At 60.9% G+C, this 55,807-nt stretch carries 49 protein-coding genes and 2 pseudogenes; 25 read left to right on the top strand and 26 right to left on the bottom strand.

Features of this window, described 5'->3' with window-relative positions; all coding sequences use genetic code 11:
- The first annotated feature begins 475 nt into the window (after positions 1-475).
- Entirely contained in the window at positions 476-1,096 is a 621-nt protein-coding gene (locus tag BV911_RS13850; RefSeq protein ID WP_139840093.1) for a hypothetical protein, read from the top strand.
- A gap of 85 nt (positions 1,097-1,181) precedes the next feature.
- Here BV911_RS13850 and BV911_RS13845 read toward each other — a convergent pair whose 3' ends face one another.
- Positions 1,182-1,718 carry a VPLPA-CTERM sorting domain-containing protein gene (locus BV911_RS13845; protein WP_086054217.1) on the bottom strand — a complete coding sequence of 179 codons (537 nt, stop codon included), beginning with the start codon at positions 1,716-1,718 and terminating at the stop codon, positions 1,182-1,184.
- Positions 1,719-1,788: 70 nt separating this feature from the next.
- Positions 1,789-7,194 carry a LamG-like jellyroll fold domain-containing protein gene (locus BV911_RS13840; RefSeq protein WP_168184083.1) on the bottom strand — a complete coding sequence of 1,802 codons (5,406 nt, stop codon included), beginning with the start codon at positions 7,192-7,194 and terminating at the stop codon, positions 1,789-1,791.
- A gap of 119 nt (positions 7,195-7,313) precedes the next feature.
- Between BV911_RS13840 and BV911_RS13835 the strand changes: the two genes are divergently transcribed.
- Positions 7,314-8,195 carry a LysR family transcriptional regulator gene (locus BV911_RS13835; protein ID WP_086054215.1) on the top strand — a complete coding sequence of 294 codons (882 nt, stop codon included), beginning with the start codon at positions 7,314-7,316 and terminating at the stop codon, positions 8,193-8,195.
- Positions 8,196-8,272: 77 nt separating this feature from the next.
- On the opposite strand, the gene BV911_RS13830 is transcribed toward BV911_RS13835, so the two are convergent.
- Entirely contained in the window at positions 8,273-9,205 is a 933-nt protein-coding gene (locus BV911_RS13830; RefSeq protein ID WP_139840092.1) for an AraC family transcriptional regulator, read from the bottom strand.
- Between the two features lie 602 nt (positions 9,206-9,807).
- Between BV911_RS13830 and BV911_RS13825 the strand changes: the two genes are divergently transcribed.
- The 4 genes from BV911_RS13825 (at position 9,808) to BV911_RS13810 (ending at position 13,565) form a co-directional block, all read left to right on the top strand.
- Positions 9,808-11,310, top strand: a complete 1,503-nt coding sequence (locus BV911_RS13825) for an arylsulfatase (RefSeq protein ID WP_086054213.1) — start codon at positions 9,808-9,810, stop codon at positions 11,308-11,310.
- Positions 11,311-11,509: 199 nt separating this feature from the next.
- Entirely contained in the window at positions 11,510-12,031 is a 522-nt protein-coding gene (locus BV911_RS13820; RefSeq protein WP_168184082.1) for a MarR family winged helix-turn-helix transcriptional regulator, read from the top strand.
- Entirely contained in the window at positions 12,028-13,047 is a 1,020-nt protein-coding gene (locus BV911_RS13815) for a YHYH protein (RefSeq protein WP_086054211.1), read from the top strand. Before BV911_RS13820 ends, BV911_RS13815 begins: the two co-directional genes overlap by 4 nt.
- 11 nt (positions 13,048-13,058) lie before the next feature.
- A complete protein-coding gene (locus BV911_RS13810; protein ID WP_086054210.1) occupies positions 13,059-13,565 on the top strand; it encodes a hypothetical protein in 507 nt (168 codons plus the stop codon).
- A 120-nt stretch (positions 13,566-13,685) separates the two neighbouring features.
- Here the strand turns inward: BV911_RS13810 and BV911_RS13805 are convergent, their stop codons facing one another.
- Both BV911_RS13805 and BV911_RS13800 read right to left on the bottom strand, forming a co-directional pair.
- Positions 13,686-15,395: a thiamine pyrophosphate-binding protein gene (locus tag BV911_RS13805; protein ID WP_086054209.1), complete on the bottom strand. Its 1,710-nt coding sequence runs from the start codon at positions 15,393-15,395 to the stop codon at positions 13,686-13,688.
- A 7-nt stretch (positions 15,396-15,402) separates the two neighbouring features.
- On the bottom strand, positions 15,403-16,146 hold the full coding sequence (locus BV911_RS13800; RefSeq protein WP_086054208.1) for a FadR/GntR family transcriptional regulator: 744 nt from the start codon (positions 16,144-16,146) through the stop codon (positions 15,403-15,405).
- 129 nt (positions 16,147-16,275) lie between these two features.
- On the opposite strand from BV911_RS13800, the gene BV911_RS13795 reads away from it, so the two are divergent.
- From BV911_RS13795 to BV911_RS13775, 5 genes are read left to right on the top strand one after another with little or no spacing between them, the layout of a single operon-like run.
- Positions 16,276-17,187, top strand: a complete 912-nt coding sequence (locus tag BV911_RS13795) for an NAD(P)-dependent oxidoreductase (RefSeq protein WP_205963860.1) — start codon at positions 16,276-16,278, stop codon at positions 17,185-17,187.
- Between the two features lie 48 nt (positions 17,188-17,235).
- On the top strand, positions 17,236-18,207 hold the full coding sequence (locus tag BV911_RS13790) for a TRAP transporter substrate-binding protein (RefSeq protein ID WP_086054206.1): 972 nt from the start codon (positions 17,236-17,238) through the stop codon (positions 18,205-18,207).
- Positions 18,208-18,264: 57 nt separating this feature from the next.
- Entirely contained in the window at positions 18,265-19,551 is a 1,287-nt protein-coding gene (locus tag BV911_RS13785; protein WP_086054205.1) for a TRAP transporter large permease, read from the top strand.
- Complete coding sequence (locus tag BV911_RS13780) at positions 19,548-20,048, top strand: TRAP transporter small permease (protein WP_168184080.1); 501 nt, start codon at positions 19,548-19,550, stop codon at positions 20,046-20,048. The genes BV911_RS13785 and BV911_RS13780 overlap by 4 nt, the downstream gene beginning before the upstream one ends.
- Entirely contained in the window at positions 20,038-20,355 is a 318-nt protein-coding gene (locus BV911_RS13775; protein WP_086054203.1) for an NIPSNAP family protein, read from the top strand. Before BV911_RS13780 ends, BV911_RS13775 begins: the two co-directional genes overlap by 11 nt.
- A 72-nt stretch (positions 20,356-20,427) precedes the next feature.
- Here the strand turns inward: BV911_RS13775 and BV911_RS13770 are convergent, their stop codons facing one another.
- Entirely contained in the window at positions 20,428-21,624 is a 1,197-nt protein-coding gene (locus BV911_RS13770; RefSeq protein WP_086054202.1) for an LL-diaminopimelate aminotransferase, read from the bottom strand.
- 314 nt (positions 21,625-21,938) lie between these two features.
- On the opposite strand from BV911_RS13770, the gene BV911_RS13765 reads away from it, so the two are divergent.
- The gene (locus BV911_RS13765) at positions 21,939-23,270 is read left to right on the top strand and encodes an MmgE/PrpD family protein (protein ID WP_168184079.1); all 1,332 of its coding nucleotides are present in this window, start codon (positions 21,939-21,941) and stop codon (positions 23,268-23,270) included.
- 10 nt (positions 23,271-23,280) lie between these two features.
- Here the strand turns inward: BV911_RS13765 and BV911_RS13760 are convergent, their stop codons facing one another.
- Both BV911_RS13760 and BV911_RS13755 read right to left on the bottom strand, forming a co-directional pair.
- Entirely contained in the window at positions 23,281-24,210 is a 930-nt protein-coding gene (locus tag BV911_RS13760) for a LysR family transcriptional regulator (protein ID WP_086054200.1), read from the bottom strand.
- Positions 24,211-24,237: 27 nt separating this feature from the next.
- Positions 24,238-25,362: a zinc-dependent alcohol dehydrogenase family protein gene (locus BV911_RS13755; RefSeq protein ID WP_086054199.1), complete on the bottom strand. Its 1,125-nt coding sequence runs from the start codon at positions 25,360-25,362 to the stop codon at positions 24,238-24,240.
- A 189-nt stretch (positions 25,363-25,551) separates the two neighbouring features.
- Here BV911_RS13755 and BV911_RS13750 point away from each other — a divergent pair, with 189 nt between their 5' ends.
- The 9 genes from BV911_RS13750 (at position 25,552) to BV911_RS13710 (ending at position 34,449) form a co-directional block, all read left to right on the top strand.
- Positions 25,552-26,556 (top strand): cyclase family protein, encoded by a 1,005-nt coding sequence (locus tag BV911_RS13750; protein ID WP_240512252.1) that lies wholly within the window; start codon positions 25,552-25,554, stop codon positions 26,554-26,556.
- Between the two features lie 27 nt (positions 26,557-26,583).
- Positions 26,584-27,873, top strand: a complete 1,290-nt coding sequence (locus tag BV911_RS13745) for an ABC transporter substrate-binding protein (RefSeq protein ID WP_086054198.1) — start codon at positions 26,584-26,586, stop codon at positions 27,871-27,873.
- Between the two features lie 113 nt (positions 27,874-27,986).
- Positions 27,987-28,892, top strand: a complete 906-nt coding sequence (locus tag BV911_RS13740; protein WP_086054197.1) for a branched-chain amino acid ABC transporter permease — start codon at positions 27,987-27,989, stop codon at positions 28,890-28,892.
- 9 nt (positions 28,893-28,901) lie between these two features.
- Complete coding sequence (locus BV911_RS13735) at positions 28,902-29,930, top strand: branched-chain amino acid ABC transporter permease (RefSeq protein WP_086054196.1); 1,029 nt, start codon at positions 28,902-28,904, stop codon at positions 29,928-29,930.
- Positions 29,927-30,709 carry an ABC transporter ATP-binding protein gene (locus BV911_RS13730; RefSeq protein ID WP_086054195.1) on the top strand — a complete coding sequence of 261 codons (783 nt, stop codon included), beginning with the start codon at positions 29,927-29,929 and terminating at the stop codon, positions 30,707-30,709. The genes BV911_RS13735 and BV911_RS13730 overlap by 4 nt, the downstream gene beginning before the upstream one ends.
- On the top strand, positions 30,709-31,389 hold the full coding sequence (locus BV911_RS13725) for an ABC transporter ATP-binding protein (RefSeq protein ID WP_086054194.1): 681 nt from the start codon (positions 30,709-30,711) through the stop codon (positions 31,387-31,389). The genes BV911_RS13730 and BV911_RS13725 overlap by 1 nt, the downstream gene beginning before the upstream one ends.
- Positions 31,386-32,855 (top strand): aldehyde dehydrogenase family protein, encoded by a 1,470-nt coding sequence (locus BV911_RS13720; RefSeq protein ID WP_086054193.1) that lies wholly within the window; start codon positions 31,386-31,388, stop codon positions 32,853-32,855. Before BV911_RS13725 ends, BV911_RS13720 begins: the two co-directional genes overlap by 4 nt.
- 68 nt (positions 32,856-32,923) lie before the next feature.
- Positions 32,924-33,673 (top strand): SDR family oxidoreductase, encoded by a 750-nt coding sequence (locus tag BV911_RS13715; protein ID WP_205963859.1) that lies wholly within the window; start codon positions 32,924-32,926, stop codon positions 33,671-33,673.
- A gap of 23 nt (positions 33,674-33,696) precedes the next feature.
- Positions 33,697-34,449 carry a bifunctional 2-polyprenyl-6-hydroxyphenol methylase/3-demethylubiquinol 3-O-methyltransferase UbiG gene (locus BV911_RS13710; RefSeq protein WP_086054191.1) on the top strand — a complete coding sequence of 251 codons (753 nt, stop codon included), beginning with the start codon at positions 33,697-33,699 and terminating at the stop codon, positions 34,447-34,449.
- Here BV911_RS13710 and BV911_RS13705 read toward each other — a convergent pair.
- From BV911_RS13705 to BV911_RS13630, 16 genes are all read right to left on the bottom strand, one after another.
- Positions 34,403-35,239, bottom strand: a complete 837-nt coding sequence (locus BV911_RS13705; RefSeq protein WP_086054220.1) for a CoA ester lyase — start codon at positions 35,237-35,239, stop codon at positions 34,403-34,405. The two genes, BV911_RS13710 and BV911_RS13705, sit on opposite strands and share 47 nt — an antisense overlap.
- Entirely contained in the window at positions 35,233-36,081 is an 849-nt protein-coding gene (locus tag BV911_RS13700) for a MaoC family dehydratase N-terminal domain-containing protein (protein WP_086054190.1), read from the bottom strand. The genes BV911_RS13705 and BV911_RS13700 overlap by 7 nt, the downstream gene beginning before the upstream one ends.
- A gap of 2 nt (positions 36,082-36,083) precedes the next feature.
- Positions 36,084-37,193: a CaiB/BaiF CoA-transferase family protein gene (locus BV911_RS13695; protein WP_086054189.1), complete on the bottom strand. Its 1,110-nt coding sequence runs from the start codon at positions 37,191-37,193 to the stop codon at positions 36,084-36,086.
- Positions 37,193-38,356, bottom strand: a complete 1,164-nt coding sequence (locus BV911_RS13690) for an acyl-CoA dehydrogenase family protein (protein ID WP_086054188.1) — start codon at positions 38,354-38,356, stop codon at positions 37,193-37,195. The genes BV911_RS13695 and BV911_RS13690 overlap by 1 nt, the downstream gene beginning before the upstream one ends.
- Positions 38,357-38,506: 150 nt before the next feature.
- Entirely contained in the window at positions 38,507-40,015 is a 1,509-nt protein-coding gene (locus BV911_RS13685) for a fumarate hydratase (RefSeq protein WP_086054187.1), read from the bottom strand.
- Positions 40,016-40,167: 152 nt separating this feature from the next.
- On the bottom strand, positions 40,168-40,458 hold the full coding sequence (locus BV911_RS13680) for a putative quinol monooxygenase (RefSeq protein ID WP_086054186.1): 291 nt from the start codon (positions 40,456-40,458) through the stop codon (positions 40,168-40,170).
- A 276-nt stretch (positions 40,459-40,734) separates the two neighbouring features.
- Positions 40,735-41,826 (bottom strand): ABC transporter ATP-binding protein, encoded by a 1,092-nt coding sequence (locus BV911_RS13675; protein WP_086054185.1) that lies wholly within the window; start codon positions 41,824-41,826, stop codon positions 40,735-40,737.
- A 3-nt stretch (positions 41,827-41,829) separates the two neighbouring features.
- Entirely contained in the window at positions 41,830-42,615 is a 786-nt protein-coding gene (locus BV911_RS13670; RefSeq protein WP_086054184.1) for an ABC transporter permease, read from the bottom strand.
- Positions 42,612-43,598, bottom strand: a complete 987-nt coding sequence (locus BV911_RS13665) for an ABC transporter permease (protein ID WP_139840091.1) — start codon at positions 43,596-43,598, stop codon at positions 42,612-42,614. The genes BV911_RS13670 and BV911_RS13665 overlap by 4 nt, the downstream gene beginning before the upstream one ends.
- Positions 43,599-43,668: 70 nt before the next feature.
- Entirely contained in the window at positions 43,669-44,775 is a 1,107-nt protein-coding gene (locus tag BV911_RS13660) for a PotD/PotF family extracellular solute-binding protein (protein ID WP_086054183.1), read from the bottom strand.
- Between the two features lie 56 nt (positions 44,776-44,831).
- A complete protein-coding gene (locus tag BV911_RS13655; protein WP_205963858.1) occupies positions 44,832-45,914 on the bottom strand; it encodes an NAD/NADP-dependent octopine/nopaline dehydrogenase family protein in 1,083 nt (360 codons plus the stop codon).
- Positions 45,911-46,498 (bottom strand): peroxidase-related enzyme, encoded by a 588-nt coding sequence (locus BV911_RS13650; protein ID WP_086054181.1) that lies wholly within the window; start codon positions 46,496-46,498, stop codon positions 45,911-45,913. The genes BV911_RS13655 and BV911_RS13650 overlap by 4 nt, the downstream gene beginning before the upstream one ends.
- Positions 46,495-46,992, bottom strand: coding sequence for a hypothetical protein (locus BV911_RS13645; RefSeq protein ID WP_086054180.1), 498 nt, complete (start codon positions 46,990-46,992; stop codon positions 46,495-46,497). Before BV911_RS13645 ends, BV911_RS13650 begins: the two co-directional genes overlap by 4 nt.
- A complete protein-coding gene (locus tag BV911_RS13640; RefSeq protein ID WP_086054179.1) occupies positions 46,989-48,479 on the bottom strand; it encodes an NAD(P)-binding domain-containing protein in 1,491 nt (496 codons plus the stop codon). Before BV911_RS13640 ends, BV911_RS13645 begins: the two co-directional genes overlap by 4 nt.
- A 29-nt stretch (positions 48,480-48,508) precedes the next feature.
- Positions 48,509-49,834, bottom strand: coding sequence for an MFS transporter (locus BV911_RS13635; RefSeq protein ID WP_371588196.1), 1,326 nt, complete (start codon positions 49,832-49,834; stop codon positions 48,509-48,511).
- A gap of 29 nt (positions 49,835-49,863) precedes the next feature.
- On the bottom strand, positions 49,864-51,318 hold the full coding sequence (locus BV911_RS13630; protein WP_086054177.1) for an aminotransferase class V-fold PLP-dependent enzyme: 1,455 nt from the start codon (positions 51,316-51,318) through the stop codon (positions 49,864-49,866).
- Positions 51,319-51,557: 239 nt separating this feature from the next.
- On the opposite strand from BV911_RS13630, the gene BV911_RS13625 reads away from it, so the two are divergent.
- The 3 genes from BV911_RS13625 (at position 51,558) to BV911_RS13615 (ending at position 54,332) form a co-directional block, all read left to right on the top strand.
- On the top strand, positions 51,558-52,769 hold the full coding sequence (locus BV911_RS13625; protein ID WP_086054176.1) for a glycine C-acetyltransferase: 1,212 nt from the start codon (positions 51,558-51,560) through the stop codon (positions 52,767-52,769).
- Positions 52,766-53,806 carry an L-threonine 3-dehydrogenase gene (tdh, locus tag BV911_RS13620; RefSeq protein ID WP_086054175.1) on the top strand — a complete coding sequence of 347 codons (1,041 nt, stop codon included), beginning with the start codon at positions 52,766-52,768 and terminating at the stop codon, positions 53,804-53,806. Before BV911_RS13625 ends, tdh begins: the two co-directional genes overlap by 4 nt.
- An 85-nt stretch (positions 53,807-53,891) precedes the next feature.
- On the top strand, positions 53,892-54,332 hold the full coding sequence (locus BV911_RS13615) for a cytochrome c family protein (RefSeq protein ID WP_086054174.1): 441 nt from the start codon (positions 53,892-53,894) through the stop codon (positions 54,330-54,332).
- A gap of 55 nt (positions 54,333-54,387) precedes the next feature.
- Here the strand turns inward: BV911_RS13615 and BV911_RS13610 are convergent, their stop codons facing one another.
- Complete coding sequence (locus BV911_RS13610; RefSeq protein WP_086054173.1) at positions 54,388-54,870, bottom strand: DUF2938 domain-containing protein; 483 nt, start codon at positions 54,868-54,870, stop codon at positions 54,388-54,390.
- Positions 54,871-55,091: 221 nt separating this feature from the next.
- Between BV911_RS13610 and BV911_RS19200 the strand changes: the two are divergent.
- Positions 55,092-55,235, top strand: a pseudogene (locus tag BV911_RS19200) (IS110 family transposase); the annotation flags it as partial.
- A gap of 70 nt (positions 55,236-55,305) precedes the next feature.
- Here the strand turns inward: BV911_RS19200 and BV911_RS13600 are convergent.
- A pseudogene (locus BV911_RS13600) lies at positions 55,306-55,681 on the bottom strand (IS256 family transposase); the annotation flags it as partial.
- Positions 55,682-55,807 lie beyond the last annotated feature (126 nt).

Raw genomic sequence — 55,807 nt, 5'->3', positions numbered from 1 at the left:
GAAATGGCGCAAACTCGACGGTCAAAATCGAATGCCTGAAATCATCCAGGGGATTGAGTTCCGCGACGGACTCCGCCAACTTCAAACAGCCGCCTGATCAGGCGTCACCAACTTTCGCCCATATCTCTGACGAGTTTTGACGTGTTGAAAGGCCGAATTAGAAGGGTTTTCGACCCGCTTTTGCATGATATTGCCCCGATGAGAACGACGCGGAAAATCAACCTTCGCGCGTCTTGACGTTCCGATCATTGCGCCATTGCCGCATTGTTCCTAAAATTTACCCAAATAACGTAACGTTATTTTGATTGTTTCCCGAGGTCATCTTACAAATTCACAAGGCTTTCCTAAATCAGGATTGGAAAGTCATTGAACATTTAAAATGCCTTTCCAAATTGAAGCGAGGTGCCAATGGGGGCCTCAGTTATCGTCACGTATTGAGCGTCCCGCAGGGGCGCTAACAAAAGGTTCTTCCACTATGTCTATTCGTAATTTTAGTGCCATGGCGCCGATCGCCGTCGCCGCCGCGCTGCTTGCAGCGTCCGTTGGCGGTGCCAGCGCCGCGACCTTGGCAGAATCCGATTACCCCGGCGGATCGTTTTCCCATAGTTTTGGATCGCCCAGCATAATTGGTGCGGGTTTCGATCAAATCAGCGGAACGGGCAGTCAGAACGTGCCTGACTTTCTGACCTTCTCATCCCTGAAGCCGGGCGCGCAGACCCTTACCCTAAGTTTTACAAACGTGGGCGACATCGTTGACTCCACTTCATCTGGTGTCTCTGTCTACCACAGTGAGACAGCTTTCCCGCATGGTTGGGCCGGCAATCTTCTTGGGACCGCGCAAATTGATGTGAGCACCCCGTCGGTCGCCAACCTTGTCTTGAATTTGGACGAGTCGTTCGCGGGCGTTCTGAACCTGGGGCTGTACTTCACGCATGGCGCATTGAACTACAACATCAGTGCCCAAGGCAACGCGGGCCTGCCGTTCCCGGAAGACACACCGGCCCCTGTGCCGCTGCCAGCCACCGCGCTTCTGCTCGGGTCCGTGCTTGGGCTTGGTGCGACAGTCGCACGCAAGCGCGTGGCCAAAAAGGCCTGAGGGCGCGATCCGGCGTCTGGATTGTCCTTAAAACAATTCAGATGCCGGACCTGTTTGCAGGCCTTTTCCAAATGAGGAAGCCGTATTAACGGCTTCTTCTGCGGCGCAGAAACGCCGCGCCCGCCAATGCCGAGGCCAGCAACGGCAACCCGGCAGGCAGCGGCACAGCCGCAACCGCAACCGGCGAAATGCGCATTGCGGCGGTTGTGAAGATATCCGTTGCCGCACCAAACGGGTCCGAGATCGCACCCGCGAACAAAAATTCAACCAAGATCACATCTCCGAACAGCGCCGCGGCCGATCCGGTGACATCGAAGGTGAACTGCAACGTATCCGTGCCGTCAAAGACATAGGTGTTGCTTTCCCCGTACAATGCTTCGCCAGTGTCGTCGTCGAGGCTGAAAACGAAGGCTGGATCGAATCCCGACACGCCGCCGCTCAGCAGCGCATAGACCGGGTTAAAGTCCGGGATGTCCGAGGTCGGGGCATAAGATTCTGCGAGAATGTCACCCGCATACAAAACGACCTCTGCGGCGTCGTCGGTGATCGTGGCGGCCTGTGCCGGTGCGAAGCTTGCTAGGACAAGTGCGGTGCAGATGGCAGGGACGGATGTCTGGAACATGTCAGAATGTCTTTTTGTTGAAGCGTGAAAGAACGGGCCGGGCGATGCATCCGCCCGGCCTGACGCGCGATTAGACGAAGATCAGGTCGTCAAAATTGTCGATGCCGGTCACGATGATCTGGTCATTGTCGTCGCCAACCCAGAGCATCACGCTGTGCGAGGTTTCCTGAACGCGGTTGATCGCTGCGTCGCCAAGATCGATCTGGTCCAAGCCTGCCTCGAAATCGGTGATCCGCGCCATGTCGCGGGCACCATTGCCAATCGCCGCGCTGAAATCGAACGTATCGGCGCCGCTGCCGCCCTCGGCACGATCCATTCGGCCACCGCCGAGCACAATCAGATCGTCGCCAGCAGTGCCGACCAGTTGGTCATTGCCGGCGCTGCCGTGAATCTCTGTTTGGAAATCGGTCGAGAGATCAACAATTGAGATGTTGTCGAAGCTGGCACCGGCGGCCCCCCACGACCAGACACCGGCGGCGCCACTGTCGATTTTCTGGGCGTCGATGTCATAGACCATCAGGTCATGGCCATCGATGGTCGCCGAAAACTTTCCGTCCACAAGGGTTGATTGCAGGGTAAAGGTGTCTCCGGGCGTATAGGTCATCGCCCCGCGCGACAGCATGGATTCATAGTTGTCGACGACTTCGACAAAGGTGAACAGGCCGACCCGCGCATCAATTTCCAACTTATAGTAATTGTTCTCATCGACGTAGTTCAGCATCATACCGACCGCGCCTGTCGGGGCGGTGATGTCGGCGGTGACGACATAGTCGGTCAGGTTGGTGTTGCCTTCCCACAGGGCGTAGCTGCCTTTGTGCAAGGCATAGGTGCCGTCGCCCAGCGGCGACCAGCCCCGGTCCCAGACATCGGCGGCACTGGCACCGTTCCATGTCAACTCGCGGCTATAGGCGCCAGAGGTTTCGGTCAGGGCACCGTCGATCACCTGCCAATTCGCCGGGCCACCGATTTCGGTGGTGTCGATGATGGTCCAGCCGTCATGGGTGCCATCTTCGAATTGATCCGCTGCAATCAGGCGATCGCCGGTGGCTAGGTTGACCGCCAGCGTGTCTTGCGCAGAGCCATCAAGGTTCAGCGTGAACATGTTGCGCCCAGAGGTGACAGTGGCCGCAGCCAGAAGCCCCGTGGCCGTGGTACCGGTGCCAGTCCACGTGGCCTCCGCGCTGCCAATGGGCAAGATCGAGGCCGCGCCGTTCAGCGTCACCTGTTCCTGCCCGTCGCCGTCCCAGTCAATGACCAGCATATCGCGCCCGGCATCGGCGGTCAGTTCGGGGGCCCGCACCACCACATCATCGAAGATCGAGCTGTGCTGCTGGGACGAATACAGCCCGATGGTTCCGCCGGTCAGCGGGGCCGCGTCGATCACTGCGCCGCCAAACAATGCGACGCCATCCAGCGTTGCCGTGATCCGCCCGCCGACATTGGTGACCTTCAGATCCTGCGTATCGTTGAACGTGTAGCCACCAGCCTCGTAGGCCAGAACCGTTGTGTCACCGCCTTCGACCCGCAGCAACTGCCTCGTGTTGGTCTGGTTGTCAAAGGTCAGCAGATAATGGGTCGTACTGTCGGTGTAGTTGAACACGACCCCCATAGTATCGTCATCCATCGACCGCATGGTGACTTCGAGGGTCAGATCGTCCCAGTCTTCGCCCGCCTTCAGGACCAGATTGTCGGCGTTGTTCGACATGTCAAAGAACGCGCCCTGCGGGTTTTCAACCGTGCCGTCTTCCACCCGCGCGCTGCCTTTGACGAAGAAGTCGCCGGTGCTGCTGTCTTCGGACAAGTCCAGTTCGCTGACCGCGCCAGACCCCAGACTTATTGTGTCTACCGCCCCGTCAAAGGACAACTGGATTGCGCCCGCAGCCTGTGTTCCGGACAGGGGTCCGCTCGTCGTGACGCCGCCCATTGCGGCCACTGTTCCAGCATCCAAAGCCTCGGGCGTGAAGGCAAAGGCCGACACGAACAGGTCGTTGGTTTCGTTGTTTTCATCGGTGAACAGCAGGAACCCGGTGTCGGCGTCAAGGGTCCAGCGGGTGCCTTCGGAGGCGTTGGCCTGAAGGGTCTGGGTGCCGATCAGGCTGCCGTTGAGATATTTGTTCACCACCTGTTTGTCGTCGGCGTCGATATCGACGGTCAGAACAATCCGGTTCCAAGTGTCATAGGGAATGTTGCCCTGATAGTTGCCGGAAATGCCAATCCCGGCACTGCCACCCTTATCCCTCAGGAAAAATTCACCATCGTCGGAATTGGTGACGCTTGTCTGCAACAGCCCGGTCCAAGCCCCCTGACCCGAGGGCAGATAAAGATCGAAGGCCAGCGTGTAACTGCCGACGGCGCCGGTCATATCGGGCTGGACCAAAATACCTTCGTCGCCATTCAGCGCACCCAGTTTCATCACCGGGGTGTCGCCGCTGCCAATGGCGGGCAAGCCATAGCTGGCATCGGTGCCAAAGGCGACTTTCTGAACTTGCGCATCGGTGGAGGCTTCGACCCAGCCATCGGCGATGCCATCGTTAAAGGTTTCAACCAGATAGACTTTGTCTGTCTCGACGATCACCCGAACGTCGTCTGAATGAACAACCCCGGCCGAGGTCGTGACCGTCAAGGTCAGATCATGGACCCCTGCGCCCAAATCGACATCGGCGGTCTCGCCAGTGGCGATAACCTCGTCGTCCTCATTGGTCCAAGTATAAGAGACGATATCATCCTGCGGGTTGGTGGTCTTTTCTGCCGACAGGTGAACCGTGGCCACATCTTGCCCCGGCGCGGCGCGGACGACCGTGTCTGCACCCGCATCTGCTTCGGCCAGCGCTTGGCGGTCGCCGAGATTGGCGTCATGGAATTCTTCCTGATGCCCGACATAATCGCCCGTCAGGCCATCACGGCTTTGCTCACTGCTGCCGCGCGATCCGACCAGATATTCGTCCAGTTCGGTGAAGTAGGTCTCGGTATAAATCGCGTCGTTTTCAGGATCGATGGTGACCAAGCGCACCGCGCCATTGCCGCCATTGCCGCCCTCATTCGTCTCAAGGGCGACGCCGTTCTGATAGTTCAGCAAGAACTGGTACACCGGCAGGCCGTAGTCGTTATAGGACACCACGGTTTCTGCGCCGTCGCCGAAGATGTGACCGCCAAAGGCGAACAGAACATTGGCGTGCGACGAGATCACCTCGCGCCAGATTTCCTCGCCATCCCACGTGCCTTCGGGGTCGTCACGGAGCCAGTAGTCATACCCGGCGCCTTCGCCTTCCAGCGGTCCGCCAAGCGGGTCGTGGCGGCCGTTGAAGTTGTTGTAGCTATGGGTCATCACCATGGCTTTGCGGTCGCCGAATTCGGTCAAAACCTCGTCGGCCCATCGCAGAACATCATCCCGGGGGCCGAATTCCAGATTGAGCGCGATCCATTCGGTGCCGTCCGCTGCCGTCCACAAATGATAGTTGTTGTCGTAGCGGTCGGGTTCCTGATCATAGACGCCGCCGAAGGACGGATCTTGGGACATATAAGAAATTGAGAACGCATCGTTGAAGTTGGATGTGTTGCGGATGTCACCGGCGCTGTTGACGATGTCGTGATTGCCTTGCACCACCGAAAAGCTGACACCGGCTTGGCGCAGAATGTCATAGGCCGCGCTGGCCGTATCGAACTGGCTGGTCGAGGACCACTGGCTGACATCGCCGACATTGGCGACAAAGTTGATGCCCTTGCTGGCGGCATTGTCGGCCAACCATTGGGTCATCCCGCCAAATGTATGCTCGATCCCGGGGTTCGAGGTGTAATCTTGGGTGTCGGGCAAGATGGCAATCGTATACGCACCTTCGCCGGCAACCCGGACCCGGACATTGTCTTCAACCGCGTCTCCAGCGGCGTTGGTGGCGGTGATGACCAAATCCGACAAGCCAAGTGCACTGAATGCCAAGGTCAGAACGCCGTCTTCGATGGACGCATCGACCGCATCGCCATTGGAATTGGTGACCGTGAAATCATGCGCGCCATCACCGAACACACTGGCCAGATCGACGATGAAGGGCGCATCGTTGCTGGTGACCAGCATGTCGCGAATGCCCGTCAGTGTGCCCGCGTCGGGCGCTGCCGTCGATGCGTCGATCACCTCGACCCCGCCGAAGCCAAATTCAACTGTCGGGGTGTAGCCGGAGAACCCGATCTGCGCGGTGCCTGCGATTTGCGCGAACGGCCCGTCAGCATCGACCGTGCCCAGATCTGCGATTTCTGACGCGGACAACGCGCGGGTTTGCAGGCCGAAATGCGCCAAATAGCCCGGCGCGGTTTCGCCATCATTGTCAGTCAGGATTTTAAAGCCGGTGGCGGCATCCAAGGTGAACCGGCTGGTGGGCACTGACTGCGTGCCCACTAGGTCACCATCGATAAACTTGGCCAGCGTCGAGGTGCCGTTGCCTTGATCACTGACCGTGATCGCGATGCGGGCCCACTCGTTTGATGGAACGGTGCCGGAATAGGTGCTGCTGATGCCAATACCGCTGCTGCCCTTGATGAACAGGTCCGCATCCGAGCTGTTGTCGGCCCCGATCTGCAACAAAGCCTGATACCCACCATCTGCGGCGGTATTGATGTCCCAGACCATGGTGAAATTTGTCAGATCTTCCGATCCGATCGGCAGGTCAAGATGGATGCCTTCTTCGTCGTCAAAGGCCGCGAACTTCAGAACCGGGACATCTCCATCCGGGAGGGGCGCGCCAAATTCAGCGGCATTGCCGATCGCGCTGTCGCCAATGGCGACCGAGGTCCGGTAATCTGATCCTTCAAGGGCCGCGCTGCCGGCCCCATAGCGGATATTGATGGTCTCGCTCTCGAACCCGATTTCCAGTGACGTTCCGGTCGGGTCTGCGGGAAAAATCCCCCCTGCCGTCGGCATGGGGGCGGCGGCCAATGCGTCGGCCACGTCCTCTGCCTTTAGCCCGCCTGCGGTGAAGAACGCCGAAGACAAATAGCCGGATGCCGTTTCGCCATTGTTATCGGTGAACAGACGCAAGCCCAAATCCGGGTCCACCGACCAGCGGTCTGTGACCCCCAATAGATGCTCTCCGACCAAGCTGCCGTTCGCATAGGTCCGCAACACAGTCTCGCCGCCCTCAATATTGACGCTGATCGCAAGACGCACCCAGTCATTATAAGGCAGTTCGCCAAAATACGCGCCGTTGGTGCCAATGCTGGCGCTGCCGCCCGAGGTTTTCAAGAACAGGTCCGCGTCGCCTGTGCCGGTTTGGATCAGCCCGGCATAGCCGCTGGCAGGCGCTGTCATGTAAACATCCATGACCAAGGCCCATTCGCGGATCGCGCCGTCGCTGTCGGGCAAAAGCTGGACCGATTGATCAGACGCCAACGCGTCAAATTCCAGCACCGAAATGTCGATCCCGTCAATGCCCTCGATCCCGAAGTCGCTGGCTTTGCCCAATGCGTGAGCGGAAAGTTCTAAAGGCATGTGCATCCCCAAAAATGACAGGCCAGCGCAAGGCGCGGCGCAAACACTGAAAACCGACGTGCCAGTCACAATTAGTTTGAACAAATCGTTTATCTGGGGGTGAAACATAGGAAAAATCTATGAATTACGCACAAATTCGGGCTTTCACCGTTGTCGGACAAGAGGGCAGTGTCAGCCGCGCTGCCGACTTGTTGGGGGTCTCACAGCCGACGGTCTCGCAACATATCAAGGCACTTGAACAGCGTCACGGCACCCGTTTGGTGGAAAAATCCGGCCGCGGCCTTGTCCTGACCGAGGCCGGGACAGAACTGTTGCATGTAACAAAAAAGCTAATGGCCGTCGCCGATGAGGTCGACACGGTGTTAAAAAAACGACCGCGTGTCGGGGACGGACGCCTGCGCATTGTCAGCGACTCGCCCTTGCTGGCAGTGCAGATCGTCTCTGAAATGTTGACATCACACCCGGATCTGGACGTCACGATTCGTAAAGACAGCGTTGCGGGCGTCGTTCCGGCGCTGCTGGATATGCGCGCCGATGTGGGCATAGCGGTTGATCCGCTGATCGGAAGTGCGCTGACCGTTCAGCCCATTCAGCGCGAGGAGTTGCATGCGGCATTGCCCGCCAGGAGCCCATTGGCCAAGCGGCCCGTGTTTGCGATGGACGCCGCCGAGGGCCAAACACTGATCATGCGCGAAAAAGGCTCGCGCACCCGGGCCTTGATCGAAAGGGCCTTGTCCTTAGGAAATGTGACCCCGGCCCGTATCATCGAAGTGGAAGGCGCCGAGGTGGTCCGCGAAGCGGTGGCGGCCAACATGGGGGTGTCGTTTTTCGCCTGCTCCGAATGCCCGCCCGATCCCCGGATCGTCTATCGCGACGTGTCGTTCGGTCATGGCCGCGTCGGGTTCGTGGAGAATGTCATCTTTCGTCAGGACCGTCGCCATGTCCCGGAAATTGCGGCGTTCATTGCGATTTCGCAAGCCATGCGCCAAAGGGTGGACTGAGTGGAACGACGTCATGGCATCGGCCGCTTTTCATTCAGTGCGCACTTCGTCCGGGGCACTTGGGCCTTGCCGCCAAGTCAGTCGCCCCTGTCCAAGCGCGCCGCCTGTCGCAATTGTCCGGGGGTTTTTCCCGTCCACCGGCGAACGGCACGGGACAGGCAGGCCGTATCGGCATAGCCAAGCTCAACCGAAAGCTCCTCAAACGAACCGTGACCTGTCGCGACCCTCTCCAAGGCCAGATCGCGGCGGGCAGCATCAAGGATCGCGCTGAAACTGGTGCCGGCCATGGACAAGGATCGTTGCAAGGATCGCAGCGACAATCCCGAGGCCAGCGCCAGATCGCGCGCCGTGGGCACCCCTTCGGACAGCATGGTTCCGATCAGATGACGGATCATGGGTTCCATGCCGCCCGCGTCGCTTAGCGGTTGGCGGATGTCCTCGGGCGTGTTGGGCGACATCCCGGCCGGAAGCTGAACCCGCAGGTCCAGCACCGCGTCCGACAGGTGCATGACCAGAACGCGTCCGCGCGCCGCGGTCATTCGATCACCGAACCAAGGCCGTAAATGGTCGATCCCGCAGCGGGGGTGGGCCGGAATTTCGAGGTGTTCAAACACCGGGTCGTGCGCACCTGCGCCAAGACAAAACAGCTGAACCAAGGCCGCCGTATATTGTTGCGATAGGTGCAACGCGTCCTGCTGGACCGGTATGTCATACGATACCAGCAGACGGCCGCCGCGCGGGGTTTTCTGCAACACAATGCGCTCATGCGTGCTAAAGGTCGGGTAGGTTTTGCAGACCCGCATCAGTCCGGCGCGGACGGTAGGACCCTCCATGGCGGCCCGGCCAAGCACCCCGAGTTCGGCGACGCTGTCTGGCGTGACGACTTTGCAGCCAAGATCGGGCAAGTCTTCCCGCGCTGCGACTTCGGCAAGGAAGGCCAGCGCGCTGACCAGAGGAATTGGAAGTTCAGGGTGATCCCAACTGACATAGGAAAGCTGGGTCGCACGCACACGGTTTTCCAACGGCCGCCCGTTCTCTTGTGACCATTTGACGAAGGGCGCAAGTGAACCCGCGCGGATCAAGGGGAAGGATTTGATGGCGTTTCTCCGGGGTAGCGTTCGTCGTGGCCGACAATGTCAGCTCTATTCACGATTTTGGCGCGCAAAGCAAAGGGGGCCGGACCGGATTGGTGATAGCAGGCCTACAAAACGTGTCCCGCGCGCGGCCGATACTTGTCTGATTGAGGTAAATTCACCCAAGCAGGCGCATCGTGAGTGGGGCATACTGCAAAGATCGCAGCATTTTCGCCCCAATGGGACTGGCAGATGACGACCCGAAGTTTCCCCGGCTCCATGCGTGCCGCTGCGTTCCTGCCTTTCCTGCACGGCGCAGCTTCGTCTGTCGTTTTGCGCCATCGGATTGTGGCACGCCCGACCCCCGCTGCCGCGAAAATATCCCCAATTCCGGAAAAATGGCCGTCTAGGCAATTGGTTGACCTGCGCTTGCGTTGCGCCCAAAAGCCAGAATCCGTGCCATATACCAGATCGACGCCTGTCGCCCGCAAGCCGGACGACAGGCACCTATTCCGCACTAACATGAACAAGGAAGACTGATGAAACCACGCGCGATACACCACACGTTGGGCTGCGCCCTGCTCGGGGCAGCGATGGGCGTTGCCCTGCCAGCGTCGGCGCAGGATGCGAAACCCAATATCGTGTTCATCCTTGTCGACAATGTCGGCTATGGGGATTTCGGCGTTTACGGCGGAACCACGGCAACGCCGCGGATCGACGAATTGGCCAGCGAAGGCATCCGCTTTACGAACTATAATGTCGAAGTGCAGTGCACGCCATCGCGCTCGGCCATCATGACGGGCCGCCATCCGGTACGTTCGGGGACCTATTCGGTGTTGCCGCCCCCCGGAGGCGCGTCGGGAATGGTGCCATGGGAATACACCATTGCCGAGTTGCTGTCCGATGCCGGTTACGCCACCGCGCTTTACGGCAAGTGGCACTTGGGCAATGAGCAAGGCCGCCTGCCCAACGATCAGGGCTTTGACGAATGGTGGGGCATCCCAAACAGCTGGGACCAGTCCGGCTTCACCAGCTATCCGATGTACAATCTTCTGGCGAAAGAAATCCTCGCCGAGGAAAAGAAGACCGAGCTTTTGAACGTTCCGCCGCATGTGTTGGAAGGTAAGAAGGGTGAGCCGTCCAAGCCCGCGATGGATCTGGACATGAAAATCCGCCCGGTCATCGACGCCGATTACCTCATTCCGAAGACAGTCGCGTTCATCAAAGAACAGGCAGAGGCCGAAAAGCCGTTCTTCGTCTATCTGGGCTACTCGGAAATGCACCCGCCGATCCAGTGTAACCCGGCCTTTGTCGGCACCTCGCCCGAGCGCGGTGGGATGTATGCCGACTGTATCGCCGAGATGGACTACCGGGTTGGTCAGGTGCTGGATGGCATCAAGGACGCTGGCATTGAAGACAATACCATCGTGGTCTTCAGCAGCGACAACGCCACCGGCGGCCTTTCCGGCGGCGCCGGCGCGAATGGCGGCTCAAACGGTCCGTTCCGCGGCGATTTCTTCTACACCCCGTTTGAAGGCAGCATGCGCGTGCCCGCCATCGTGCGGTGGCCCGGCAAGTTTGCCGAAGGTCAGGTAACGGAAGAAATGTTCGCAGCCGTGGATTGGATGCCAACACTCGCATCTCTGGTTGGCGAGTCGAAACTGGTCCCCACCGACCGGCCGATCGACGGCAAGGATGCGGCGGACTTCCTGTTGGGCAAAAGCAAGACCACTGGCCGCGAGGACTATATGTTCTTCGGTACCGATGGCGAGCTGATGTCGGTCAAATGGCGCTACTACAAGATGATCAAGCGCATGACCGCTGGCCCGGCTCTGGACGCCATCGATCAGGCTTATATCGAGCCGCAGCTGCCGCTGTTCTTCGATCTGTCCAGCGATCCGCATGAAGATTTCAACCTGTGGACCACGACACTGACCATGGCTTGGCTGTTTGATCCGATGCTCCATGTCATCGGTGCCTTCGATGAGAGCGTGAAAAAGTACCCGAACATCCCAGCCGGGGCACGGGACTTCAAAGGCTAAACCCAGTAGTCATCCATTCCGGCCTTCCGCCGCCGAACATTCCATGCAGGCGGCCCCCGCGATCCGGTGTGACAGACGCCCGACGCGGCGCGGCAAAGCCGTAGGTTCACGTTTTCGGAGGGTCGCAGCCCACCGGTACCGCTCGACAACCGCGTCGAGGCTTGACTTTGCCTCATTGGTTAGCATACTAACTGTTAGTATGGACACCTACACATCTCAGATGCATCTTCTGCTGCACGCGGCCGACCTGATCGAAGACCGGCTGCGGCAAAGCCTGTCTGCGATTGGCATGCGGCCGCGACAGGCGCGGATACTGGATGCCTTGGACCGCATGGGCAGTGCATCGCAGGCGGATCTAGCGCGTGCCTTTGACATCACGCCCGCAAGTATGAGTACGATGACTGCACGCTTGATCGAGGCAGGGCTGATCTCACGCGAAGTCCATCCTTCCGAAGCGCGCAGCAATGTCCTTCGCCTGAGTGCGCATGGCCGGGGCTTGCTGTCCGAAATCCACGCCGTATGGCGCGATGTTGATCTGCTGATCGACGACACAATCGGGGCTGAAAATGCCCGAACCCTTGCCGCCTTGACCCGATCCTTGCGCGACGGACTGGGCGGATACGCTCCGGGCCGCGACCCGGTCACCTCGGGCCCGGCATCGGACAAACCTTATGGCGACAACTGGAACCCTGACGGCTCACCCGAACGAGGCACCTCATGACACAGACACGTTTATACGGCACAGCCGCGGCTTCAGTCGTGATCGCGGCTCTTGCGTTGACGGCCCCGGCATTCATTGACCGGCTGTCCGCCAATGCGCAGGATACGGCCGCTGCCAGCGGGGGCAGTGTCGATACCGCATCGGCCGTGGCCGCCGCTGACTGGAGCGATAACGTAACCATCACGGTTGATGAGGCCGCAAACACGTTCCGCTTTCAATCGGATGGCGTGCCGACGCACGGGTTCGCGGCCCAATATCTTGTGCCCAACAATCCGAATGAGCAGCCGTTCGCGGGCAAACCGTCCAGTGCGTTCACCGTGGTCAATTCGGCAGAGTTTTTTAAGCAGTCTGATGTCGATACGACCATTACGACGCGCCCGATCTATGTGGACGACGTAACCAATACATCGCTGGGCCGCATTGGGGTCGCGCTGAGCGGCGCCCAGATTTTCAACGATTACGAGAATATGGAACGTTCGGTCGTCGCACTGGATGATCAGGTAATCCATGATCACGTCCCGTTTCTGGATCAGTGCAACGGACATACTTTGGCCGATGGCACCAACTATCATTACCATGGCGTTCCGGTTTGCATCACCGACGGGTTGGACAGCGACGCAGCCCATTCTGTCATGATCGGCGTTCTGGAGGATGGCTTTCCGGTCTACGGCAATCATGGGCAGGGCGGGGCGATCGTCACGAATGCGGATTTGGACGCGTGCAGCGGCCATTTCGGCGTCACGCCAGAGTTCCCGGGCGGGATTTACCATTACCACCTGACCGCCGACGAAGCGCCCTATATGATCGACTGCTATCACGGTGAGATCGAAAATTTCGGACCCCAAGGCGGGATGGGACCAGATTTTGCCGCCATCGCAGAGACGCTGGGCGTCAGCACGGACGATTTGCGGCAGGCACTGGGCGATTCCATGCCGCCGGATTTCGACGCCGCCGCCATGACCCTCGGGATCAATGCGGATGATCTTCGGGCGGCAATGCCCGGACCGCCGCAGTAGAGGCTGCGCGAATGGAGAAAATTACCTATATCGTGATTGGCGGAGCTGTGGGCGTGGTGCTGACTGTTGGTCTTTACGCCTTCACCCCGATGGGCGCAGCGGTGATGCCTGCAATGGAGGCAGGGTCATTGGATGGGACGATGGCGATGTCCGAAATGTCCCCGATGCATCAGCATCCTTTGCGACCGGTCTCAGCAGAGGCGCCGGTTCCTAGCGTGACCCATCTGATGTTTCCCGATGCGATGGTCGGATATAACGTCCAGATCCTGCCCCGGAACTTTGACTTTACCCCCGCCGCCATCAATCGTGCGGCGCAGGACAATCAAGGCCATGCGCATATCTACGTCAACGGGGTGAAAATCGCGCGGGTCTATTCTGAGTGGTCACATTTGCCGTCCCATTTTCTGAAACCGGGCGAGAATACCGTGACTGTAACGTTGAACGCGAATGACCATAGTGAATGGGCGGCCAATGGGGCGGTCATTTCATCCACGGTGGTGGTCACACGCGCCGAATAAAGCGCCGAACTGGCCGTTGAAGGCATGGGCCTCTGCCATCGTGGGTCGCGCCTGAAGGGTCGGTCGCGTCCCAAGCGTGGCTCGGAACGCATACTTTTTGCTGGATCGTGCGCCCCTGACCTACTTCGGCTGCGGCGCTTGATAGCCTTCCAGCGTCATCTTCGGTGACAAGGCATCTGGGGACACCTGAAGTTCCAAGATCGCGGGGCGGCCTGCGGCACGGGCCTCGGCAAAAGCGTCGGCGAAATCTTCGTCCCGGGTGACCGTGGCCCCGAACGCGCCATAGGCTTGGGCAAGGGCGGCGAAATCCGGGTTGACCATTCGGGTTGCAGAGGGCCGCCCGGGATAGTGCCGCTGTTGATGCATCCGGATCGTGCCATACATGCCGTTATTCGAGATCAGCACAATGATGTTGGCGCCATATTCGCAGGCCACGCCGAATTCCTGTGATACCATCTGAAAGCAGCCATCCCCGGCAAGACAGATGCTGTCACGTTCGGGAAAGCGCAGCTTGGCAGCGATGGCAGCGGGCAGGCCATAGCCCATGCTGCCGCTGGTCGGGGCCAGTTGGGTGCGCCAGCCGCGATAGCGGTAATAACGGTGCAGCCACGCCGAGTAATTGCCCGCGCCATTTGTCAGGATGGCATCGTCAGGCAAGACGTCATTCAGATGGGTGATCACCCGCTCCATGCGCAGATCGCCGGGCGTGTCTTGCGGCACTTGCCAGGCCTGATACGCGGCACGTGCGTCGGTTAGCGCCGTTGCACGTGCCGTGTTCGTCGACGGGCTAACCCGGCTTGCCAATTGCTGAATGAAGGCACCCGGCTGGGCCACCACCGCCAGATCGGGCCGGTAGACCCGGCCAAGCTCAGAGGGGTCGGGGTAGACATGGATCAGCGATTGCTTGGAAACCGGCGGGGTCAGCAGGGTATAGCCGCTGGTGGTCATTTCACCAAGGCGGGTGCCAAGGGCGAGGATGACATCCGCATTGCGCACCCGTTCGGCCAGCGCCGGGTTGATGCCAATGCCAATGTCGCCAACGTAACAGGCATGACGGTTGTCGAGAAAATCCTGACACCGGAACGATGCGCCGACGGGAAGGTTTGCGGCCGTGGCGAAATCGCCAAGCGCCGTCGCGGCTTCGGTCGACCAGCCCGATCCGCCCACGATCACCAAGGGTCGTTCGGCGGCAGCCAACCGGTCCAGCACCGCGGTCACATCGCTGTCCGGGGCTTGTCCTGACGGCAGGTTCGCCGCTGGGACCACGGCCGCGTCGCTGTGCGAGGACAGCATGTCTTCGGGCAGTGCCAGAACCACTGGTCCGGGCCGACCGGATTGGGCAATGTGGAAAGCATGGCTGACATATTCGGGCAGCCGGTCCAGACGATCAATTTCTCCGACCCATTTCGCCAAGGGGCCGAACATGGCGCGGTAATCGACCTCTTGAAAGGCTTCGCGGTCGCGCTGATCACTGGCCACCTGTCCAATGAACAAGATCATCGGCGTGCTGTCCTGAAACGCCACATGCACACCGCCTGAGGCGTTGGTGGCGCCGGGGCCGCGGGTCACAAAGGCAATGCCGGGGCGTCCGGTCAGCTTGCCATCGGCTTCGGCCATCATCGCCGCGCCGCCCTCATTCCGGGTGACGACCGTCTCGATATCGGAATCGTAAAGCCCATCCAGCGCGGCCAGATAGCTTTCGCCCGGGACGCAGAATACCCGCTCGACCCCTTGCGCCTTCAGCGCATCAATCAGGATTTTCCCCCCATGGCGGGACGCTGCGGCAGAGGGGGTCGACGTGGCCGGATCGGCGATGGAATGATGGGTCATCTGGTCCTCATAAGAAATCTTCGCGGGCCGCAAGGCGTTGCGCGGCGCATTCGAATCGGTGGCGTGTGGCAAGGCGCGCAGCTTCGGGATCTTGGCGGCGCAGGGCGTCGCGTACCGCCTGATGCTCGTCGAGAATGTCCTTGCCGAACTCTGACATGGCGGCATTCTTCAGAAAGGCCGACCGCAGGTTGTTCTGGATATTGGCCTCGATCATGCCAATGACGTCGACGTAATATTCGTTGGCAGAGGCTTCGGCGATGCGGCGGTAAAAGGCCAATTCAGCATCGACCCGGCCTTCCAGTGCAACCTCGGGGCCCTCGGCGTCGGCGGCTTGCATCCGCGCGAACAGCCCGTCGATCTCATCCATTTGTTCGGGGGTGCGCACTTCGGCTGCAAGGGCCGATGCCCCGGCCTGCACTCCGGTTCTAAGCTGAAGCAACTGGATGATCTTCTTGCGTTTTTCAAAGCAACCTGGGCTGATCCGAAAGGCTGATCGGGTGCCGTTTGGGGTGATGAAGGCGCCGACGCCGCGGCGAGAATCGACCACGCCGTCGTATTTCAGCAAGGAAATGGCCTCGCGGATGACGGTCCGGGCGACACCGAACCGTTCTGACAACGCATGTTCCGTTGGCAAGCGGTCGCCGGGTTGCAACTGCCCACCTTCGATCGCGCTGATGATCGCGGTTGCGACTTCATCAGGTAGCCGGCGTGGCCGGTCGATCTTGTCGAACAGGTCCGAGTTTCCCGTCATTTCACTAGTCTCCTTTGGTGCAGGTTACGCCGCGGAGGCCGACTGCACCAGTTCCTGCATCGGGAATAAACGAAAAACAGTTGTCTTACAATCAGCCATATGATTTATGACGATCAACGGGAGGAGTACATGATGTCTGCACTACGAATTGGCTTTGTCGGTCTTGGCGGAATGGGGCGCGGTCTGGTCAAGAACCTGTGCGCGAAAGGCTTCGATGTCGTCGTCACCGACTTGGATTCGGCCAAGGTTGCCGATGCGGTGTCCTTGGGCGCACGTCAGGGCGGAACGCCGTCCGAGATCGCGGCGCAATCGGATGTTTTTGTCGTTTGCGTGACCACGGCCGAAGCAGTTCAGGCGTTGTCGCTGGGGGCAGGGGGCGCATTGGCGGCGCTGCCGGATGATGCAGTCTTTTTGGATCACACCACGGTCTCGACTGACCATGTCGATCTGATGCGGGACGCCTGCGCGGCACGCGGGATCGCCTATGCCGAAGCGCCGATGACCCGCACACCAGCCCATGCCGACCGGGGCGAGGTCAATGTCTTGTTCGGCGGCGAAGAGGCTTTGCTCGAACGCTTGCGCCCAGTGTTCGACGCCTATGCCGAAAACGTGTTCCACGTCGGTCCTGCGGGCCATGCGATCCGCCTGAAGCTGATTCACAACTACATCGCCTTCGCGAATGTTGCGGCATGGTGCGAAGGCTTCGCGTTGGCCGCCCATGAGGGGCTGGATATGTCCAAGGTCATCGGCATCATTTCGGCGGCGGGCGGCAAGTCCGGGATGATGGACCTCTATGGTGAGATGACCCTGCGCCGGGATTTCACCCCGCATATGTCACTGTCCAACGCGCAAAAAGACGTGCGCTATTACGCCGAATGGTTGGAGCGCGCCGGGTTGCCGGGGTTCATGGCGCAGTCGATCAACCAGACCTATGCGCTGGCATCGATCATGGGGCATGGCGACGAAAGCTGCACGGCGATCATCAAGGCCTATGAAGAACTGACCGGTGTGGAGGCCACGCTGGAGGAGGCGCGCCCCTAGGTTCGCAGATACGCCACATCACTATCGACTGATCAGGGAGGAACGATCATGAGACTGCACCACCTTCTATGCGGCGCTGCCGTATTTGCCTTCGCGGGGACGGCCTACGCGCAGGACGTGACGCTGAAGTTTGGCCATTTCGCGGCTGAAACCCATCCGGGCCATCTTGCCGCCGTGCAATTTGCCGAAAACGTCGCCGAGCGGACCAATGGCGACATCGTGGTTGAGCTGTTCCCGGCCAACCAGCTTGGCTCGCCGCCAGAGCAACTGGAGCAGACGGTTCTGGGCGCGCTCGATATGAACTTGCCGACCCAAGGCGGTCTGGACAAATACGAAAAAGCCTTTGGCACCGTTATGACCCCCTTCGCCTTCGACAGCTACGAGCAGGCGCATCAGGTTCTGGACGGACCGTTTCAGGACTGGGCCGCGCCCAAACTGGAAGAGCAAGGCTTGGTCATGCTGTCCAACTGGGAATATGGCTTTCGCAACATCACCAACAATGTCCGCCCGATTTTGACGCCCGAAGACGTCAACGGTCTGAAACTGCGCACGCCGCCTGAGTTGCAGATTGTTGCGGCAATGGAAGGGCTGGGAGCGTCGACCACACAGATCGCGTTCACCGAACTGCCGAACGCGCTGAATCAGGGCGTTGTCGATGGCCAGGAAAACCCGATCGGGGTGATCTATCACTTCAAACTGAACGAGTTTCAGGAAAACTTGGCCCTTACGCGCCACGTTTATAACTCGATGGTGCATGTCATCAACAAGGATGTCTGGGACGGTCTGACCGACGAACAGCAGACCATTCTGCGCGAGGAAAGCCAAGCGTCGGCCCAGATGATGCGCGCGGCTGTCATGGCACAAGAGCAAGAAGAAATTGCGGCTCTTGCTGCGGCTGGCATGGTTGTGACCGAGCCCGATCTTGCGCCTTTCGTGGCGATGATGGGACCGGCGCGGCAGCGGGTGGCAGACTATTCCGGCCAAGAAAATATGGATAAATTCCTGTCCTTCCTCGAATAAGGGACGCGGGTCTGGATCGCTCCAAACGATTGGGGCGGTCCGGATCCACGCAGTCAGATGACAACTTTTCTCATTCTGGCCGTTTTGGTGCTGTTTATCGCCATCGGTCTGCCTATCGCGGTGGCCCTCGGCCTGACGGCTGTCGGCTTCTACGCGTTTCAAGGTGATTTCCGCATCCTTGCGATGCTGCCACAGCGGATGTTCTCGGCGACGACCGGATTCACGCTGTTGGCGATCCCATTCTTTATTCTGGCCGGAAACCTGATGAATACCGGTGGCATTACCCACCGAATATTCCGCTTTGCCGATGCCTGCGTCGGCCATATTCGCGGCGGGTTGGGTCAGGTTAACGTTCTGGCCTCGCTGTTCTTTTCCGGTATGTCCGGCGCGGCAGTGGCCGATGCGGCCGGCTTGGGTCAGGTCGAACTGAAGGCAATGGCCGAACGGGATTACGATCCCGATTTTTCGGCTGCGATCACGGCGGCATCGTCCACAATCGGTCCGGTATTCCCGCCCTCAATTCCGTTCGTGCTGTATTCCTCCATTACCGGCGTGTCCGTGGCCAAGCTGTTCTTGGCCGGGGTGTTGCCCGGTCTTTTGATGGCGCTGGCCTTGATGGGTGCGGTCTATATCATGGCGCTGCGGCACAAGATGCCCCGACGCGATCACATCGACTGGCCCGAGATCGGGCGCAGCTTTATGGACAGCGCTTTGTCGCTGATGACCCCGGTCATTATCATCGCGGGCATTTTTGGCGGCATCGTCACGCCGACCGAAGCGGGCGTGTTGGCCAGTGCCTATGCGCTGGTGCTGTCGATGCTGGTCTATCGTGAGATCAAGCCGCGCGATCTGCCCAAGATCATCTGGGATACGCTGGAACACACCATTCGCGTGATGTTCGTCATCGCCGCTGCGGGCTTCTTCGGATGGCTGCTGATCCAGCAACGCATCCCGAACCAGCTTGTGGCGCAATTGATGGGGCTGTCGGACAATCCGGCCATCATCATGGCGATCATCGTCGCCATTCTACTGGTGCTGGGCATGTTCCTTGAAGGCATCGCCGTCATCGTCCTGACCGTGCCGTTGTTCTTGCCGGTGATCACCCAGATCGGCGTCGATCCGATCCAGTTCGGGGTGATCATGATCATGTGTTCCATGGTGGGTCTGCTGACGCCGCCGGTGGGCATGGTGTTGTTCGCGGTCTCATCCATCGCGAACATGACGGTGGGCCGCTTGTCCCGGGCGTTGATGCCTTACCTGCTGGGACTGGTTCTGGTGCTGCTGGCAGTGATCATCTTTCCGGCGATCTCGACATGGCTGCCAACCTTGGTGATGGGCGAATGAGCGCGCTGGATCGCCTGATCGGGCAGGCCCTCAGAGGGATTGCGACCCTCTGCCTTGTGGCATTGTTCCTGCTGCTGCTGGCAAACGTGGTGGCGCGCGGGTTTCAATTGGCGGGGTTCGCGTGGCTGGACGAGGTCGTGCAAGGCCTGTTCGCTTGGATGGTCTTTTCGGGCGCTGCTGCACTGTGGCGTGAGAACGATCACTTCCGGGTGGATTGGCTGGAACTGCGCATGGGCACCCAACGCTCTGCGGCCATCCTTGGCGCGATCCTGTCGCTGCTGTCACTGGCATTCTTCTTTGCTATGACGTGGTATGGCTGGGATTTGACCGACCGCAGCCGCGCGGTGACACCCATCCTCGGCTTTCCCACCGCCGCCTTCTATATCGCCATCCCGATTTTCGGGGCAGTGATGACCGGCTATACCCTGCATGCACTGTTTAAGTGCCTACAGACCTTGTTTACCTCGACCCAACCGGAGACCCCCCATGATCTATGACCACCGCACCTATACCTGCCGCCCCGGCACCATCAAAAAGCACATGAAGCTTTATGAAGATCACGGTTGGGTGCCGCAAAGCCGGCATCTGGGTCAGCCTGCCGTCTACGGCGCGGTCGAAACCGGCGACGTCAATTCCTACGTTCATATCTGGGTGTACGAGGATGCTGCCGACCGCGCGGCCAAGCGCGCCGCGATGGCGGCCGATCCTGAGTGGCAGGCCTATCTGGGAAAAAGCGCCGAGGCGGGATACCTCGTCAAACAGGTGAACACGATCCTGACCCCGGCCAGCTTCGTTAAGGCCTAAGCTTGTAAAAACTCGGTCCGGAGGGTGCGCCGCGCGCAGCCCCCCGGCCCCCCGGCGCCCCTGATCTGCGGGTCAGGAGCCGCCGTTAATCCCCATTGATTGCAGATAGCGTTTCACACCGCGCGCGGCTTGCCGGATCCGGTGTTCGTTCTCGACCATGGCGATGCGGACAAACCCTTCGCCGTTTTCGCCATAGCCCACCCCTGCGGCCACGGCGACCTTGGCTTGGGTCAAAAGCTGCTTGGAAAACTCCAGACTGCCCAGATGCGCCAGCGCAGGTGGGATCGGTGCCCAAGCAAACATCGATGCGGGCGGCGACGGGATGGTCCAACCGGCCCGTCCGAAGCTTTCAATCAACACATCGCGGCGCCGGTGATACACCTTGCGGTTGGCCTCGACGATGTCTTGCGGCCCATTTAACGCGGCACAGGCTGCGGCTTGAATCGGGGTGAAGGCACCGTAATCCAGATAGGATTTCACCCGCGTCATCGCCGCGATCAGCGTCGGGTTGCCAACGGCAAACCCAATCCGCCAGCCCGCCATGCTGTAGGTTTTGCTGAGCGAGGTGAACTCAATCGCGACGTCCTTCGCACCCTCGACTTCTAGGATCGAGACCGTCGGCTTTCCGTCATAATACAGTTCGGAATAGGCCAGATCACTGATGATCCACAGGCCCTCGGCCTTGGCGAATTCCACAACGCGCTCGTAGAACGCCTTGTCGACGGTTTCCGCCGTTGGGTTGGACGGATAGTTCATCACCAGAATTTTCGGGCGCGGCACGGTAAAGGCCATCGCCCGGCGCAGGCTGTCGAAATAGGCCTCATCCGGGGTGGTCGGCACACTGCGGATTGCGGCGCCGGCGATGATAAACCCAAAGGTGTGAATCGGGTAGGACGGGTTCGGTGCCAATACCACATCGCCGGGTTCGGTGATTGCGGTGGCAAGGCTGGCCAGCCCTTCTTTGGAGCCCAGTGTGACCACCACTTCGCGGTCCGGGTCCAGTTCAACGCCGAAGCGGCGCTTGTAGTAATCCGCCTGTGCCCGGCGCAGACCGGGGATGCCCTTGGATTGCGAATAGCCATGGGCCGAGGGCTTACGCGCCACTTCGATCAGTTTTTCGATCACGTGATCGGCGGGCGGCAGATCCGGGTTGCCCATGCCGAGGTCGATCACATCCTCTCCGGCCGCGCGTGCCGCCGCCCGCATGGCGTTGGTTTCGGCGATGACGTAAGGGGGCAGGCGCTTCATGCGATAAAATTGTTCGGACATGGATTTCTCAAGGGTTGACGGAACAGGGCGACGTCATGCGAATGCATGTGCGCGTGACCATGGTCCATGCGACCGATACGTGCAACAGGAACCCTGCATGCTGCCGCTGCCCAAAAGAGTGGTCCGGTTGCTTCTGGGCGCTGCGCGCGCCGCATTGCGGAGGTGCCGGATCTTATGGCCGCGACATGGGACAACATGCGTCGGAAACCGGCGATAGCATTTCTCGATAGCTGCCACAGGCAAGCGGTATTGGCCCGGCGCAGCGATGGCCGCAATGGTATCGGAAAATGGGTGCCATGTTAAAAGGAAACGCGATGACGCCAAACGCAAAACAGACCACGGCGCTTGGGCCTTTAAAGTCACTGGCCACACAGCCCACTGAGGCCTGCCCGCCCGAGGCGTTGGATCTTGCGCGGGTGTCGCTGCTGGACTGGCTTGCATGCGGGATGGCCGGCGCAAGCGAGCCGGTGGCGCAGAAGATGCGCCGCTTCGCAGCCGCCGAGACGACCACAGGACCCGGCGCGTCGATGTTTGGCGGCGGCACTGCGGCGGCACGGATGGCGGCGATGGTCAACGGCACCATCTCGCATGCGTTGGATTATGACGACACCCATTTCGCCCATGTGGGGCATTTGTCGGTTGGGATTTATCCCGCCGCCCTTGCGGTCGCTGAGGCCTCGGACCAGTCGGCAGACGCGTTGCTGTCGGGGTTTCTTATGGGGGCCGAATGCGCCGTCCATATCGGGATGATGCTGGGAACGGCGCATTATAACCGGGGATTTCACCAAACCGCCACCGCTGGCGCCTTTGGGGCCACCGTGGCGGCAGGGCGCATTCTGGGGCTCAGCCGTGACGAGATGCAGGTGGCCCTAAGCCTCTGTGCCACCCGCGCCTCTGGATTGAAAAGTCAGTTCGGCACCATGGGAAAGCCGCTGAACGCGGGCATCGCGGCGTCCAACGGCGTCGAGGCCGCCTTGCTGGCGCAACTGGGCCTAAGTGCGGCAGAAGACGGCGTTTTTGGCCCTCAGGGCTTTGTCGACACCCATGTCGATCAGCCAAATGACTGGCCGGTTGCGTCGCCCCGCATGCGCTTTATGGACAATCTGTACAAGTTCCATGCCTGCTGTCACGGGTTGCATGCGATGATCGAGGGCTTGCGCGGGATCGCGGCTGATGTGGACCCTACACTGGTCGACAGCGTTCAGGTGCGCACCAATCCGCGCTGGCTGCGGGTTTGCGACCTAAAGGCGCCGCGCACTGGGCTAGAGGTAAAGTTCAGTTATGCGTGGCTGGCCGGGATGGTGTTGGCGGGGTTGGAAACCGGTGACGAGGGGCTTTATACGGACGCTTTGGCCCAAGACCCGGCCCTCACCGCCCTTGCGGCCCGTGTCGAGGTGATCGGGGACGCGTCGCTGACCGACCAGCAGGTGGTCGGCACGGTGCGCTTGCGCAATGGGACCGACCTTGCCTTTCACCATGACCTGAACGCCCCCGCCGCGCCGTCCGAGCTTATGACGCGGGTGACGGCGAAGGCGGACACGGTTCTGGGGGCGCGGGCCAATCCGTTGGTGGCATTGATGGCCAAAATTGCCGACGCGCCAAGCGCGGTCTCGGCCCGGGAAATCGGCGCGCTGATCCGCGGCTGACGCCCGGCCCTCACACCAGACTGGCCTCCCAGATGCCGCGTTGCACCAGTTCGCGCGCGACATCGAGGGTGACCTGTTCAACGGCGCGGCAGGCGCGGTTCATCACCCGCGCCGGGTTGGTGACAAGATACACCGGACGCATCATCGTCGGAGCGATGATGCGAGCGCGCAATAGCTCGCCCCGGCTGACATAATCCTGCGCGGCAACCGGCGCGAAGATCGTATAGCCCGAGCCGCGCGCGACCAGTTCCTTAATCTGGGTCATCGCATCCATTTCAACCACGACGTTCAGCTGAACCCCGTGCGCGCTGCAAAACTGCTCGATCGTGGCGCGCAGCCCGTTCGACGGCAGGATCATGTCGAGGGCTTGCAAATCCGCCAGGGGCACCGGTGTTCCCGGCGGGGTGTCCAGCGGCCACGCATCCGGCGCCGAATAGAAATACAGCTCTTCGTCCATCACATGCGTCGCCCTAAGATGCCCGGCATCGGTCAGGTCATAGAGAAACCCGATGTCGACAGTGCCATCTTCAATCCAAGTCTTGAGATAGCCGCTCATGGCTTCAATGGCGCGCAGGCGGACGTCCGGAAATTCCAGCCGGACAGTTTCTGCCATGGGGACCGACATCACCATCGAACAGGACGGCGGCATGCCAAAGCTGACACGGCCCTGCACGACACTGCCCAATTCGCGCATATCCGACACACAGCGGTCGAGGCTGTCACAGATCCGCCGCGCGTGTTCGACCAAGACGTGGCCTTCCTGCGTCAGCAGGGTGCCACGGGGTGAGCGGTCCATCAATTTGACGCCCAGTTCTTCTTCCATCCGCTGAACATGCTGCGACAGCGAGGGCTGGGCGACACCGATGATATGCGCCGCAGCGGAAATCGACGGCGCGTCCGCGATGGCGAGGAAATAGCGCAACTGGCGGATATCGATCATCTTTGGACCTCTTGAAAGCGGGGGGCGCTAGTCAAATTCGATCACCTGCCGGATCGCGGTCCCGCGATCGAGTTGGTCCATGGCGCGGTTGATATCGGCCAGTTTCAAGCGGTGGGTCAACATCTTCTCGACCGGCAGCTTTCCTTGCGCATAAAGCGCGAACATCCGTGGCAGATCGCGGGTTGGGACGCAGGAGCCAATGTAACTGCCCTTCAAAGTGCGCTCTTCGGCAACAAGTTGCAGGGCGTTCAGCGACATGCGGGCGTCCGGGTGCGGCAGGCCGGCGGTGACGGTCGTGCCGCCGCGACAGGTGCATCTCCAAGCGGTTTCTAGCGCTAGGGTGGACCCGGCCAGTTCAATCGCCACATCGACACCGCCGCCGGTGGCATCGCGCACCGCCTCGACGGTATGCGCATCGGCTTTAATCGTGCGGGTGGCCCCCATGTCGAGGGCGGTTTGCATCTTGGCCTCAAAGGGGTCGATGGCGATGATTTCACCGGCGCCTGCAGCGACAGCGCCCAAGATCGCCGACAGACCAACGCCGCCAAGACCGATCACCGCAACCTTGGACCCCGGCGCGACGCGAGCGGTATTAAAGACGGCGCCAGCCCCGGTCAGCATGGCGCAAGAGAACAGCGCCGAGATGTGCGGTGGAATATCGGCCTCGACCTTCACCAAAGATTGACGGGCCAGAACAGCATGACTGGCAAAGGCCGAGACGCCGACATGGTGATGCACCGGTGCCCCATCCATCGACAGGCGGCGGTGCCCGGTCATCAATTCGCCGACACTGTGATGTTTGGCAGCACGGGTGCAAAGCGCGGGACGCCCTTCGGCGCACGGCAGGCAATGGCCGCAGCCCGGGGCGAAAATGCAAACCACGTGGTCGCCGGGGGCAAGGTCATCAACGCCCGCGCCAACCTCTTCGACAAAGCCGGACGCTTCGTGACCCAGCACCATTGGCACCGGGCGCGGGCGGGTCCCGTTGATCACCGACAGATCGGAATGGCACACGCCGGCCGCAGCAATGCGGATCAGCACCTCGCCCGGGCCGGGGGGCGCCAGATCAACTTCGCGCACCGTCAACGCATTGGATGTCTCGAAATTCCCTTCGACACCTCCGTGCAAAAGCACAGCAGCTTCGATCTTCATTATGGTCTCCTCCCAAAAGGCCAGTGGCGTGTCCTGCCCTGAAGCTAAAGCTTCAATCGCCCGCCGAAACACCTTTTCCATGGGCCATAGTGTATACCTATGACCGGAATTGTCCCAACGTATTGGCGGCAGTTCCAGCTCTGCCCCTAGGCTGCTGCTCATGACTAGCTCTGGGAGGAGGCTATGACTATGCAAAAACACACATCTGGAATTCGCGCTGATCGCCGTTGGAAGACGTCCTTTGGCGTTGGTGCTGCTGGATTGATGCTGGTAGCATCGCTGGGGGTTGCTTCGGCGCAAGACAGCAGCGCGCCGGATTGGGCCGAAGGACGATGGGGCGCGGACGACGAACTTGGCGCCGCGAACCTGATGACGGACGAGCGCGTGAAACTGGCCGCAGAACTGGTCACCGAAGGCAAAGTCTATAGTCTCGGGATGATCGTCGGGACGGACACACCGGCTTTTCCGCCGCGCAGCCTGTCCCTGACGGTGCTGCAACCGGGACAGAACGGAAATTCGGGGCTGGGCGATAACGCGTTCACCTATAATGACGACATCTTCATGGGGTGGCTTGGGATTGGGCCGCAGATTGACGGGCTAGGTCATGCTGGCGTCGATCATGTGTATTACGGTGGCCGGACCTATGACGACTTTGCCCCGGCTTCGGGTCTGACCGAACTGGGGTTGGAAAAGCTGCCCGGTCTGGTTGGGCGCGGTGTGATGCTGGACATGGCGGCGTATTTCGGTGTCGACATGGTTCTTGAGGGCACCGCCTATACCGCAGACGACATCCGCGGTGCGGCAAAGGCGCAAGGGGTTGAGTTGCGCGAGGGCGATGTTGTGCTTTTCAACTCGAACTGGATGGACTTGCTGGACGGGGATGCGCCGGATCCGGTGCGCTTCGGCGCGCTAGAGCCGGGCGTCGGTGTCAGCGGGGCAGAGTACCTTGCAGAGATTGGCGTTATGGCGGTGGGCGCGGACACGTGGGGCATGGAGGTCGTCCCGGCAGAAACCGAAGGCGAAGCGTTCCGCGTGCACCAGATCCTACAGCCGGAACATGGCATCTATATCTTGGAGAATATGGATACCCGCGCACTGGCAGATGACGGTGTGCACGAGTTTTTGTTCGTGTTGGGGCATGCCCGCATACAGGGCGCTGTGCAAATGATCATCAACCCCATCGCGATCCGCTAACAGACCTGAATTAGGGAGGAAGTTACCATGATGAAATTACTGACCACCTCGGCGTTGTGTGCGGTTCTGCCGCTTGCTGCAATGGCCGCCGACAAGCCCGAGACGCTGAAGATCGGGATGACAACGTTTCTAACCGGGCCTGCATCGGTCTTTGGGGTGCCCGCGCGCGATGCGATGGACATCTTCGTCGCCAACCTGAATGCCGAAGGCGGCATCAACGGCGTTCCGATCGAAGTGACCTACATCGACGAAGGTGCCGGCGCTGAGGCGCTGACCTCGGAATTCCGGCGCGTTGCCCAAAGCGGCGGTGCGGAAATCATGCTGGCCTCGATTTCATCGGGAAACTGCCAAACCATCGCGCCGCTGGCGGAAGATCTGCAAGTTCCGAACCTGATGTGGGATTGCGGCACTCAGCGGATCTTCGAAGAGAACGAGTATGACTACGTGTTCCGCACCCAGGGCAACGCGACGTCCGAAATGCTGGCGGCGGTGGCCTATCTGCTCAAGACCAACCCCGACTTCAAGACCATCGCGGTGGTGAACCAAGACTATGCGTGGGGCCGGGACAGCTGGGATATTTTCCACACTGCGCTTGAGGTGATGAAGCCCGATGTGGAAGTGGTGGGCGAGTTTTTCCCCAAGTTCGGGTCCCCCGACTTCTCGACCGAAATTTCGCGACTACAGGCGCTGCGTCCGGACGTCATTCTGTCCACCTCTTGGGGCGGCGATCTGGACACCTTCGTGCAGCAATCGTTTCAGCGCGGCCTGATGAATACCTCGACCTTTGTGCTGCCGCTTGCGGAAAGCTCGCTTGAGCGTCTTGGGCCCAGCTTGCCAGCGGGTCACATCGTCGGCGCACGGGGCGATCACTACTTTCTGCACCCCGAGCGGCGCGATGATGCCGACTTCCAAAGCTTCATGGAGCAGTACAAGGAAGCCACCGGCGATATCCCGGTCTACTCGGTCTTCCACGCCAGCCAAGCCTTCGCAGCCATGCAAGCGGCTTATGAGAAAGCCATCGCCGATAACGGGGTTGATTGGCCCAGCGAAGAGCAACTTCTGGCCGCGTTTGAAGGGCTTGAGTTTCAGGGTCTCGGACGTCCGCTCTATCTGCGCGAAGACAATCAGGGGGTTGAATCCCAGTTGATGGGGACCAGCGCACAGACCGGTGATTATCCGTTCGCCACGCTGGAAAACATCATGATCTTCGACGGTGACGGCCTGCTTCCGCCCATCGGCGAGACCTCGATCGAGTGGATCAAAGGGCTGGACGCAAGTTTTGTCGACACTCTGCAAGTCGAAACCTACGACAACTAAAGGCGCCGGGTCCGGCTTGTTGGCCGGACCCTAGGACCCGGAACATGCCTTGGAGAGCGCCCCCGCGCGCTCTCCCCATTGTTCCCTGACGGCCCATAACAAGAGGCGGCCCCATGAACCTGACAATCTTCCTGCTCGCGCTCTTTGACGGGATATCCTACGCAGCGTTGGTTTTCATCGTCGCGCTGGGGTTGACCCTGATCTTCGGCGTGATGCGTATCCTCAACATCGCCCACGGGTCGCTTTATGCGATCGGGGCTTATGCGACCGTGTCGCTGACCGGCTTTTTCCTGGCACTCGGGTTTAGCCCGATCTTTGCCTTCCCCTTGATGATCATCTCGGCGGTGCTGGTCGGTATGTTGCTGGGAGGGCCAATCGAATGGCTGCTCTTGCGGCGTATCTATGACAAGCCCGAGGTGCTGCAACTGCTGGTGACCTTCGCGGTCTTTATGATCCTTGAGGATGCACAGCGCCTTGTCTGGGGCACTCAGCCCTATTTCCAAGCCAGTGCATTGCAGGCGCTTGGCAATATCACCCTCTTTGGCGTCACCTATACGGTCTATCAGCTGATCCTGTTGCCGCTGGTGGCGATTGGCCTGCTGTTTGGCCTGCGTTTCTTCCTGCGGCGCACGGTGATCGGCAAGCTGATCCTTGCGACGACCGAAGACCGGGAAGCGGCGCAATCCATCGGCATCGACGCGGATCGCGTGTTTCTGTTCACCTTTATCGTTGGTGCGGTTCTGGCCGGACTTGGCGGTGCACTGGCCTCGCCCACCACATCGATCCTGCCGGGTATGGGGGCGGACATGATTGTGCTGTCCTTTGCCGTCGTCGCCACAGCCGGGCTGGGCCAGATCGAAGGGGCCGCGGTTGCCGCATTGCTGATCGGTCTGGGGCGGTCCTTTGCTGTCTATGTCTGGCCCGAGGTCGCCGTCCTTGTGCCTTATCTGATCATGGTGCTGGTCTTGTTGATCCGTCCTCAGGGCCTGTTTGGCAGCCCTGTCGCCCGCAAGATTTGAGGAAGCGACATGTTAGATACTTCTCAACGTTCTGCCCCGAAGTTGTCCGACAAGGCTGGTGGATTGCGTTCGACGCGGTCGCTGCTGACGCTGGCAGGGGTGCTGCTGCTGGCAGCGGTGCCGCTCATTGCGCCGTCGATGCAACTTTTGATCAACCTCGCCTTGGCCAAGGGCCTGGCGGTGCTCGGCGTCACCATTCTGCTTCGTGCCGGTCAGGTGTCGTTCGGCCATGCGCTGTTTTTCGGGGTGTCCGCCTATGTGGGGGCTTTCCTTATGGCGTCCATGCCGCAGGCGGATCTGATCCTTGTTCTGATTGCCGGGGTGGCCGGCGCGGCCATCAGCGGGCTGCTGGTCGGTCTGTTCGTGGTGCGGTACCGCGGCATTTTCTTCGGGATGCTCAATCTGGCCTTCTCGATGATCTTCTGGTCCATCCTTGAAAAGTTCTACCACATCACCGGCGGGGCCGATGGCATTCGTCTGGCGCGTCCCACCGTGTTGGGCATGGCGCTGGAGCGGCCCGAATTCGAAGCGGTCCTGTTCTATCTCTCGCTGGTGTTGATGGTGGGGCTGGGCTGGTTCACGCTGCGCTGGTTCGCCTCGCCGGTCGGTCAGATTTTCCAGACCATCAAGACCAACGAAACCCGGCTGGAGTATCTAGGCCTGTCGCCCAAGCGGGTGCTGCTGTCGGGCTATCTATTGTCGGCAGCCCTGTGCGGCGTCGGCGGGTCGCTGATGGCGATGACCCAAGGCGTGGTGACACCGGAATATGTCTGGTGGGTCCGGTCGGCCGAGATGGTGTTCATCGCGGTGCTTGGCGGTGCGGGATCGGTGCGCGGCGCGTTCATCGGGGCGCTGATCTATGAAATCGTCCGGGTCTATGCTTCGGCATTTGCCGGCGATATCTGGCAGCTTCTGCTGGGCAGCTTCCTTCTGATCATCATCCTGTTTGCCCCGGGCGGCATCATGGGAATTGCCGATAGCGTGATGAACCGGCGCAGCAAATCCCAACCCACCAACTTAGGGGAGGACGCGCAATGACGTCTGCGACCCAAGGCACCCGCCGCAGCGGTCCGCCCTTGCTTGAAACCCGCGATCTGGTGATCAAGTTCGGTGGGGTGACCGCCGCGAACAACGTCTCAATGCAGATCGAGGCCGGTCGGAACTTGGCCATCATCGGGCCGAACGGTGCAGGCAAGACCACCTTTCTCAACATCTGCACCGGCTGGCTGAAACCGCAGCAGGGCAAGGTCTTTCTGGAGGGCGAGGACATCACGACCTTGCCCCCGCGCAAGATCGTTCAGCGCGGGGTGGCGCGGGCCTTTCAGATCCCGCAACTGTTCACCGAACACACGGCGCTGGAAAACCTGCTGATTTCAGCCGCTGCCCGCGACGGGATGAGAAACCCACTGCAAAGCCTGCACCGCATCCGGCAGCGCGATGAGATGATGCATCTGCTGGATCTGGTGAATTGCGCCGACGTGGCGGATCGCACCGTGGTCGAGCTGTCGGAAGGCCAGCGCAAGCTGATCGACATCGCCGTGGCCTTGGCGTTGAAGCCGCGCCTGTTGCTGATGGACGAGCCGACCTCTGGGGTGGCGTCGTCGCAAAAGCACGAGGTGATGGAAATTCTTGTTGGTGCCTTGGCCGAAGCCGGTGTGACCTCGGTCTTTGTCGAACACGACATGGGCATCGTAGCCCGACATGCCGATGAAGTGGCGGTATGGAACGCCGGAAATGTGCAGTTGCGCGGCACCCCTGACGAAATTCTGGAACACCCAGATGTCATTCGGGATGTGATCGGCGAGGAGGTGGCCTGATGCTAGAGTTTCGCAATGTGACGGCCTCCATCGGCATTATCGAGATTTTGCGCAATCTGAATTTCCGGGTAGACGCGGCCGAGACGCTGGCCCTGATCGGGCGCAATGGCGCCGGAAAAACCACCCTGCTGCGCACCATCATGGGCTTCACCAAAGTCAGCGGCGAGGTGCTGTTCGAAGGCAAGCCGCTCACGCCGTTGGTCCCGGCCAAACGTCCCGGCTTGGGGATCGGTTACTCCCCCGAGGACCGGCGGCTTTTCTCGGCCTTCACGGTCGAAGAGAACATCCTTTTGCCAGCCGACGCTGCCCGGCTTGGGGCGGTGGAAACCCAGCGCCGGTTGGATAAGGTCTATGATGTCTTGCCGGAATTGAAGGAAATGGCGGACCGACCGGCCGGGAACGTCTCGGGCGGGCAGGGCAAGATGGTCGCGCTAGCCCGGGCGCTGATGATCGGCACCAAGCTGGTCATGCTGGACGAGCCGTTTCAAGGTTTGGCTCCGGCGCTGGCCCTGCGCTATGCCGATGCCCTGCGTGCCCTGCGCGATGCGGATCGCAGCATCACTCTGATCATCACAGAATCCAACCCCGCGTTGCTGCGTGGCTTTGCCAGCCGCACGCTTGTCATTGAACGGGGCGAGGTCAGCGATGGGTCCTTGAGCCCGGAAAGGAAACAGCCATGAAAGATTTTCCCGTGAGCCAACGAAGCCTCGTGCTTCCGAAACCTCTGAACTTGGTGGGCAACGCGTTTGTCCCGGCCCAGTCTGGGGCGGAATTTGAGGTGGTGTCGCCGCTGGACGGCCTCCCGTTTACCACCATTGCCGACAGCGGCGCGGAAGATGTAGATGCGGCTGTGGCTGCCGCCCGGGCGGCCTTCGATGGTGGCGCGTGGAGCCGTCTGTCAGCGGCAGAACGCGGCCGGTTGATGCTGAAACTGTCGGCGCTGATCCTCGATCACGCCGAAGATCTGGCGCAACTGGAAACGGCGGATAACGGCAAGCCGATCATACAGGCCCGTGCCGACATGCAAGTGACGGCCCGGTACTTTGAATTCTACGGCGGCGCTGCGGACAAGGTTCATGGCGAAATCATCCCGTTCCTGCCCGGCTATAACGTCGAGGTTCAGCGCGAACCGCATGGCGTGACCGGTCATATCATTCCGTGGAACTATCCGGCCCAAATGTTTGGCCGCTCGGTCGCGCCGGCGCTGGCGATGGGCAATGCCACGGTTCTGAAACCGGCCGAGGATGCCTGCCTGACAGCGCTGCGCATCGGCGAGTTGGCAGTCGAGGCCGGATTCCCGCCGGGGGCTTTGAACATTGTCACGGGGCGCGGCGATGTGGCGGGCCGGGCCTTGTCGGAACATAAAGGCATCGACTTCATTTCCTTCACCGGCTCGCCCGAGGTTGGGGTGATGATCCAGACCGCAGCGGCCCGCAACTTCATCGGTTGCACATTGGAACTGGGCGGCAAGTCACCGCAGATCCTGTTCGAGGACGCCGATCTGGACGCGGCGATCCCCTTTGTGGTCAAGGCGTTGATCCAGAACGGCGGTCAGACCTGTTCTGCCGGGACACGGGCACTGGTTCATCGCAGCCTCTGGGATCGGGTAGTGGCCGAGGTTGCCAAAACCTTTGAATGTATCACTGCCAGCGCGTCGGACGAGGACGCGGTGCTTGGCCCCCTGATCTCGGCCAAGCAAAAACGCCGGGTTGAAGGCTATATCGCCGAGGCCGATGCGCCGTTGATCGCACGGGGACGCATCGCCAGCGATGTGCCCGTGGGCGGCTACTACGTGGCCCCGGCGGTGTTTGGCCCCTGTGATCCCAACTCCCGCATCGCGCAGGAAGAGGTGTTTGGTCCGGTACTGGCGATGATCCCGTTCGATGACGAGGCCGAGGCCATCCGCATCGCAAACGGCACCGAATATGGGTTGGTTGCCGCGGTCTGGACAAAAGACGGTGCCCGCCAGCAACGGGTGGCCAAGGCGCTGCGCTGCGGTCAGGTCTTCATCAACGGCTATGGCGCCGGTGGCGGGGTCGAACTGCCGTTCGGCGGCATTCGGAAATCCGGTCACGGCCGCGAAAAGGGCTTCGCCGCCCTGCTAGAGTTTTCTCACATCAAAACCATCGTCAGCAATCACGGCTGACCGCACGCGGTGAAACGATGCGCCGATCCGGGTGGGGTCGGCGCGTTAACAAGCAACGGAGAACGACAGTGAGACTACAGGGCAAGACGACAATGGTGACGGGCGCGGCCTCTGGCTTTGGCAAGGGGATCGCAGAGGTCTATATCCGCGAAGGTGCCAAAGTGGCGGTTGCGGATATGAACGGCGAGGGTGCCCGCGCTGTCGCCGAAGAATTGGGCGAGAACGCAATCGCCGTCACCTGCGATGTGTCCAAAGGCGATCAGGTCGAAGCCGCCGTGGCGCAGGTGACTGAGGCGTTCGGCAGCCTTGATATCGTGGTCAATAACGCGGGATGGACCAATCCGAACCGACCGCTGATGGAAACCGACGAAGACACCTTTCGGAAGATCTATGACATCAATGTGCTGTCGATTTTTCACATGACCAAGGCCTGCGTGCCGGTTTGGCGCAACCAAGGCGGCGGCGTGATGATCAATGTCGGATCGGTGGCGGGAATTCGGCCGCGTCCGGGCTTGACGTGGTACAACTCGTCGAAGGGCGCGGTGAATATCATGACCAAATCCCTCGCGGTGGAACTGGCGGCTGATGGCATTCGTGTCTGCGGAATTGCCCCGGTCATGGGCGTGACTGGCCTGCTGGAGCAGTTCATGGGCATGCCCGACACCCCTGAGAACCGGCAGAAGTTCCTTGCGACAATCCCGATGGGCCGCTTTTCTCAGCCGCGTGATATTGCCAATGCGGCGCTGTATCTTGGGTCAGATGAGGCGGATTTCATCACCGGTGTGATCCTTGAAGTGGATGGTGGCCGGACCGTTTAACCGGCTGCAACAGGAGGTTTTCCATGCCAAGCCGAAAAATGCTTGAATCGACCCGGCAAGCGACGGGGCGAGGCGGCGCACCTGAAACCAGTGTCGTCACCGCCAAGATCCTAGAGATCTTGGCCGGTGAAGAGGTGCGCCGGGTGATCGATATCGGCTGCGGGCGGGGCGATCTGGCGGCCGCATTGCTGCGCCGCGGCTATGGGGTGACCGGGGTTGACCCGCAAGAGACGGCGTTGGAAAATGCCCGCAACTGGGCCCCCGGGGCCCAGTTCCTACGTGCAGAGGCTGCGGCGATCCCGGCTGGCACCGGCAGCTTCGGCGCGGCGATTTTCCTCAATTCCCTGCATCATCTGCCAACAGACGGCATGGTGCCGGGGCTGACGGAGGCGTGGCGTCTGCTGCGGACGGGCGGTGTGCTTTTGGTCATCGAACCCTTGGCCCGAGGCAGCTTCTTTGAAGCCATGCGCCGGGTCGATGACGAAAGCGCGGTCAGGGCACAGGCGCTGATGGCGCTGGCGGAGTTCACCGCTCAAACCGCGTGTAAGACGGTGATCGATACGCAGGTCGACAGGATCAGCCGGTTTGCCTCGGTGGATGCCTTTTTGACCTATCTTTGTGCGGTTGAGCCATCGCGCCAGATCGCCATTGACGCCGCCCTCGACGCTGTGACGCAAGATTTCCTGCGCTGCGCCGAAACAGCCGAAGGCGGCGGCGCGCCGTTTGTCCTTATCCAGCCCCATATGGTGCAGGTGCTACGGAAACGACCGGATTGATCGCATCCGCGTCCGCCAAAATTGCGCGGGCGCGGATACGCACGGGTTCATCGACCATGGCCCCGTCCACCGACACCGCGCCCTCACCTGAGGCAAGGACCCGTTTGGCCCAATCACAGTCCGCTTGCGTCGGCGCGAAGCCCTTGCGCACGGCGGCGACCTGTTTGGGATGGATGCACAGTTTGCCCCGCATCCCAAGGCTGCGCGCATGCACACTGTCGTCTTCGGTCAGTGTGAGGTTAGACAGATCGACGGTCACCCCGTCAACAGGCGCGGCGAGACCGGCAAGCCGCGAGGCCAGCACCAATTCCAGCCGCACCGGCCGCAGGGTCTCGCGCAGATGGGCGCAGCCAAGATCGGCACAGAAATCGATGGACCCGAAGACAAGCTGGGTCACATTGGGGACCGCCGCGATATGCCGGGCCGCCGCCAGCCCCCGGGCGCTTTCGATCAGCGCCAGAATGGGTCGGCCCGTGCGCCGCGCGATCTGGGCAATGGCGTCGGGGTCTTCCGCTTTCGGCAGCATGATCGCGGCGAATGGCAGGGCCGCCGCTGCCTGAACGTCGGCCTCATGCCACGGGGTTCCGGCGGGATTGATCCGCACTACAACCGGCAGGTCGGTGAAATCACAAGTCAACGCCGCGCGGGCTGCGATCTTGGCGCTGGGGGCAACCGCATCTTCAAGGTCGAGGATCACGCTGCAAGCCCCAGAGGCGGCGGCTTTGGCAAAACGCTCGGGGCGATCGGCAGGCACGAACAGAGGCGCGCGCAGGGGGGGCACGGTTACCATGTTGCTGTCGCCTCCATCGCGATCGGGCCATTCGGGCGTGCGGTCCACAGGGTCAGCCCTTCGGCATCGTCGCGCGCGTTCAGGGTCACATCTGCGGTGTCAAAAAGCGGCGTGAGACTGCGGAAGCGAAATGTCTTCGGCGGGGCGCTGCGCAGATCGGCGGCATATTGCGCCAGCAGCGTGGCTTGCAGCGGCCCGTGGACGACCAAGCCGGGATAGCCTTCTTCGCGGCTGGCATAGGGTTGATCGTAATGGATGCGGTGGCCGTTAAAGGTCAGGGCCGAGTAGCGAAACAGCAGCACCGGATCGGCTGTGAATTGCCGGTGGTGTGGACCGGGATCGGCGGCTGCGGGGTCCGGCGCGGGCCGCCCCTGATCGTGGCCGCGATAGACAATGTCTTGCCGTTCGGACACGGCCAGCCCGTTTGGATCGGACATCTCATGGGTGACGGTGACGAAACACAACGGTCCGCTGCGACCCTGCTTCAGCACCACATCGGAAATGGTGGACTGGCGGGTAACACGGGTGCCAATGCGCAGAGGGCGATGAAAGGTGAACGCGCCGCCCGCCCACATGCGCCGGGGCAGGGGCACAGGCGGCAAAAAACCGCCGCGGGCCGGGTGGCCGTCTGGACCAAGCGCCCCAGCCGGAACAACCGGCTGGGTCAAACAAAGATGGATCAACAGCGGTGCCGCATCGCCGGTTTCGATTGGATCGCTGAGGCCGAAGGTGGCGTTGAACCGCTCGGCGAGTGCCGGGGTCAGATCTTCGGTCCGGGTTTCAGTCCGCCCAATCCATCCGCGCAGGGCGTCGATCTCTACAGCGGCGTCAGTTGCGGTCATGCTTAGGCCTCCGCTTTGAGAGGGGCGACCGGCAGAGCCGGAACCGCACCATAGCTGCGGGTCTCGCCCGCCACACGCGGCGCAGGCGCTGGATAGGCTACCGGCCCGTTCGGGGTGTTCACCGTGATCCGGCGCAAATGCGGGTGGCCCGACAGCCCGGCCATGTCATTGACCGAGGCCATGGCGATATCGGCCTTGTCCAACCCGGCAATCGCATCAGAATGGGCCATCGCGGCAAAGGCCTCTGCGACGATACCATCGGTGTCTGGGCGATTGGCGACGCGGGCGACATTGGTGGCAAATCGCGGATCATGGCCCAATTCGGGGCGCTGTAAGAAATGCGTACAGAGCATTCGCCACTCGCGATCGCTTTGGATGGAGATCAGGATGAGCTGACCGTCCTTGGTTGCGAAGGCGCTGTAGGGCGAAATCGACGGATGCGCCATGCCGACGCGCCGGGGCGAGTTGCCGCTTTCGTGGTTCAACAGCGGGACGGTCATCCATTCCGCCATGACGTCGAACATCGAGATTGAGATCGCCGCGCCGCGCCCGGTTATGCCGCGGGCAATCAAAGCTTCGAGGATGGCGGCATGGGCGGTGGCCCCGGTGGCGACATCTACGATGGACATGCCGACACGGGCGGGCTCCGAAGGCCCGCCGGTGATCGAACACAGCCCGGATTCCGCCTGAATGAGCAGGTCATAGGCCTTTCGGTCGGCCATGGGGCCGCCTTCGCCATAGCCGGTGATGGCGCAGGTGATCAGGCGGGGATACTGGCGCGTCAGCCGCTCTTGGGTGACCCCAAGACGATCGAGGGCACCGCGCTTGAGGTTCTGCACCAACACATCGGCATCGGCCAGCAACCGCTCCAGTTCGGCTTTGCCCGCCTCCGCGCGCAGATCAAGCACGACCGAGGTTTTGCCGCGGTTTAGCCAGACAAAATAGCTCGACTGTCCCGCGGCGGCATCGTCATAGCCGCGGGCAAAATCGCCCTCTGGACGTTCGATCTTGATGACGTCGGCACCGGCGTCGGCCAGACGCGAGGTCGCGAAGGGGGCAGCGACGGCCTGTTCAATCGCGACGACTTTGAGGCCGGATAAAGGAAGGACCATTAAAAGCTCCGCGGCAGATCTAGGATATGCTCAGCAACATAGGACAGGATAAGATTGGTCGATATTGGCGCCACCTGATACAGCCGCGTCTCGCGGAACTTGCGCTCAATGTCATATTCACAGGCAAAGCCGAAACCGCCGTGAAACTGGATGCAGGCGTTGGCCGCTTCCCAACTGGCTTTGGCGGCAAGGTACTTGGCCATGTTGGCCTCTGCGCCGCAAGGTTTGCCCGCATCATAGAGCGCGCAAGCCTTATAGCGCATGAGGTTTGCCGCTTCGACTTCGATATAGCTTTCCGCAATCGGGAACTGCACCCCCTGGTTTTGGCCGATAGGGCGGCCAAAGACCGTGCGGTCGCGGACATATTTGGTCACCCGGTCGATGAACCAATAACCGTCACCGATGCATTCCGCTGCGATCAAGGTCCGCTCGGCATTGAGCCCGGTCAGAATGTATTTGAACCCTTTGCCTTCTTCCCCGATCAGATTTTCTTCGGGGATTTCAAGGTCATCGAAGAACAATTCGTTGGTTTCGTGATTGACCATATTGGGAATGGGGCGCACCGCCATTCCCGCGGTCATCGCCTCTTTGATGTCGACCAGAAAGATCGACAGGCCGTCGGTCTTTTCCTTCACCTCTGACAGTGGCGTGGTTCGGGCCAGCAGGATCATCAGGTCGGAATGTTGCACGCGGCTGATCCAAACCTTTTGACCATTGATCACATAGCGGTCGCCTTTTTTGACCGCCGTAGTCTTGATCTTGGTCGTGTCCGTGCCTGTGGTCGGTTCGGTCACACCCATGGATTGCAGGCGCAGTTCGCCGCTGGCCAGTTTGGGCAGGATGCGCTGACGCTGCTCTTCCGAGCCATGCCGGACCAGCGTATTCATGTTGTACATCTGGCCATGACAGGCCCCGGAATTGCCGCCAGCACGGTTGATTTCTTCCATGATGACCGACGCTTCGGTCAGGCCTAACCCCGATCCACCGTAGTCTTCCGGGATCAACGCCGCCATCCAGCCCGCTTGGGTCAACGCGTCAACGAAGGTCTCGGGATAGGCGCGGTCAGCGTCGATCTTGCGGTGGTATTCGTCGGGGAACTGCGCGCAAAGCGCCCGTACCGCGTCGCGTATGTCCTGAAAATCGTCTGCGACGTGCTCAAACAACGACGTATCCTTTCAAATGGTGATCCCGCGCCAAGCGCTTTGCCTGTCAGTGTGCCGCGTTGCAGCCGGAAGGCGGAAATACCGCTTTGTCATAGGGGCTATATGCTTAGTCTATGGCCCGCGCGGTTGACGCGGCGCGGGCCGGGCACCTCAGCCGGTGGCCGGGTCCGGGCGCTTTCGCCACCGCGCCGGGCCGGAGACATGGATCGATTGCCCGGTGGTATCGACGGCAACGGTCACGGGCATATCTTCGACCTTGAACTCGCGCACGGCTTCCATGCCCAGATCGTCAAAGGCGACCGGTCGCGCGCTTTTGATCGCCCGAGAGACCAGCACCGCCGCCCCGCCCACCGCGATCAGATAGGTGGTCCCGGCCGCCGCAATCCGGGAAACGGTATCCGGCCCGCGTTCGGCCTTGCCGATCATCGACACCACCCCCTGATCCAGCATCATCTGGGTGTCGCCGTCCATGCGCGTGGCCGTGGTGGGGCCAGCGGGACCAACCACTTCGGTGCCGACCGGGTCGACCGGACCGACATAATAGATCACCCGCCCTTGCAGGGAGAACGGCAAGGCCTCGCCCCGCGCAAGAATGTCACGAATGCGGCGGTGCGCAGCATCGCGTCCGGTCAGGATATGGCCGCTGAGCAGCAGTGTCTCCCCGGCGGTCCAATCGGCCATCTCAGCCTTGGTCAGCGTGTCGACATTGACCCGGCGCAGGTTTGCCATCGCCGATGTGGCGTCGATGTCGGGCCACAGGCTCAGGTCGGGCGGGTCTAAATAGACCGGCCCATCGCCGGTCAGTGTGACCTTGCCGTGCCGGTTCGCGGCGCATTGCGGCATCAACGCCACGGGTTTTGACGCGGCGTGCGTGGGATAGGACGTGACCTTGACGTCAACCACGGTCGTCTGCCCGCCAAGGCCCTGCGCGCCAATTCCCAGATCGTTGATCCGCTGATACAGTGCGATCCTCAGCTCTTCTTCGGCGGTATCGGGCCCCCGTCGCAGCAGCGCGGGCATATCGATTTCATCCATCAGGGCGCGTTTTGCCAGCAGCATGGCCTTCTCGGCGCTGCCGCCAACCCCTACTGAAATGACCCCGGGCGGGCACCACCCCGCGCCCAGACCGCTGACCGTATCGACCACCCAGTCGGCAACCGAGGCACTTGGGTTCAGCATGGCATAGCGGGCCTTGTTCTCGGACCCGCCGCCTTTCGCTGCCACCATCAGTTCCAAAGTCTCGCCCAGACAGCTTTCCACATGGGTCACGGCCGGGGTGTTGTCGCGGGTATTGCGCCGCGCGAAGATCGGATCGGCGACCATCGAGGCGCGCAGCGGATTGCCCGCGTCCAGATAGGCCAGCCGGACCCCAGCATTGATGCAGTCCTCAAGGCTTTGATCGCCTGAGATCGTCACCCGCTGGCCAAGCCGGGCAAAGACCGTCACCATGCCGGTATCTTGGCACACCGGACGATTGCCAAGGGCGGCCATCCGGGCGCTTTGCAAGATCTGGCCGATGGCATCGCGGGCCGCGCCGCTGCCTTCGCGCTTATAGGCTTCGCTTAAGCGCTGAATGTAATCCGGCGCATGGTAAACCGCGATGTACTGCAACAGCGCGCGGATGGTCTCGGTTATGTCATCGCCCCGGATGGTGGTCATGCTGCGTCCCTGTCCCTTTTGGCAGTGAGCATGGGCCAAGTTCGGGGCGAATGCGACATCGCGGGTCATAGGTTGGCACGATGCCTGTTATAGCCGCAGACCGAGGGCCTAGCCCTCGCGGTGGCCGGTCATGGGCGGCGGTGGGGGCGGGATCAGTGCGAGGTCCGGTCAAATGTCCGGATCGTGCGCGTGTCGACCAAATGCGCGGTCTGGGCAACAAAGGTCTGAAGATGCCACGTGGCAAGGTGTTCATCATAGGCCTCGCGGTTGTCGAACAACTCATAGACCCAGACCTCGTCCGGCACGGCACTGTCGGTGCAAACGTCGTATCTGCGGCACCCCGGCTCATGAAGACGCGACCCGTCAGCATTTTTCTTCAGCAGGGGTAGAAACATGGCCATCGCGTCCGGGGCGACCTTGAAGGTGACGATCACTGCATACATCGTGCGGGTACTCCTTCCTTCGGTGTCGCACCCAATCGGTCAACCTGCCCAACATCACCTGCCGCAAGATGTCGTGGGCTGCTGATCTGAAACAAGAGCGACCTCCGTCTTCGTGTCCGGTCATGATGACAGCGCAAAGAAGAGGGTCAACCAGAAAACGCCCGTGATTGTCGCGGCGTCCTGCGGTCGGGCGCAGACAAAAACGGGCGCGGCCTTGGTGCAGGCCGCGCCCGATCGGCGCAACCGGGCGAGGCCCGGTGCATCAAAGGGATTGGTCTAATCCTTCAGGATGGCCATGCTGTCGCTGTTCCAGCCAACCCAAACTGATCCTTCGCCGGTGGCTGCCGCCGAATCCGACGCGACATAGGCCTGCAACAGCCCGTCACTGGTGCCGTCGATCTGCACATCGACCCGCATGCGACTGCCTTTGAAGACCCGGTTCACGATCCGCGCGGGCAGGGCATTGTCGGCAGTGGGACGCTCGGCAAAGACCTCGACCTTTTCCAGCCGGAGCGAGGCCGTGGCGGCCTGGCCGCTGGAGAGGGCCAGTTGCGGCACCCGACGTCCGCGCAGAACGGCACCGTTCCAGTTCAGGCCGACTTCGTCGCCGCTGATCATGGAGATGGTCCCGGACAGCAGGTTGGTCTCGCCGATGAATTCGGCGACAAACCGGCTTGCGGGCCGAAAATACAGGTCCTCTGGACTGCCGTCTTGTTCGATCCGCCCGGCATTCATCACGACGATGCGGTCTGACATGGTCAGGGCTTCGTCCTGATCGTGGGTGACGAAGAAGAAGGTCTTGCTGGTGCGGCGCTGAATCGCCTTCAGTTCCTGCTGAACCTGCCCGCGCAGTTTTGCATCCAGCGCGCCCAGCGGTTCGTCCAGCAACAACAGCGCCGGGTCAGGGGCTAGCGCCCGGGCCAGCGCAACGCGCTGCCGTTGCCCGCCCGACAGTTGCTCAGGGTGGCGGTCGGCATAGCTGGTCAGTTCCAGAAACGACATCAACTCGTCCAGCCGCGCGGCGATCTGAGCCTTGGTCATGCCCTTAAGTTCCAAGCCGAAGGCAATGTTCTGGCGTACAGTCATATGCGGGAACAAGGCGTAATCCTGAAACACCATGTTCACATTGCGCCGGTTCGGCGGCAGCGCGGTCACATCGGTGCCGTCCAGAATGATCCGGCCGGTATCGGGCTTTTCGAACCCACCCAAGATGCGCAGGGTGGTGGACTTGCCGCAACCAGACGGCCCAAGGAAGGTCACAAACTCACCTGCCTTGATGTCCATATCCATATGTTCGACGGCCATAGCCTTGCCGAACCGTTTCGAGATGCCGTCGATATGGGCGATGGTGGTCGGGTGATCGAGCATAGATCAGGTTTCCTTTTTCATGCGACGCATGGATCGCTCTGCCCAGATGCCCAAGAAGGCGGTCAGGATCAGCACGACCGTAGAGATGGCGTTGATTTCCGGGGACATCCCCGAGCGCAGCTTGGCAAAGATCAGGACCGGCAGGGTAGGCTGATAGCCGCCCAAGAAGAAGGACCGGACAAAATCGTCAAAGCTGAGCAACATGCAGAACACGCTGGCCCCGATCAGGGCAGGGCGCAGATAGGGCAAGGTGATCCGCACGAAGGTGACCAGCGGGTCGGCGCCCAGATCTTGGGCCGCTTCGCGTTGACTTTTCGGCAGGGTACTGAGCCGGGCCATGACCACGAGGCAGACAAACGGCACGTTGTGGACCGCATGGGACCAGATGATCGCGAACATGCCCGGCTCGATCCCCAGAACCCGGGCATAGATGCGAAAGGCGATGGCCGAAATGATCCCCGGCACCAGCGCGGGCAGCACCATCAGCCCGAACATCACGGCACGGCCAAAGAACTTGCGATCAGCCAACAGCACCGCGATCCACGTGCCGACGAACAGGGACACCACCGTCGACAACAGTGCGATGGCGGTGGAATAGCCAAAGACCGTCAGGACTTCGGTGTCGCTGAAAACGGCAAGATACCAGTCGAAGGTCCAAGACTTGATCGGAAAGCCAATGAACTTGCTGTCTTTGAAGCCCATCATGATCATCAGGATCAGTGGCACGAAGACATAGACCACGAAGGCCCAATAGATCACGGACATCATGATGCGGGTTGAGCGGCTCATTTGCGGCCTCCTTTGGACAGCCGGTTCATGCCGCTGAGGAAGGCCCCAGTCAGGGCCAGAGAAGCCAAGAACATGATGCAGGCAAAGGCGGCCCCCGTGGGCCATTTGTCCCCGGCCACATGGAAGAACCCGGCAATCGTTTCGGCAAAGACGGTGGTATTCGGCCCGCCCAGCAAGACCGGTGTGCCGTAATACCCGGTGGAAATCAGGAACACGAGGGTGGCGCCAGAGCCGATGCCTTCATAGGTCAGAGGCAGGGTCACCCGGCGAAACCGGGTCCACGCTCCGGCACCCAGATCAGCGGCGGCTTCCGTATAGCTGGCGGGGATTTTCTCGAGGGCCGAATAGAGCGGCATCAACATGTAGAGGGCGGTGAGATAGATGATCCCGACGCTGACCGAAAAGCCGGTATACATGAACGGAATGGGCCGATCGATCAGCCCCAGCGATTTCAGGATCAGGTTCACCGCGCCGGTATTGCCCAGCAAGATCATGATCGCGAAGGTGCGCACGATTTCGCCGACCCAGAACGGGATCAGCAGCAGCAACAGCAGCGCCATCCGGTTTTCACGTTTGACATGGCGGGCAAGGAAATAGGCGACCGGATAGACGATGATCAAAGTCGTGAAGGTCAAAACCACTGCATAAATCAGGGTCCGCATGAACGGCATCATGTAGACCGGTTCGCGGAAAAACAGCAGGTAATTGTCAAAGGTGAACTTGGCTTCTTGCCCCGGTGGCCGCGGATAGGCGTCGGTGAAACTGACGCTGACCATTTGCACGATCGGCCCAAGATGCTGGCTGAGCACCCAGATGATGGGAGGGAGAAGAAGGATCAGGAAGCTGCGCCGCTGCGAGGCAAACAGCACGTCTACAAATTTTTGGTAGGGCTGCGATCGGGCAAGGCTGCTCCACAGGGATCGTGGACCGGCGGCAGCGGCGGTCCCGGCAGCGGCCCCCTGGGTCGGAGCGTCGGACGTCATGGATACCTCGTGTGGAAAATGGGCGATGCCGGGGCCCGGATTGGGCCCCGGTGGGATGGTCAGTCCGTGCTTAGGCGGCTTTGATCTGCTCAACGGCGGGATCGACCAGATCGTATTTCAGCGTGTTCGCTTCCGCCCGGAAGAAGCGCAAGCCTTCCAGTTCTTCGTCGCTGAAGGAGGTCGCCTTGCGTTCAATCTCGCTCAGGTATTGCGCCGAGTCCTTGTAGGTCGAGATGAAGCCAGATTCCTTGGTCATCTCAGCGCCGACTTCTGGCGAGGCCAGCAGCGCATTCAGGAACAGATAGGCATTGTCAGCGTTGGGCGCGTTATTGGCAATGTTGAACGTGTAGACAAAGCCATAGCTGCCTTCGCGCGGGATCGACATGGCAACCGGGAAGCCGTCGGTGATCAGCTTGGCGGCCGGGCCGTTCCACGTTTGCGCCAGAGCGATATCCTGATTGATGAACATCTGCTGCACTTCAGCGCCGCCATCATAGTATTTCCGCACCAGCGGCTTCTTTTCGATCAGGAAGTCGCGGGCTTCTGCCACCACTTGGGCGGCTTTTTCCGGATCGTCCATATAGGCGACCATATTGCCGTCATGCCCTTGATAAAGCATGACAATCGACATCATGTCCTGAATGACATAGGCAGTCTGCTTTGCATATTCGTCAGAGAATATCGTGTCCCAGGTTTTGGCTTCCTCGGCATCGACCAATTCCGAGTTGTAGGTCAACACTTCGGCCCCCGACAGGATCGGCGCGCCCCATTTGTGACCGTTGATCGTGGCCCAGTCACCGTCTGAATAGATCGGGTTCAGGTTGCCCCAGTTGCTTAGGCGGTCGGTGTCGAGCGGCGCCAGCAGATCAGATTCGATGAACTGAAGATAGCGGTGCCCAGCCACGGTCATGATGTCGACGGTCGGGTTTGGCGCTTCGGCGGCCAGCAGGTTGAATTGCTTGCCCTGATCATCGACCAGACGAACGTTGACCTTGATGCCGGTCTCGGCTTCGAACTGCTCTTTGAAGGATTCCGGCACGAAGTTGTTATAGGTCCAGATGTTGACCTCGCCGCCGGCAGCGTGGGCACGCCGCAGATAGGCCGGGCTGGCCAACAGTGCCGAGCCGGCGGCCGCAGTATGGATGAACCGACGGCGGTTCAGGATAAGTTTGGTCATTTGGGGTCTCCTTGTTGGTGAGTTCAGGCGTCAGCCACGTTGTCGTGGTCTTATTGTCAACCAGTCCGGGCAGCGGCCTGAAGGGAATCCAAGGTCATGTTGCTCAGCCCGAGGCTGGGTAAGAGCTGATTTTCGGCAGTGAAATCCCGACCGTACATAGCCGAGAAGATCGTGACCCCCGCCTGATGCAACGGCGCGGGACATCCGGCAAGTTTGCCCAATGCGACCGTGACGACAAGCCCATAAGGCACATCTTCGGTGACATAACGGCTGTCGGCGGACGCTGGACCGGTACCGCCTGTTCCTTTGGCATGCATCGCCTGATTCATTTCCGAGATTGAAGCGACGGGCACATGAAACGACAGATGGAAATGTTCAAAGATGGTGCGAACGGGCAGGTTCAACGCCTCGGCAATGGCCAACCGTTCCAGATCCAGTGCTTCCAGCAGGGTGCCGATCTTGGGGGTCAGGTTCTGGCCTTGCCCCCACGTTTCGCCGCGCTCCATCCGGCTCATGTTGCCAAGGGCGATGCCCATATGGTTCTGCGGGTTGAGATTGGACAAAGAGATCGCCAAAAGCCCGTCGCGCAGCACGAAGCGGTCACCGAACAGCGACTGGCACAGGGCGAAGCCTGCCTCGGTACCGGTGTCGGGCAGCACGCACATATCAACCCGGGCGCGGACGGTATTAACCTGCACATGGGTCAGATCGGGCTGCCGTCCGGTGGTCACGGTCGTGCCCCATGCGATGATCGGGGCCTTGATGCCGCGCGCCGCCAGAAGCCGCGCCAGATAGAGCGCACCCAACGAGGCATGGGACGAGATGATGACCGGCTGATCCGCCCGCAGATGCGGCGCCAGCGCATCCATCACCGCCTTGTGGCCGTAGGCTGGCAGCGCCAGCAGGATCACGTCATTGTCGCGGGCCAGTTGCGCCGCGTCTGCGGCGACGGCGGGCGCAAAGGTATCTTCGATCGCGCCTTTGGCGGTTAGGGGCGTACCTGCCGCCAACGCCTTTGTGCGCGCGCCCGAGGGCGACCACAACATCGGGGCATGACCGTTTTGCTGCAGTAACGCCGCTGTGCCGAACGCAATGGCCCCAGCGCCGGCGATGCCGACCTTCATTGATGAGCCGCTCATGCTGAGACCTCGTTGCGAATGGGGTCACCCAGCACATGCATCAGCCGGTTGGCCCAGCCGAACAGCGCGGATGACAAAGTTAAATCAAGAATTTCTGCGTCGTCCAATCCAGCGGCGCGCAGGTCAGCGATATGGGTTGGCCCGGCCTCGCTGGGACATTTCGACAAGGCCAGAGCATACTCAAAAATCGCCCGGTCCCGTGCGCCAAGGGCCGCAGAGGTGCCGGTAGCAAAGATCGCATCGGTGACGGCGGTGTCTTTGGCCAGTTGGGCGTGACGGTTGGCATGGACAGCGGCGCAATAAATGCAGCGGTTGACCACCGAGGCCGCAATGGCGCCGACTTCGCGCTCGGCCCGGGACATTCCGCCAGCATCGTACATGATCGCGTTGAATAGCGGCGAGCGCACTTTCAATGTTTCCGGGTCGTGGGCCAGCACCAGAACATAATCCGAAACTTTGGTGTTGGAGGGCGTGACCTGCAACGCATCCAGTTGTTCCGGGCTGGCATCGGGCAAGGACACCGGGGCGACCCGGGGCCTCCATGTCGGCACCGTGCGGGTGAATTTGTGGATCACATCGGTCATGCGCTGGCCTCGGACAACAGGGTCAATCCGGCAACAAGCCGGATCTGGTAGCCTAGAAAGGCATTCAATTCGGTCAGGCGTACGATGTCGGCGTCCGAGACCCCGGCAGCAAGAAGCCCTGAAATATCGTCGGCGGTGATATCACGCGGACGGGCAGCGACCTTGTCCATAAAGGCCAGAAGCGGGGCGAGATCGTCGTCGGCGCCGGTGTCCAGAGGGTTGGCCAAGGCGGAATGTTCGGTGCCCATCATCGCGCCATAGTGATCGGCCAGAACTTGGGCATCGTTCAGGCAAGCGATGCGGCAGGCCAACGCGGCGCGCATCCCATGCGGCCAAGCGCCGGGATCGGCGGGACGCAACACCGCGTCTTCGGCATCTTGGGTCATGGCAAAAATGTTGGCGCGGCTCAGAACGGCCTGTCCGGTGGCGGTGGCTTCGGTGATGCCAGCGGCTTTAACCGCGGTTCCGGCCCAGAGATCGGGGGCGTTGGTCATGCAACTTGTCCTGTCTTGGTCATGGGGGGCAGTGGCGATGCAGTCCATTCGTCGCCCAGAAGCTCGGGCGTGGCGTAGCTTTGCAACCGCTGCCAATGGGTATTTGCGTCTTCGGCATAAAGCCGTTCGGACAGGGCGCGCGCCATCCATGCGGCCCCTTCCGAGACACCCGGAATGTCGCCGCTGATTTTTCCCAAACTGGCGGTAGACGCATAATTGAAGCAGTACACATTGGCCAGCCACGGGGCGGTGCCGACGACACGTTCGCGGAAGGTAAAATCACGGTTGAGGTAGGGGAAGCGCCCCAAATCCGGGTCTTCGTCCCCGGCGGGCGGGGTATAGACGTCGCGCCAAAGCAGGATGTCGCCCGCCGCCGCGCCAAATTCGGTGCGGGCCATCGGATCAACCGAAAACCCGGTGCCGAGGATCAGGAAGTCGGTCTCAAGCGCAGTGCCATCGGCAAACTGGATGTGCAACTCGGTGCCGGTGTCGGTAACGGCGCTGACGGCTTTGCCAAAGTGGAAAAAGGCGTTGTCATGGCGGCTGACGCGCAGGGTCGATCCGCGCGGAGCCGGGGTCTGGGTGGCAAAGGAATAGTGCATAAAGCGCCAGCGCTCGGCATCGGAGAGCCCCTGAAACCCGGCGTTGAAGCCAAAGCTGCCAATGCCCATCATCTTGTTGATCGTCGGCATTTCGCTGCGCCGGATCAGGTGGCGGACCTCGGCGGCGCCGGCCTCCAAGGCTTCGGCGGCGTTGTCGATGGCGGATGCGCCAACGCCGACCACCGCCACGCGCTTGCCCTTAAGCGCCGCGAAATCGATGGCGTCGGACGAATGCGCCCAGCGGATTCGCGGCGTGTTCGCCACAAAGGCTGGGATGGTCGGATGGCCGGTGCCTTCGCGGCCGGTGGCATAGACGATCTTGCGGGCCAGAACCGATTCACCGGTCGGCCCGGACCAGCGCAACCGCAGGTAATCGCCCTCGGGCGTGACTTGCTCCAGCGCGGTGCCGTTTTCGATGGGAACGTCCAGGACTTGGCGATACCAGCGCAGATACTCCATCCACATCGGGCGCGGAATCTTGTCAAGTGCCGCCCAAGCCGCGTCGCCATGCTGGGCCCGGTACCATGCCTGAAAGGTCAGGGCGCCAAGGCCGAAGGCGGGGCCGGTCAGGGTCTTGGGCGACCGCAGGGTTTCCATCCGGGCATAGGTCAGCCATGGTCCTTCGAAACCCGCGGGGTTTCGGTCGATGATGCGGATGTTGCGCAGCCCGGCCATGCGCAGCGAAAGCCACGCCACCAGCCCGCACATGCCGCCACCCACGATCACCACATCGGTGACCTGTTCGCCAGACACGCTATGGGTCGGGACCCAATCGTTGCCGGGGTAGCACAGGCATGCCAGATCATAGCGAAGACGGGCCTCCAGTCCGGCAAGGCCGGTATCGCTGAAGGTCTGTGGTGGGGTGTGTTGCGCGGCCTCTGGCATCGTGTCTCCGTTTCGGGTGGGGGTCTGTCTCATCGCGCCCAGGTCGGATGATGGTCGTCGATATGAAATGCGTGCAGGTGGGTGTGGTGGGACCCGTCCGCGTGAATATCGCGCAGATGCGGGTGATCGCCCGGCAGGTCGGGGTGCGAGTGCATCCGCTCTAGCGGGTCATCGGCGGGCCAGACCTTGAGGGCAACCAAGGTCGTGGCCGCGCAGGCCACCCCGAGCACGGCCAGCGCCAGTTCCGGGCGGATCACCGTGCCAAGCCATCCGGCCAGAGGATAGGCCAAAAGCCAGCCAGCATGAGATAATGAGAATTGCGCCGCAAACAGCGCCGGACGGTCCGCCCGTGTGGCGGATTTGGTCAGCACCAGCCCGCCCGGGGTCAGAACCAGCGAGGACGCCGCCCCGAACCCGGCCCAAAGCAGCACCAAACCGGGCTCAACCAGCGGCAGCAGGATCAAACAGGACAGCAGACCGAACAACAGTCCGCCAATCGCCATGAGCCGGCGTTCGTTGATGCGGCGCAAAAGGCGAGGGACGCAAATCGCGGCGATGGCGGCACCCAGACCGTAGCTTGCCATCAAGGTGGGATAGCCGCGCCCGGCATCGCCCAAGCGTAACCCGGCAAAGACCACCGTGTTGACCAGCACCCAACTCAATCCAAGGGCCAAGGCCAGATTGAACAGGAACAGCCCGCGCAGACGCGGCGTCCGCAAATAGATGTTCATCCCCGTCCCCAGACGCGTCAGAAACGGGGTCTTGGCTTTGACTGTGGACGGCGCCCGGCCCGGAATGCGGGCCAAGGCCAGCGCGGTTGCCGATAGGGCGAAACACAGGGCCGCCAGCGGATAGAGCAGCGGCGGCGAAATCACGGTCAGCGCCAGCCCGGTCAGGGCAGGGCTGAGGATTGACTCGAAGGTATAGGCCAGACGCGACAGGGCCAGCGCCTTGGTATACTGCGCCTCGTCGGGCAAGATGTCGGGGATTGTCGCCTGAAACAGCGGGGTGAACGCGGCAGACGCAGCGTAGAACAAAAACGCCAGCAGCGCGATTTGCCCCATGCTGGTCGCAAATGCCATGGGCAGCACCAGCCCCAACCGCAGCACATCCAGCAGCACGAGGGCACGCCCCGGCGCGACCCGCGACAGGGCCACTTCGGCGACCGGGGCCAAGCCGACATAGGCCACCATTTTCAAAGCAAACAGACCGCCGAGGATCAGCCCGGCCGCCGCAGTTCCGCCAAACCGGTAAGCAGTCAGCGCCAACGCAACCGTCAGGATGCCGATGCCCAGCAGCGACGTGACTTGGGCTGCGAACAGTTTTCGAAACACCGGATCACGAAGGGGATGCATCACGCCTCTGCTTTCATGGTTGCATCCCCTTAAGCAACTTCGGTCGCGCTTTCGGGCCGGAACCGGGCATTGGACAGGTCTGCCAAATACCGCTCGGCGTGGCGTGGGGCGGTTTCGGCCAGATCGGTGACTGCCGCGATAATGGCGTCGACCTTGGCATCGCTCATCAATACCGACAGATTAAGCCGCACCCAGCCGGGCTTGTCAATTTCCACGCCCGCATCCAATGCCGTCAAAATGGCGTCTGACTGATCCGCGTCGATCCCCAAAAGATGGTGGGCGTAGGACCCGGCACAGGCGCAGCCGCCCCGGGCCTGAACCCCATGAACATCGCTTAACAAGCGGGTAAACAATTGGTGGTGGACCAGCGCGCCCGCGGCATCACGGATGCGGAACGAGAAGATCGGCAAAACGTGCGGCGCATCGGGATTGCCCAGCAGGTCGATCCGCGGGTTGTCTGCCCATGCCGCCAAAGCCCGTTGGCGCAAGGCTTGCTGGCGCGAGGCAAGCCAGTCAGCGCCCATCGCCTCTTTGATCAACAGCACCAAAGCCGCGCGAATATCGCCCACCACATTCGGGGTTCCGCCCTCTTCGCGATCGGCCAGACTGTCCGAATAGACATGCATCCACGGCGACACGAACGACACCGTCCCGCCGCCGGGAAGGGTCGGGGTCTTGCGCCGCGCAATCGCGTCACGGATCACAGTCACGCCCGACGCGCCGGGACCACCGGGAAATTTGTGGCTTGAAAAGACGATGGCGTCCTTGGCGGTGTCGGTTCCGGCATTCATCGTCATCGGCAGGTAGGGGCCGCCGCCGCCGTAATCCCAGACCGACACTGCGCCGTACTGCTTCAGAATGCGGGTCACAGCGTCCACATCGGTGACGATGCCGGTAACGTTGGACGCCGCCGAGAACGATCCGACCACCAGTGCCGCGTCTTTCGCATCCGCAAGGACCGCTTCGAGGACCGCCAAATCAGGCCCGCCATTGGCACCTTCGGGGATCTCGTGCATCTCGGCGCCGGATTCGCGCCATGGCAGCAAATTAGAGTGATGTTCATATGGACCAACGAGGACCACGACCCGCTCGCCTGCGCGGGCAAGCTCTGCGATGTCAAGCAGGCCGACGATGCGGTTGAGCCCGCCGGTGCTGCCTGATCCGGTGAAGATGACGCTGTGCCCTTCGGGTGCGCCGACGATGCGGGCAATCTCGGATCGGGCCTCTTCGCGCAGGCGGGTGCTGAAGCTGCCGCAAAACGATGCTTGGGTGTGGGTGTTGGCATAATAGGGCAGCACGCGTTCCAGAATGAACCGCTCCACCTGCCACAAGGCCCGGCCTGAGGCCACATAATCCGCGTAAATCATCGGCTTTGGCCCAAATGGCCCATCTACGACCGCATCATCGCCGATCAGACCCGCACGCAGGTCATCAATCAGGTCAGGGCGGCGTAGCGTAGCAGAAAACTCGGCTAGCGGGGTCATCAGGTTTCTCCAAGGCGGTAAGTCAATTCGGCTTCGGTGAGAAGACGATAGAAATCAGACGAAAACCCCACACAAATTACGCCATTTGGCGGGAGTATCGGGTCATTTGAGCGGCTTTTGGCAGAATAACAGATCAAGCTCAAGGAAGTTTGCCACAGACCAGATCAAGTCCACTTTTGCGGCAGCGCGCGAACAGTTCTGTCGTTGACCTATGGCGGGCGACGTATAGGCTTGGCCCTATGACCCATTCGACCGCCTTTCAAACCCATCTCTCTCAAACGCTTGCCGCCATCGACGCCGAAGGCCTGATGAAACACGAGCGGCTGATTACCTCGGCACAATCCGGCCGGATTTCGGTCGGGCTGGGCCCGGATGCACGCAGCGGTGTCCTTAATCTGTGCGCCAATAATTATCTCGGTCTGGCCGATCATCCTGCGTTGATCGCCGCCGCCAAAACCGCGATGGAAGATCACGGCTTTGGCATGGCGTCGGTGCGGTTCATTTGCGGCACCCAAGACCTGCACCGGACTTTGGAACAACGGCTGGCGGCCTTTTTAGGCAAGGACGATGCGATCCTGTTCGCGGCCTGTTACGATGCCAATGGCGGCTTGTTTGAGCCGCTACTTGGGCCCGAAGACGTGATCATCTCGGATGCCTTGAACCATGCGTCCATCATCGACGGGATCCGGTTGTGCAAGGCTGGGCGGATGCGCTTTGCCAATGGCGATATGGCCGATCTGGATGCCAAGCTCAAACAGGCCCGGGCGGATGGTGCGCGGTTCATCATTATTGCCACCGATGGCGTCTTTTCCATGGACGGCACCCTTGCCAAGCTGGACGAGATTACCACCTTGGCCCGGGCCTATGGCGCGCTGGTCATGGTCGACGATTGCCACGCGACCGGGTTCATGGGTCCGCAAGGGCGCGGCACGCCGCATCATTTCGGAGTCTCCGATCAGGTCGATGTGTTGACCGGCACCTTGGGAAAGGCGCTTGGCGGGGCACTTGGCGGTTATATTGCCGGGTCGCAATCCGTGGTGGATCTGCTGCGCCAGCGGTCTCGGCCCTATCTGTTTTCCAACGCGCTGCCCCCAGCGATCGTGGCGGCGGCACTTAGCGCGCTGGATCTGGTCGAAGCGGCGGATGATCTGCGCGACTCTTTGTTTGAAAACACTCGGTTTTGGCGCGAAGGATTGGATGAGCTGGGCTTTCGCCTGCTGCCGGGCGCACACCCCATCGTGCCAGTGATGCTGGGCGATGCAGTTCTGGCCCAGAAGATGGCGGCCGCGCTGTATGATCGCGGCGTCTATGTGGCGGGCTTTTTCTTTCCGGTGGTCCCAAAAGGGCAGGCGCGGATCCGCACCCAGATGAACGCACTACTCACCCGGGCAGATTTAGAGTTTGGTTTGAATGCCTTTGCCGAAGCGGGCAGAGAGGTCGGCGCGCTATGAGTTCGAATGAAATGAAATCCTTGGTGAAAGCCCGTCCCGAGCCGGGCCTGTGGATGGAGCGCCGCCCGGTGCCAGAGATCGGCCCCGACGATGTGTTGATCCGGATCAATAAGACCGGAATTTGCGGCACCGATATCCATATCTGGAACTGGGACGAGTGGGCGCAAAAGACCGTGCCGGTGCCGTTGGTGACCGGCCACGAATTTGCCGGTGAAATCGTGCAACTTGGGGCGAATGTTGAGGGGCTTAGCCTTGGACAGCGTTGTTCGGGCGAGGGGCATTTGATCGGACGCAACAGCCGCCAAAGCCGGGCGGGTAAATTTCACCTTGATCCGGCCACGCGCGGGATCGGCGTAAACGAAGCGGGCGCATTTGCCGAATATCTACGGCTTCCGGCCTTTAACGTCGTGCCGCTGCCGGATGAGATTGACGACGAAATCGGCGCGATCCTCGATCCACTGGGCAATGCGGTGCACACCGCGCTGAGCTTTGATTTGGTTGGCGAAGATGTGCTGATCACCGGTGCGGGTCCCATTGGCATCATGGCCGCCGCGGTTGCGCGCCATGTCGGCGCCCGCAATGTAGTCATCACCGACGTTAATCCCGAACGGCTGGCTCTGGCTGAAACCGTGGCCGATGTGGTGACGGTGAATGTCGCAAAGGAAGCACTGCCAGACGTGATCCACCGCCTGAAGATGCGCGAAGGCTTTGATGTCGGCTTAGAGATGTCCGGCAACCAGCAGGCGTTAGATCAAATGGTCGAAGCCCTTGTGATGGGCGGACGGATCGCGCTTTTAGGGATTCCGCCCGGAAAATCGCCGGTTGATTGGTCGCGGATCGTGTTCAAGGCGATCACCATCAAAGGCGTGTACGGGCGCGAGATTTTTGAAACTTGGTACAAGATGATCGCCATGCTGCAAAACGGCTTGGACATCCGCAAGGTTATCACCCACCGTTTTTCGGTCGATCAGTTCGACGAGGGGTTCGCGGCCATGCGGTCGGGAAAAAGTGGCAAAGTGGTTCTGAGCTGGACCTGATCTTGGGGCCAGCCGCGCGGCACCATGCCTCTTGCCTCTGGCACTAGACGGCATAGGCTGCGCCGGGACCACAGGAGGAAAACTAATGAAGTGTCTGGCATCCGCAATTCTGGGCTTGTCCCTGATCGCCATTCCGCTGTTCACCGGTGCGGCCGTCGCCGCCGACGCAGCCGCAGGCGAGAAGACCTTTTCAAAATGCAAAGCGTGTCATGCGGTCGTCGCTGACGATGGGACGGTGATCTACAAGGGCGGCCGCACCGGGCCGAACCTCTATGGCGTTGATGGTCGCGCTGCGGGCTCTGTCGAGGGGTTCCGCTATGGCCGGTCAATGGACGAAGCGGGCGCAGCCGGTCTGGTCTGGACCGAAGAGACGTTCAGCGGCTATTTGGCCGACCCGAAGGCCTATCTTGGGTCCTATCTGGATACAAAATCGGTTCAGGCCAAAATGGTGTTCAAGCTGCCAAAGCCCGAGGACGCGGCAGATGTCTGGGCCTATCTGGTTTCGGTTGGCCCCACGGCGGACTGAAGCAAAGATCGGGGCCGCCCAAGCCGCCCCGATCTGCCGTCCATCCGGAACGTGATCAGACAAACGCCGAAAAGATCAACGCCGCGCACCACATGCCAAGGCCAAAGACCACATGGGCCAGCACCTGTAGGGCGCGCAATCGCGGCGGATTTGGTGTGCGGCTTCCAGCGATGCCGTTGCCCATTCCAGGGCTCATGATCAGCCAGCCGGCCAGAACTGTGACCACGCCGACGACAAAAGGCTTTGCAAAGGTCGGGGCGCTCAACCAGCCCGGTCCGCCCCAGATCACTACGATGGCCGCGAACAAGATGCCGATGGCGTAATGGCCAATCCAGCCGATCGCGGTTTCATTCGGAATTGGCGTGGCATCTGCAATCCGATCGTGGCGGAATTTGCCGCGCGCCAGATGGCCGAACCAGCGACCAGGCAGCGCCCACGCAGGCATCGGTGCCGATTGAAGCTTGGCTATGAGCCGCACCCACAGATCAAAGATTGCCGTTCCAAGCAGACCGATGAAGAGAATGCCAAGAAATGTCATAAAACCTACCCCTTATCCACGATGTCTCCGGCGAGTTTCTGGCAGGATCCCAGCCGATGCAATGCGGTCATACCCGGTTTCATTCGGCGGTGCACGCCTGCCATCAGGGTCGAATGGAGAATTGCGGGCCGGTAGACGCGCTAACTTGATAATGACAGTTATGGTAAAAGTAATGACACTTTTGGAACGACCGCTGTTATCATAAGTCACATAAGTGATCCGCTATAGCGGAAGCGATTTGTGAAGCCGCAGTGCGACCGTCAATGCGGTTCGTGCCGGTCAAAAGCGAAGAGGTGCAGGCGACGGCTATGGTCTTCCGGGTTCGTGAATTAATGATACGGCAGCGTACTCAACTCATCAATGCTGACCCTTCAGCCTTTCAGATCGCGACAGAACCCAATAAAGAGAAATGGCCGAAAGTTGGTGACGAGGCGGTCAGGCGGCGGTTTGAAGTTGCTTGATGCCGTCTCTGAATTCAATCCCCTGAACGATTTCCGGCAGGCGGATTGCGCCGTCGAGTTTTCGCCATTTGGCTTGGGCTGACATCATCAAACGGAATGCCATGGCCAGACCGGTTTTCCGGCTCAGGCATCCTTTGGTTTTTCCTGTGGGATGGCGGACGGTGGCGAACATGCTTCCGATCGGGGTGAAGGTCCGGTCGTGCTTCCAATGCTCGGTCGGGTAGTCGTAGAAGTTGAGCAAGACAGCGCGGTCTTTAACCAATTTTGGCGACCGCCTTGTCGTATTTCACGCGGTAGGTTTCTACAAAGAAATCGAAGGCCGTCTCGGCTTCGGCTTTGGTCTCGGCCTGGCGCTGTTGCGCAAAACTGAAACGGGCCGCATTCCCCCTTTCCCCAGACACACTTATCCTACGGATTTCGTGACGGGTATTCCGAGGGCCGTGAACCGGTTCAGCACGGCCGCTCGGATCTGAACC

This window comes from Pseudoruegeria sp. SK021 (assembly GCF_002119405.1).
Lineage (GTDB): Bacteria > Pseudomonadota > Alphaproteobacteria > Rhodobacterales > Rhodobacteraceae > Meridianimarinicoccus.
This window is presented reverse-complemented; position numbering and strand designations above follow the sequence as displayed.

What these genes read in the sequence shown, in the direction of transcription:
- BV911_RS13780 (WP_168184080.1), top strand. Translation starts at nt 19,548, where the DNA reads ATGAGCGCGCTGGATCGCCTGATCGGGCAGGCCCTCAGAGGGATTGCG.
- BV911_RS13650 (WP_086054181.1), bottom strand. Translation starts at nt 46,498, where the DNA reads ATGACCGATGTGATCCACAAATTCACCCGCACGGTGCCGACATGGAGG.
- BV911_RS13705 (WP_086054220.1), bottom strand. Translation starts at nt 35,239, where the DNA reads ATGGTAACCGTGCCCCCCCTGCGCGCGCCTCTGTTCGTGCCTGCCGAT.
- BV911_RS13840 (WP_168184083.1), bottom strand. Translation starts at nt 7,194, where the DNA reads ATGCCTTTAGAACTTTCCGCTCACGCATTGGGCAAAGCCAGCGACTTC.
- BV911_RS13750 (WP_240512252.1), top strand. Translation starts at nt 25,552, where the DNA reads ATGCAAAAACACACATCTGGAATTCGCGCTGATCGCCGTTGGAAGACG.
- BV911_RS13850 (WP_139840093.1), top strand. Translation starts at nt 476, where the DNA reads ATGTCTATTCGTAATTTTAGTGCCATGGCGCCGATCGCCGTCGCCGCC.
- BV911_RS13670 (WP_086054184.1), bottom strand. Translation starts at nt 42,615, where the DNA reads ATGAGCCGCTCAACCCGCATCATGATGTCCGTGATCTATTGGGCCTTC.
- BV911_RS13660 (WP_086054183.1), bottom strand. Translation starts at nt 44,775, where the DNA reads ATGACCAAACTTATCCTGAACCGCCGTCGGTTCATCCATACTGCGGCC.
- BV911_RS13665 (WP_139840091.1), bottom strand. Translation starts at nt 43,598, where the DNA reads ATGACGTCCGACGCTCCGACCCAGGGGGCCGCTGCCGGGACCGCCGCT.
- BV911_RS13700 (WP_086054190.1), bottom strand. Translation starts at nt 36,081, where the DNA reads ATGACCGCAACTGACGCCGCTGTAGAGATCGACGCCCTGCGCGGATGG.
- BV911_RS13675 (WP_086054185.1), bottom strand. Translation starts at nt 41,826, where the DNA reads ATGCTCGATCACCCGACCACCATCGCCCATATCGACGGCATCTCGAAA.
- BV911_RS13800 (WP_086054208.1), bottom strand. Translation starts at nt 16,146, where the DNA reads ATGACGGGAAACTCGGACCTGTTCGACAAGATCGACCGGCCACGCCGG.
- BV911_RS13610 (WP_086054173.1), bottom strand. Translation starts at nt 54,870, where the DNA reads ATGACATTTCTTGGCATTCTCTTCATCGGTCTGCTTGGAACGGCAATC.
- BV911_RS13630 (WP_086054177.1), bottom strand. Translation starts at nt 51,318, where the DNA reads ATGACCCCGCTAGCCGAGTTTTCTGCTACGCTACGCCGCCCTGACCTG.
- BV911_RS13815 (WP_086054211.1), top strand. Translation starts at nt 12,028, where the DNA reads ATGACACAGACACGTTTATACGGCACAGCCGCGGCTTCAGTCGTGATC.
- BV911_RS13725 (WP_086054194.1), top strand. Translation starts at nt 30,709, where the DNA reads ATGCTAGAGTTTCGCAATGTGACGGCCTCCATCGGCATTATCGAGATT.
- BV911_RS13695 (WP_086054189.1), bottom strand. Translation starts at nt 37,193, where the DNA reads ATGGTCCTTCCTTTATCCGGCCTCAAAGTCGTCGCGATTGAACAGGCC.
- BV911_RS13805 (WP_086054209.1), bottom strand. Translation starts at nt 15,395, where the DNA reads ATGACCCATCATTCCATCGCCGATCCGGCCACGTCGACCCCCTCTGCC.
- BV911_RS13785 (WP_086054205.1), top strand. Translation starts at nt 18,265, where the DNA reads ATGACAACTTTTCTCATTCTGGCCGTTTTGGTGCTGTTTATCGCCATC.
- BV911_RS13640 (WP_086054179.1), bottom strand. Translation starts at nt 48,479, where the DNA reads ATGCCAGAGGCCGCGCAACACACCCCACCACAGACCTTCAGCGATACC.
- BV911_RS13820 (WP_168184082.1), top strand. Translation starts at nt 11,510, where the DNA reads ATGGACACCTACACATCTCAGATGCATCTTCTGCTGCACGCGGCCGAC.
- BV911_RS13655 (WP_205963858.1), bottom strand. Translation starts at nt 45,914, where the DNA reads ATGAGCGGCTCATCAATGAAGGTCGGCATCGCCGGCGCTGGGGCCATT.
- BV911_RS13825 (WP_086054213.1), top strand. Translation starts at nt 9,808, where the DNA reads ATGAAACCACGCGCGATACACCACACGTTGGGCTGCGCCCTGCTCGGG.
- BV911_RS13770 (WP_086054202.1), bottom strand. Translation starts at nt 21,624, where the DNA reads ATGTCCGAACAATTTTATCGCATGAAGCGCCTGCCCCCTTACGTCATC.
- BV911_RS13745 (WP_086054198.1), top strand. Translation starts at nt 26,584, where the DNA reads ATGATGAAATTACTGACCACCTCGGCGTTGTGTGCGGTTCTGCCGCTT.
- BV911_RS13765 (WP_168184079.1), top strand. Translation starts at nt 21,939, where the DNA reads ATGACGCCAAACGCAAAACAGACCACGGCGCTTGGGCCTTTAAAGTCA.
- BV911_RS13625 (WP_086054176.1), top strand. Translation starts at nt 51,558, where the DNA reads ATGACCCATTCGACCGCCTTTCAAACCCATCTCTCTCAAACGCTTGCC.
- BV911_RS13720 (WP_086054193.1), top strand. Translation starts at nt 31,386, where the DNA reads ATGAAAGATTTTCCCGTGAGCCAACGAAGCCTCGTGCTTCCGAAACCT.
- BV911_RS13680 (WP_086054186.1), bottom strand. Translation starts at nt 40,458, where the DNA reads ATGTATGCAGTGATCGTCACCTTCAAGGTCGCCCCGGACGCGATGGCC.
- BV911_RS13790 (WP_086054206.1), top strand. Translation starts at nt 17,236, where the DNA reads ATGAGACTGCACCACCTTCTATGCGGCGCTGCCGTATTTGCCTTCGCG.
- BV911_RS13645 (WP_086054180.1), bottom strand. Translation starts at nt 46,992, where the DNA reads ATGACCAACGCCCCCGATCTCTGGGCCGGAACCGCGGTTAAAGCCGCT.
- BV911_RS13845 (WP_086054217.1), bottom strand. Translation starts at nt 1,718, where the DNA reads ATGTTCCAGACATCCGTCCCTGCCATCTGCACCGCACTTGTCCTAGCA.
- BV911_RS13795 (WP_205963860.1), top strand. Translation starts at nt 16,276, where the DNA reads ATGATGTCTGCACTACGAATTGGCTTTGTCGGTCTTGGCGGAATGGGG.
- BV911_RS13685 (WP_086054187.1), bottom strand. Translation starts at nt 40,015, where the DNA reads ATGACCACCATCCGGGGCGATGACATAACCGAGACCATCCGCGCGCTG.
- BV911_RS13730 (WP_086054195.1), top strand. Translation starts at nt 29,927, where the DNA reads ATGACGTCTGCGACCCAAGGCACCCGCCGCAGCGGTCCGCCCTTGCTT.
- BV911_RS13710 (WP_086054191.1), top strand. Translation starts at nt 33,697, where the DNA reads ATGCCAAGCCGAAAAATGCTTGAATCGACCCGGCAAGCGACGGGGCGA.
- BV911_RS13740 (WP_086054197.1), top strand. Translation starts at nt 27,987, where the DNA reads ATGAACCTGACAATCTTCCTGCTCGCGCTCTTTGACGGGATATCCTAC.
- tdh (WP_086054175.1), top strand. Translation starts at nt 52,766, where the DNA reads ATGAGTTCGAATGAAATGAAATCCTTGGTGAAAGCCCGTCCCGAGCCG.
- BV911_RS13835 (WP_086054215.1), top strand. Translation starts at nt 7,314, where the DNA reads ATGAATTACGCACAAATTCGGGCTTTCACCGTTGTCGGACAAGAGGGC.
- BV911_RS13810 (WP_086054210.1), top strand. Translation starts at nt 13,059, where the DNA reads ATGGAGAAAATTACCTATATCGTGATTGGCGGAGCTGTGGGCGTGGTG.
- BV911_RS13635 (WP_371588196.1), bottom strand. Translation starts at nt 49,834, where the DNA reads ATGCATCCCCTTCGTGATCCGGTGTTTCGAAAACTGTTCGCAGCCCAA.
- BV911_RS13760 (WP_086054200.1), bottom strand. Translation starts at nt 24,210, where the DNA reads ATGATCGATATCCGCCAGTTGCGCTATTTCCTCGCCATCGCGGACGCG.
- BV911_RS13775 (WP_086054203.1), top strand. Translation starts at nt 20,038, where the DNA reads ATGATCTATGACCACCGCACCTATACCTGCCGCCCCGGCACCATCAAA.
- BV911_RS13735 (WP_086054196.1), top strand. Translation starts at nt 28,902, where the DNA reads ATGTTAGATACTTCTCAACGTTCTGCCCCGAAGTTGTCCGACAAGGCT.
- BV911_RS13755 (WP_086054199.1), bottom strand. Translation starts at nt 25,362, where the DNA reads ATGAAGATCGAAGCTGCTGTGCTTTTGCACGGAGGTGTCGAAGGGAAT.
- BV911_RS13615 (WP_086054174.1), top strand. Translation starts at nt 53,892, where the DNA reads ATGAAGTGTCTGGCATCCGCAATTCTGGGCTTGTCCCTGATCGCCATT.